The organism is Sphingobium sp. (genome assembly GCF_033795625.1).
Classification (GTDB): domain Bacteria; phylum Pseudomonadota; class Alphaproteobacteria; order Sphingomonadales; family Sphingomonadaceae; genus Sphingobium.
On the sequence record NZ_JARYGI010000022.1, the window covers coordinates 1 to 57,301 of the forward strand.

General features: G+C 59.6%; 51 protein-coding genes, 3 tRNA genes and 2 pseudogenes (1 of these 56 cut by a window edge). 32 read left to right on the forward strand and 24 right to left on the reverse strand.

Annotation, left to right across the window (positions count from 1 at the left end; all coding sequences use genetic code 11):
- Both QHC67_RS11845 and QHC67_RS11850 read left to right on the forward strand, forming a co-directional pair.
- Positions 1 to 449: alpha/beta fold hydrolase (locus QHC67_RS11845; RefSeq protein ID WP_319294571.1), on the forward strand; the 449-nt coding region annotated here is incomplete at its 5' end.
- 104 nt (positions 450 to 553) lie between these two features.
- A complete protein-coding gene (locus QHC67_RS11850; protein ID WP_319294573.1) occupies positions 554 to 832 on the forward strand; it encodes an alpha/beta hydrolase in 279 nt (92 codons plus the stop codon).
- 68 nt (positions 833 to 900) lie between these two features.
- On the opposite strand, the pseudogene QHC67_RS11855 reads toward QHC67_RS11850, so the two are convergent.
- A pseudogene (locus QHC67_RS11855) lies at positions 901 to 1,320 on the reverse strand (haloacid dehalogenase); the annotation flags it as partial.
- A 927-nt stretch (positions 1,321 to 2,247) separates the two neighbouring features.
- On the opposite strand from QHC67_RS11855, the gene QHC67_RS11860 reads away from it, so the two are divergent.
- Positions 2,248 to 3,357, forward strand: a complete 1,110-nt coding sequence (locus QHC67_RS11860; RefSeq protein WP_319294575.1) for a Gfo/Idh/MocA family oxidoreductase — start codon at positions 2,248 to 2,250, stop codon at positions 3,355 to 3,357.
- Between the two features lie 147 nt (positions 3,358 to 3,504).
- Here the strand turns inward: QHC67_RS11860 and QHC67_RS11865 are convergent.
- Positions 3,505 to 4,196 (reverse strand): annotated as a pseudogene (locus tag QHC67_RS11865) (pentapeptide repeat-containing protein).
- Between the two features lie 164 nt (positions 4,197 to 4,360).
- On the opposite strand from QHC67_RS11865, the gene cueR reads away from it, so the two are divergent.
- From cueR to QHC67_RS11895, 6 genes are all read left to right on the forward strand, one after another.
- Positions 4,361 to 4,756 (forward strand): Cu(I)-responsive transcriptional regulator, encoded by a 396-nt coding sequence (gene cueR / locus QHC67_RS11870; RefSeq protein WP_319294577.1) that lies wholly within the window; start codon positions 4,361 to 4,363, stop codon positions 4,754 to 4,756.
- 269 nt (positions 4,757 to 5,025) lie between these two features.
- On the forward strand, positions 5,026 to 5,358 hold the full coding sequence (locus QHC67_RS11875; RefSeq protein WP_319294579.1) for a hypothetical protein: 333 nt from the start codon (positions 5,026 to 5,028) through the stop codon (positions 5,356 to 5,358).
- A 103-nt stretch (positions 5,359 to 5,461) separates the two neighbouring features.
- Positions 5,462 to 5,761: a hypothetical protein gene (locus QHC67_RS11880; RefSeq protein WP_319294581.1), complete on the forward strand. Its 300-nt coding sequence runs from the start codon at positions 5,462 to 5,464 to the stop codon at positions 5,759 to 5,761.
- A 132-nt stretch (positions 5,762 to 5,893) separates the two neighbouring features.
- The gene (locus tag QHC67_RS11885) at positions 5,894 to 7,123 is read left to right on the forward strand and encodes a TolC family protein (RefSeq protein WP_319294583.1); all 1,230 of its coding nucleotides are present in this window, start codon (positions 5,894 to 5,896) and stop codon (positions 7,121 to 7,123) included.
- Positions 7,120 to 8,391: an efflux RND transporter periplasmic adaptor subunit gene (locus QHC67_RS11890; RefSeq protein WP_319294585.1), complete on the forward strand. Its 1,272-nt coding sequence runs from the start codon at positions 7,120 to 7,122 to the stop codon at positions 8,389 to 8,391. Before QHC67_RS11885 ends, QHC67_RS11890 begins: the two co-directional genes overlap by 4 nt.
- A gap of 1,463 nt (positions 8,392 to 9,854) precedes the next feature.
- Positions 9,855 to 11,210, forward strand: a complete 1,356-nt coding sequence (locus QHC67_RS11895; protein WP_319294587.1) for an MFS transporter — start codon at positions 9,855 to 9,857, stop codon at positions 11,208 to 11,210.
- Positions 11,211 to 11,271: 61 nt separating this feature from the next.
- Here QHC67_RS11895 and QHC67_RS11900 read toward each other — a convergent pair whose 3' ends face one another.
- Both QHC67_RS11900 and QHC67_RS11905 read right to left on the reverse strand, forming a co-directional pair.
- Positions 11,272 to 12,312, reverse strand: coding sequence for an ATP-dependent DNA ligase (locus QHC67_RS11900; protein WP_319294589.1), 1,041 nt, complete (start codon positions 12,310 to 12,312; stop codon positions 11,272 to 11,274).
- An 82-nt stretch (positions 12,313 to 12,394) separates the two neighbouring features.
- Complete coding sequence (locus QHC67_RS11905) at positions 12,395 to 13,405, reverse strand: PAS domain-containing protein (RefSeq protein ID WP_319294591.1); 1,011 nt, start codon at positions 13,403 to 13,405, stop codon at positions 12,395 to 12,397.
- Positions 13,406 to 13,763: 358 nt separating this feature from the next.
- Here QHC67_RS11905 and QHC67_RS11910 point away from each other — a divergent pair, with 358 nt between their 5' ends.
- The 3 genes from QHC67_RS11910 (at position 13,764) to QHC67_RS11920 (ending at position 16,193) form a co-directional block, all read left to right on the forward strand.
- A complete protein-coding gene (locus tag QHC67_RS11910) occupies positions 13,764 to 14,825 on the forward strand; it encodes a methyl-accepting chemotaxis protein (RefSeq protein ID WP_319294593.1) in 1,062 nt (353 codons plus the stop codon).
- Between the two features lie 137 nt (positions 14,826 to 14,962).
- Positions 14,963 to 15,039: transfer RNA gene (locus QHC67_RS11915), tRNA-His, on the forward strand.
- A gap of 110 nt (positions 15,040 to 15,149) precedes the next feature.
- Positions 15,150 to 16,193: a Glu/Leu/Phe/Val family dehydrogenase gene (locus tag QHC67_RS11920; RefSeq protein ID WP_319294594.1), complete on the forward strand. Its 1,044-nt coding sequence runs from the start codon at positions 15,150 to 15,152 to the stop codon at positions 16,191 to 16,193.
- Between the two features lie 51 nt (positions 16,194 to 16,244).
- On the opposite strand, the gene lexA is transcribed toward QHC67_RS11920, so the two are convergent.
- The 8 genes from lexA to QHC67_RS11960 form a co-directional block, all read right to left on the reverse strand.
- Positions 16,245 to 16,934, reverse strand: a complete 690-nt coding sequence (lexA, locus tag QHC67_RS11925) for a transcriptional repressor LexA (protein ID WP_319294596.1) — start codon at positions 16,932 to 16,934, stop codon at positions 16,245 to 16,247.
- Between the two features lie 81 nt (positions 16,935 to 17,015).
- A complete protein-coding gene (glp, locus tag QHC67_RS11930; protein WP_319294598.1) occupies positions 17,016 to 18,191 on the reverse strand; it encodes a gephyrin-like molybdotransferase Glp in 1,176 nt (391 codons plus the stop codon).
- Complete coding sequence (gene moaC, locus QHC67_RS11935; protein WP_319294600.1) at positions 18,188 to 18,676, reverse strand: cyclic pyranopterin monophosphate synthase MoaC; 489 nt, start codon at positions 18,674 to 18,676, stop codon at positions 18,188 to 18,190. Before moaC ends, glp begins: the two co-directional genes overlap by 4 nt.
- Positions 18,673 to 19,461, reverse strand: coding sequence for an indole-3-glycerol phosphate synthase TrpC (gene trpC / locus QHC67_RS11940; RefSeq protein ID WP_319294602.1), 789 nt, complete (start codon positions 19,459 to 19,461; stop codon positions 18,673 to 18,675). Before trpC ends, moaC begins: the two co-directional genes overlap by 4 nt.
- Complete coding sequence (gene trpD / locus QHC67_RS11945; RefSeq protein WP_319294604.1) at positions 19,458 to 20,450, reverse strand: anthranilate phosphoribosyltransferase; 993 nt, start codon at positions 20,448 to 20,450, stop codon at positions 19,458 to 19,460. The genes trpC and trpD overlap by 4 nt, the downstream gene beginning before the upstream one ends.
- Positions 20,451 to 20,501: 51 nt before the next feature.
- Positions 20,502 to 21,086, reverse strand: coding sequence for an aminodeoxychorismate/anthranilate synthase component II (locus QHC67_RS11950; protein ID WP_319294606.1), 585 nt, complete (start codon positions 21,084 to 21,086; stop codon positions 20,502 to 20,504).
- A gap of 6 nt (positions 21,087 to 21,092) precedes the next feature.
- Entirely contained in the window at positions 21,093 to 22,607 is a 1,515-nt protein-coding gene (gene trpE / locus QHC67_RS11955) for an anthranilate synthase component I (RefSeq protein ID WP_319294664.1), read from the reverse strand.
- Between the two features lie 5 nt (positions 22,608 to 22,612).
- Positions 22,613 to 24,565: a SurA N-terminal domain-containing protein gene (locus QHC67_RS11960; protein WP_319294608.1), complete on the reverse strand. Its 1,953-nt coding sequence runs from the start codon at positions 24,563 to 24,565 to the stop codon at positions 22,613 to 22,615.
- Positions 24,566 to 24,726: 161 nt separating this feature from the next.
- Between QHC67_RS11960 and tpiA the strand changes: the two genes are divergently transcribed.
- The 6 genes from tpiA to QHC67_RS11990 all read left to right on the forward strand — a co-directional run bounded on the left by tpiA (position 24,727) and on the right by QHC67_RS11990 (position 31,028).
- Positions 24,727 to 25,467, forward strand: a complete 741-nt coding sequence (gene tpiA, locus QHC67_RS11965) for a triose-phosphate isomerase (RefSeq protein WP_319294610.1) — start codon at positions 24,727 to 24,729, stop codon at positions 25,465 to 25,467.
- Positions 25,468 to 25,554: 87 nt separating this feature from the next.
- Positions 25,555 to 25,953 (forward strand): preprotein translocase subunit SecG, encoded by a 399-nt coding sequence (gene secG / locus QHC67_RS11970; RefSeq protein ID WP_319294666.1) that lies wholly within the window; start codon positions 25,555 to 25,557, stop codon positions 25,951 to 25,953.
- A gap of 105 nt (positions 25,954 to 26,058) precedes the next feature.
- Complete coding sequence (locus QHC67_RS11975) at positions 26,059 to 27,693, forward strand: CTP synthase (protein ID WP_319294612.1); 1,635 nt, start codon at positions 26,059 to 26,061, stop codon at positions 27,691 to 27,693.
- Between the two features lie 54 nt (positions 27,694 to 27,747).
- Positions 27,748 to 28,425, forward strand: coding sequence for a Crp/Fnr family transcriptional regulator (locus QHC67_RS11980; protein WP_319294613.1), 678 nt, complete (start codon positions 27,748 to 27,750; stop codon positions 28,423 to 28,425).
- A gap of 58 nt (positions 28,426 to 28,483) precedes the next feature.
- Positions 28,484 to 28,558 (forward strand) — tRNA-Val (locus tag QHC67_RS11985).
- 217 nt (positions 28,559 to 28,775) lie between these two features.
- Positions 28,776 to 31,028 carry a DPP IV N-terminal domain-containing protein gene (locus QHC67_RS11990; RefSeq protein ID WP_413818530.1) on the forward strand — a complete coding sequence of 751 codons (2,253 nt, stop codon included), beginning with the start codon at positions 28,776 to 28,778 and terminating at the stop codon, positions 31,026 to 31,028.
- A 12-nt stretch (positions 31,029 to 31,040) separates the two neighbouring features.
- On the opposite strand, the gene QHC67_RS11995 is transcribed toward QHC67_RS11990, so the two are convergent.
- Positions 31,041 to 31,733 (reverse strand): methyltransferase domain-containing protein, encoded by a 693-nt coding sequence (locus QHC67_RS11995; protein WP_413818531.1) that lies wholly within the window; start codon positions 31,731 to 31,733, stop codon positions 31,041 to 31,043.
- A gap of 16 nt (positions 31,734 to 31,749) precedes the next feature.
- Positions 31,750 to 31,839, reverse strand: a tRNA-Ser gene (locus tag QHC67_RS12000).
- A gap of 134 nt (positions 31,840 to 31,973) precedes the next feature.
- Here QHC67_RS12000 and QHC67_RS12005 point away from each other — a divergent pair.
- From QHC67_RS12005 to mazG, 10 genes are all read left to right on the forward strand, one after another.
- A complete protein-coding gene (locus tag QHC67_RS12005; protein WP_319294670.1) occupies positions 31,974 to 33,011 on the forward strand; it encodes a lytic murein transglycosylase in 1,038 nt (345 codons plus the stop codon).
- Positions 32,995 to 33,873, forward strand: coding sequence for a septal ring lytic transglycosylase RlpA family protein (locus QHC67_RS12010; protein WP_319294616.1), 879 nt, complete (start codon positions 32,995 to 32,997; stop codon positions 33,871 to 33,873). The genes QHC67_RS12005 and QHC67_RS12010 overlap by 17 nt, the downstream gene beginning before the upstream one ends.
- 28 nt (positions 33,874 to 33,901) lie before the next feature.
- A complete protein-coding gene (locus QHC67_RS12015; RefSeq protein WP_319294618.1) occupies positions 33,902 to 35,065 on the forward strand; it encodes a D-alanyl-D-alanine carboxypeptidase family protein in 1,164 nt (387 codons plus the stop codon).
- Positions 35,065 to 35,694 carry a dTMP kinase gene (tmk, locus tag QHC67_RS12020; RefSeq protein WP_319294620.1) on the forward strand — a complete coding sequence of 210 codons (630 nt, stop codon included), beginning with the start codon at positions 35,065 to 35,067 and terminating at the stop codon, positions 35,692 to 35,694. The genes QHC67_RS12015 and tmk overlap by 1 nt, the downstream gene beginning before the upstream one ends.
- Positions 35,691 to 36,674, forward strand: coding sequence for an AAA family ATPase (locus tag QHC67_RS12025; RefSeq protein ID WP_319294622.1), 984 nt, complete (start codon positions 35,691 to 35,693; stop codon positions 36,672 to 36,674). The genes tmk and QHC67_RS12025 overlap by 4 nt, the downstream gene beginning before the upstream one ends.
- A 74-nt stretch (positions 36,675 to 36,748) precedes the next feature.
- Positions 36,749 to 38,314 carry a methionine--tRNA ligase gene (gene metG / locus QHC67_RS12030; RefSeq protein ID WP_319294624.1) on the forward strand — a complete coding sequence of 522 codons (1,566 nt, stop codon included), beginning with the start codon at positions 36,749 to 36,751 and terminating at the stop codon, positions 38,312 to 38,314.
- Positions 38,315 to 38,316: 2 nt separating this feature from the next.
- Complete coding sequence (locus QHC67_RS12035; RefSeq protein ID WP_319294626.1) at positions 38,317 to 39,099, forward strand: TatD family hydrolase; 783 nt, start codon at positions 38,317 to 38,319, stop codon at positions 39,097 to 39,099.
- Complete coding sequence (locus tag QHC67_RS12040; RefSeq protein ID WP_319294628.1) at positions 39,093 to 39,860, forward strand: MBL fold metallo-hydrolase; 768 nt, start codon at positions 39,093 to 39,095, stop codon at positions 39,858 to 39,860. The genes QHC67_RS12035 and QHC67_RS12040 overlap by 7 nt, the downstream gene beginning before the upstream one ends.
- Entirely contained in the window at positions 39,861 to 40,460 is a 600-nt protein-coding gene (locus tag QHC67_RS12045) for a TIGR02281 family clan AA aspartic protease (RefSeq protein ID WP_319294630.1), read from the forward strand.
- Positions 40,461 to 40,505: 45 nt separating this feature from the next.
- On the forward strand, positions 40,506 to 41,306 hold the full coding sequence (gene mazG, locus QHC67_RS12050; protein WP_319294632.1) for a nucleoside triphosphate pyrophosphohydrolase: 801 nt from the start codon (positions 40,506 to 40,508) through the stop codon (positions 41,304 to 41,306).
- On the opposite strand, the gene hflX is transcribed toward mazG, so the two are convergent.
- The 7 genes from hflX to dusB all read right to left on the reverse strand — a co-directional run bounded on the left by hflX (position 41,287) and on the right by dusB (position 50,635).
- Positions 41,287 to 42,603, reverse strand: a complete 1,317-nt coding sequence (gene hflX / locus QHC67_RS12055; protein ID WP_319294634.1) for a GTPase HflX — start codon at positions 42,601 to 42,603, stop codon at positions 41,287 to 41,289. The genes mazG and hflX overlap by 20 nt on opposite strands.
- 45 nt (positions 42,604 to 42,648) lie before the next feature.
- Positions 42,649 to 43,137, reverse strand: coding sequence for an RNA chaperone Hfq (gene hfq, locus QHC67_RS12060; RefSeq protein WP_319294636.1), 489 nt, complete (start codon positions 43,135 to 43,137; stop codon positions 42,649 to 42,651).
- Between the two features lie 137 nt (positions 43,138 to 43,274).
- Positions 43,275 to 44,648, reverse strand: coding sequence for a sigma-54 dependent transcriptional regulator (locus tag QHC67_RS12065; protein WP_319294638.1), 1,374 nt, complete (start codon positions 44,646 to 44,648; stop codon positions 43,275 to 43,277).
- Positions 44,638 to 46,848 carry an ATP-binding protein gene (locus QHC67_RS12070; protein ID WP_413818533.1) on the reverse strand — a complete coding sequence of 737 codons (2,211 nt, stop codon included), beginning with the start codon at positions 46,846 to 46,848 and terminating at the stop codon, positions 44,638 to 44,640. Before QHC67_RS12070 ends, QHC67_RS12065 begins: the two co-directional genes overlap by 11 nt.
- Before the next feature lie 144 nt (positions 46,849 to 46,992).
- The gene (locus QHC67_RS12075; RefSeq protein ID WP_319294642.1) at positions 46,993 to 48,471 is read right to left on the reverse strand and encodes a sigma-54 dependent transcriptional regulator; all 1,479 of its coding nucleotides are present in this window, start codon (positions 48,469 to 48,471) and stop codon (positions 46,993 to 46,995) included.
- The gene (locus QHC67_RS12080; protein ID WP_413818532.1) at positions 48,471 to 49,553 is read right to left on the reverse strand and encodes a two-component system sensor histidine kinase NtrB; all 1,083 of its coding nucleotides are present in this window, start codon (positions 49,551 to 49,553) and stop codon (positions 48,471 to 48,473) included. The genes QHC67_RS12075 and QHC67_RS12080 overlap by 1 nt, the downstream gene beginning before the upstream one ends.
- A 35-nt stretch (positions 49,554 to 49,588) precedes the next feature.
- On the reverse strand, positions 49,589 to 50,635 hold the full coding sequence (gene dusB / locus QHC67_RS12085; protein ID WP_319294646.1) for a tRNA dihydrouridine synthase DusB: 1,047 nt from the start codon (positions 50,633 to 50,635) through the stop codon (positions 49,589 to 49,591).
- A gap of 98 nt (positions 50,636 to 50,733) precedes the next feature.
- Between dusB and QHC67_RS12090 the strand changes: the two genes are divergently transcribed.
- Together QHC67_RS12090 and QHC67_RS12095 are read left to right on the forward strand one after the other, a co-directional pair.
- A complete protein-coding gene (locus QHC67_RS12090; protein WP_319294648.1) occupies positions 50,734 to 51,897 on the forward strand; it encodes a bifunctional 2-C-methyl-D-erythritol 4-phosphate cytidylyltransferase/2-C-methyl-D-erythritol 2,4-cyclodiphosphate synthase in 1,164 nt (387 codons plus the stop codon).
- A gap of 4 nt (positions 51,898 to 51,901) precedes the next feature.
- Positions 51,902 to 52,420, forward strand: a complete 519-nt coding sequence (locus QHC67_RS12095; protein WP_319294650.1) for a CinA family protein — start codon at positions 51,902 to 51,904, stop codon at positions 52,418 to 52,420.
- Here QHC67_RS12095 and QHC67_RS12100 read toward each other — a convergent pair.
- Complete coding sequence (locus QHC67_RS12100) at positions 52,366 to 52,842, reverse strand: type II toxin-antitoxin system RatA family toxin (RefSeq protein WP_319294652.1); 477 nt, start codon at positions 52,840 to 52,842, stop codon at positions 52,366 to 52,368. The two genes, QHC67_RS12095 and QHC67_RS12100, sit on opposite strands and share 55 nt — an antisense overlap.
- Positions 52,829 to 53,779, reverse strand: a complete 951-nt coding sequence (gene lipA / locus QHC67_RS12105) for a lipoyl synthase (RefSeq protein ID WP_319294654.1) — start codon at positions 53,777 to 53,779, stop codon at positions 52,829 to 52,831. The genes QHC67_RS12100 and lipA overlap by 14 nt, the downstream gene beginning before the upstream one ends.
- A gap of 83 nt (positions 53,780 to 53,862) precedes the next feature.
- On the opposite strand from lipA, the gene QHC67_RS12110 reads away from it, so the two are divergent.
- On the forward strand, positions 53,863 to 54,501 hold the full coding sequence (locus QHC67_RS12110; protein WP_319294656.1) for a carbonic anhydrase: 639 nt from the start codon (positions 53,863 to 53,865) through the stop codon (positions 54,499 to 54,501).
- On the opposite strand, the gene QHC67_RS12115 is transcribed toward QHC67_RS12110, so the two are convergent.
- Positions 54,498 to 56,192 (reverse strand): putative bifunctional diguanylate cyclase/phosphodiesterase, encoded by a 1,695-nt coding sequence (locus QHC67_RS12115; RefSeq protein WP_413818534.1) that lies wholly within the window; start codon positions 56,190 to 56,192, stop codon positions 54,498 to 54,500. The genes QHC67_RS12110 and QHC67_RS12115 overlap by 4 nt on opposite strands.
- Before the next feature lie 183 nt (positions 56,193 to 56,375).
- On the opposite strand from QHC67_RS12115, the gene moaA reads away from it, so the two are divergent.
- Positions 56,376 to 57,301, forward strand: the 5' portion of a protein-coding gene (gene moaA / locus QHC67_RS12120; RefSeq protein WP_319294660.1) for a GTP 3',8-cyclase MoaA. 88 nt of this gene lie beyond the right edge of the window; 926 of the gene's 1,014 nt are visible here — the first part of the coding sequence; the start codon lies at positions 56,376 to 56,378; its stop codon lies off the right edge, out of view.

Below are 57,301 nucleotides of genomic sequence, written 5' to 3' on the forward strand. Positions count from 1 at the left end.
CCTCTTGCCCATTTCCAAACTCCTTCATAATCCAAAATAACAGAGATTCTGGACCACTCAGAAGGGGGCAGATCAGCCAGACCCGTCACTCCTGGGCGGGAGCGATGCGACACCTCATCGTGCGAGGGTATTTCGTTATCAACTATGATGCCCGTGGTCATGGGGATAGCGACTGGTCTTCTGATGGAGACTATTCCATCGGGGCTTTAGCGTCTGATCTGCGTGCGGTGCTCTCGACCATCACCGGGCCGGTCGCGCTGGTCGGAGCCTCCATGGGAGGAATAACCAGTTTTTATGCGATCGGTGCTGCCGATTACCCCATTGCCGATGCCTTGGTGATGGTTGACATTGCCCTCCGCCCAGCCTCGGCAGGTGTAAGAAAAATCCAGCAGTTCATGACGGGCATCATGAGGGGTTCGCGACCTTGGCCGAGGCGGCGGATGCGGTGACAGCCTACAATCCCGATCGCCCCCGTCCTTCTGACCCTTCAGGCCTGATGAAGAATTTGCGGCTTCGAGAGGATGGCCGCTTATATTGGCACTGGGATCCTCGCATGATGAACGAGCGCCCGACGGCCGAGCCGCCCGCTGCCACCAACGAATTGGAGCGCGTGAGCCACCGCGTGACCGTGCCTACGCTACTGGTTAGGGGTGGCCAAAGCGATATCGTCGATGACCAAAGCGTCGCGGACATGCGGAGACTGGTCCCGCAGACGGAGGTTTTCGACGTCCCCGGAGCCGGACACATGGTGGCCGGCGATCGGAATGACGCGTTCAACGAAGGTGTCCTTGCATTCCTTGCTCGTCATCACCCGGTACGCGAAATACCCTAGCATATATGGGCGTGCTCTTGCCCCTATAAGCCTGTCTCACGGTCTGGCACGGGGCATCGTCCGCCATCATTCTTGATTAGGACGCCAAGGCCCGCACCACGTCCGATCCCGACCATGATCGACATGGGCGTCGCCAGGCCCAGCGCGCAGGGACAGGCGATGATCAGCACCGCGACTGCGGCTACGGGGCCATGTGCCAGTCGCGGTTCAGGGCCCCATATCGCCCATATCGCAAAGGAGAGCAGCGCGACGCTAAGCACCGCGGGGACGAACCAGCCCGCGACCTCGTCGGCCATGCGCTGGATTGGCGCGCGCGAACGCTGTGCGTCCGCCACCATCTGGACGATCCGCGCCAGCATCGTATCGCGGCCAATCTTGTCGGCCCGCACGACGAGCGACCCGGTTTGGTTTACCGTTCCGGCCACTAATTGGGCGCCGACCGTTTTCGTCACAGGCATGGATTCGCCTGTCACCATCGATTCGTCGAGGTCGAGGATCGCTAGCAGCATCGTCTGGTCGCTGGCTCTCGCCGTCTCCATCGTCTCGATGGCGCTCACGGAAGCTCTCGTGGTTGAGTGCCCCAGTCATCCTGTCCCGCTGCGCCAGGAACAGTGCGCGGTCGTACAATGTCCTGCAACCGGCGAACGTGGCCGCAACAAAGCAGAAGGTGGCAAGGCGCACCGCCACGGCGACGCCCAGCAACAAAGGGTGCCGCCAATCGCCGGCAACGAAGTAGGCAGCGATGGCCAGAACTGCCCCGGCAAACGCAACGCCATAGCCGGCGCGTGTCCCGAGACACCAGCAGGCGGCGCAGGCCACCACAAGGTATAAGGGAGCAAGGACCCCCGGGGCGAAATAATCCGCGACCATGATCGCAAGCGTGCCGGCCATGATAACCGTCCAGGCACGCCGCTTGCTAAGGCCTTCGAGGCGTTCAGCGAAGCGGCTCACAGGGGCGTGAGTGATCAAAGGCCAAGCTCCGCAGCTAGATCGGTAAATCTCTCCCCATTGCTCCCGGGATTAGGCCGGAAGGATTAACAAGTCCAAGACGGCCAAGCACGGTAGCTCGCCCGAACGCTCTCCCGCTACGTCCTGCCGCTCTTGCCGGATGGTCACGATCCCGACCTGCAGCCACTCTCGTCGTGCAACAAACGGATGTTTCCTGGACACGGCGAAGCCCGGGAACCGCGGCTGCGCCAAGCCAACGAGATCCTGGGCCAGACATATTTTGCTCAGGCGACGAGGCACCGACTAGGGCTCAACTCAATCAGACGGTTGAAGCCGAGCGCTGACGGGGCCAGAGTGACGCCAGCATCGGGACACGGATGCACGTGCCCGGGGTGTGCCTATGTGGCAGGCGCGGCAGAGCATGGCACGCAACTTGATCCCCGCAGTTTCCGAGAAAGGACGGCTTAATGGCGCAGAAACGGTTCGGAGTAGGCATCGTCGGGTTGCAGCCGGGCAGAAGCTGGGCGGCTGTCGCGCATGTTCCCGCGCTCCGCGCGCTCTCCGGCGACTTCGAGATCGTCGGTGTGGCCAACACCAGCCGTGAGAGCGCCGAAAAGGCTGCCGCCGCGATGGACATCGCGCGCGCCTTTACCGATGTGGCCCAACTGGTCGCCGCGCCCGAGATCGACGTCGTCACCGTCACGGTTAAGGTGCCCCACCATTTCGAGATCGTGAAGGCGGCGATCCAGGCCGGCAAGCACGTCTATTGCGAATGGCCGCTCGGCAATGGCCTCGGCGAGGCCGAGGAACTTGCCAGGCTTGCGCGGGAGAAGGGCGTGCTCGGAGTCGTGGGCACCCAGGCTCGGGTAGCGCCCGAAATCGTCCATCTGCGCCGGCTGATCGAGGATGGCTTCATCGGCGAGGTGCTCTCGACGACGCTGGTCGGGTGGGGCGGCGCCTGGGGCGGATCGATCCCGACAAAGCAGATTGCCTATGTGCTCGATCGCGCCAACGGCGCCACCCTGCTGACAATCCCGCTCGGCCATACGCTGGCGGCGCTGTGTGATGTGCTGGGCAGGGCCAAGGAGGTTTCCTCTGTGCTCGCCACGCGGCAAACGCAGGCGACTGTGCTCGACACTGGCGAGACGCTGCCTGTGACGGCGCCGGATCAGGCGCTGGTCAGCGGACTCCTCGCGAGCGGTGCGCCAATCTCGATCCATTACCGCGGCGGCACCGCGCGGGATGGGCATGGTCTACTTTGGGAGATCAACGGCACCAAAGGCGATCTTCGGGTGACGGGCCCTTCCGGCCATGCCCAGATGATACAGCTCTCGCTCGCCGGCGGGTGCGGAGACGACAAGGAGATGAAGCCACTGGAGGTGCCTGCCGAACTCCGCGCCAGCTGGCCTGACAATGTTGTCCCCGGCAACGTCGCCCGCGTCTACGCCCGGATGGCGGCGGACTTGCGCGAGGGTATGCGAACCGCGCCGACTTTCGAGGATGCCGTGGCCGTGCATCGGCTCATCGCCGCGATAGAGGAAGCCGCAGGTGACGGACACAGGGTCGCGTTAGCTTGATGCCACGCTCCGGCGCACCGCCGGAGCTGATCTCGGTGCTCGGAGCCTCGAAGAAGCAGGTTTCTGCGGCGCCAACGCAAGAGCTGTTCCTCTCGATGATTATGTCCGGGCCAAACGAGGGCACAGGGTCGGCCGACCTGTGCGGCTTCATCGCACATTGAGTCCCAATTCGCTCAAGAGCTGGCCAGCCTGCTCGCGCGAGATTGACGCGCCGCGAAACAGGCCGGCGTCAACAAGGCGCAACCCGCCAAGGTCGACGCCTCGCAAATCCGCACCATCGAACCGCGAACCTGTCAGGATTGCATCGCGGAGGCTGCACTCCTTGAAGCTCGTCGCCCGGAAGTCGCAGTTGCGCAGATCGGCTTGCCCGAAGTCGATCTTAATCAAACTCTGCTTGCGGAATGAGTATCTCGGCAGCTTTGCGTGGATCAACAGGGTTTCCTCAAAGCGAACGTCGAAGGCCTTGGCCTCCGACAGGTCCGCGCCTGTCAGTTTGCACTGCTGGAATGTCGCAGCAGCGAGCGTTGATCGCCGGAAAGCGCAATTGTTGAAGTCACTGCCGACGAAGCTTGCGTCGCTCAGATCCGCCCCAGCGAACTGGGCAAAAGCTGCGCGGCAAGACCGCCAGATGGTGCCGTCCAGTCTTGCGCTGGAGAAATCGGAGCGCCGCAAATTGCATCGCTCGAATGTCCAGTGGGAAAGGTCAAGCCGCGCGAGGCTGGCTTCCTCCAGGTCGCGTCGATCAGATGGAACGGCGAGGACGACGCGGCCAGGCGCTCGACATCGGCCCGCGTCAGCGACTGCCCACGAATATAGCGTTCGGGAAACAGATCATCCATCCGAGATTGGTAGCTCGGTACAGCGTCGTTATCCAGGCCACCGGCGATCAACGCTGCATTGCGCCTACGATAACATTGCAGCTGCCTGGTGCGCTGCTGTCTGAGTGAATAGGTCTCCAAGGTAAGGGGGGGCGCGGACGCGGGCGCATCAATGCCGCCAAACTATGAACATCGGCACGGCCGCGGAGGCCAGCGGCGTCTCCCAGCGGATGATTCGCCATTATGAGAAAATCGGGCTCGTTCCCGCGCCTCCAAGGCGGGATAGCGGGTATCGAGATTATAACGAGGCGGACGTTCACAGGCTGCGGTTCATTGCCAACGCGCGCGATCTGGGATTTCCGATCGACGACATTAGCGCGCTGCTTGGCCTCTGGTCGGACCGGAAGCGATCGAGTGCGGACGTAAAGGCGCTTGCCGAAGCTAGAGCTGCCGAGCTTGGTCGGAAGATCCATACCCTCGAAGCCATGCGGCGCTCGCTCGTTGACCTTGCGAGATCCTGCCACGGCGATGATCGTCCAGACTGCCCGATCATCGAGCGACTTGATGGAAGCCGTCCTTGAGAAGCCGAGCCGAGCGCGGAGCGGTTCAGGCCGTCCACTCATCGTGCGTACGCTACCTAGAGAGAAGCCTCCCGATCACGCATAAGCCGATTGTACTTCCTTCGCCACCATACTGGGCGGCCGGCCTGTAACGAAGTTGGGCCCCCGTCCGTATATGTCGAGAACTATCTGGCTGCGGCGAAGACCATGACGTTGCTCCGGAACCGGATTTACCCTATTCGAAAGTGGCTGTGAAACGAGCACTTCATCTCCTTCTCCTTTTGGGAGCCTTGATCGGCCTGTTCGGCCAGGCGGTCGCTTATGCGTCCGTCCAGCCTGCGGTGTCCGCGCCTATGACAATGTCCGGCATGGCAGACTCTGGAATGTCTGAAGACTGCATGAAGGTGATGGAGCAGCAGCAGCCTCAGCAGAAACCTTGCAAGGGCATGACACTGGCGTGCATCGCGGCAATGGGCTGCGTCATTCCCATGGTCGTGAGCAACCATTCACCCTCGCTCGCAGGTCGCGAGGCAGCACCGAGCCTGGCTTTCTGGCCGACCACCACTGTCCTGCGTGGCAGTGATCTCACCCCCGAACCGGAACCCCCCACTTTCCTTGGCTGATCGAACCCGGCCGTCAGGCTGGTAGGATTGGTGTGCGTATCGTGCACCGGAAATCCTGCCTGACCTGCGGCCATCCCACGATTATCGCCAAAGGAATAGTGTCATGAAGACGTTCGAAGTCGCCGCCGCCATGGTTGCGGCCTCCCTCTCCGCGTTCACCGCAGCGCCAGCGTTCGCGCAGGGCGAAGCTTCCACCCCGGCCCAGGGCCATTATGAATGGCAGCAGGCGCCGCGATATGGGCCGCGTGCGCCACTCCAGCCTGCCCGGCGCGTCTGGGTGCCGGACGCCATGGAGATGGCAAGCTGCGGCTGCGACATGATGAAGATGAGCGGCGCCGCTGCAGCCGCCTGCATGAAAGCGATGCCGGGGACAGCGTCTCCGTCGGGCGCGTCGGCCAGTTAGGACAAGACCCTGGCTGGTACGGTTCTTCCTGACGGTCAGGTCTGAGATATCGGCGGAGCAAGTCCCGCTCCGCCGATGCCCTGCCTGATCGCATAGCCCGTGCTGGCCTGATCTTATGATCAGGAGATTCTCATGCGATTGTTTCTGTGTCTGCCGCTGCTTGCGGCGATTCCCGGCATGGCGTTCGCCCGCCCGCTTACCTTCGAAGCCGCGCTCCAGCGCGCCCGGCAGGATGCACCCTCCCTCAAGGCCAAGGCGCTTGGCGCCGAGGCCGCCCGATCTGCGCGGGGCGGTGCCGGCGCACTGCCCGATCCGACGCTTGGCGTGGGCGTCGAGAGCTTCCCGATTTCGGGACCGCTCGCGTTCGAACCACAGCGTGACGATTTCACCATGGCGCGAGTCGGGGTATCCCAGGATATTCCCAATCTCGCCAAGCGCCATGCCCAGCAGGCGCGCGCCGACAGCGACATCAGGGCTGCCGACGCCGGCACTGCGGTCGAGGCCCGCGCCGTCGAAGTCGGGACGGCGATGGCATGGATTACCCTCGCTTATGCCGAGCGGCGGCTTGCCGCGCTTGACGATGTCTTATCCCGTCTCGAACGTGTGGTGAGAACCACACCGAGCGCCGTCGCGTCTGGCAACGCACGACCAGCGCAGACATTGGCCGGACAGCAGGCTATCGCGGCGATGCAGGATCGTCGGAGCGAACTGGTGTCGAACGTGGCGCGGGCACGCGCGACGCTGACGCGCTGGACCGGGGATCTCGCGCCGGAGATCGCCGGTTCGATCCCGGATTTCCCGGTCGATGCAACGGGCCTGCGGGCAGGGCTTGATCGCCACCCCACCATCCAGATGATCGACGCTCAGGCGAGGCAAGCGGATGCCGATGTCCGCCTGGCCGATGCCGGCCGACGCTCCGACTTCGGTGTCAACCTTGCTTATCAACGCCGCGACCCGCGTTTTGGCGATTATGTCTCGGCCGGCGTGACGGTCAGCCTGCCGTTCTTCACCCGCGATCGCCAGAATGCCGGGATCGCGGCAGCGCAAGCCAGTGCCGGGCGAGTCCTGGCCGAACGTGAAGCGGCGCGCCGCGCGCTTGCTGCCGACCTGGACGCCGATATCGCCGATCATCTCATGCACCACGAACAATGGATGCGGGCACAGGGCACCCTGCAGCCGCTTGCCGAGCAGCGGGTGAAACTGGAGACTGCCAGCTACGGAGCGGGGCGGGCGAGTCTGGTCGATATTGCCGACGCCTATGCCGCGCTCGCTGACGCAACCCTCAATACCCTCGACCGTGAAGCTCTGGTCGCCGCCGATGGCGCCCGATTGACCCTCACCTATCGGAGCGACGCACGATGAGCCTCGAAATTTTCCCGCGCGCCCGGCTGGGACTGGCCGCCGCAGCGCTCGCGGTGGTTGCCGGCGGTGCAGGCTATGGCTTCGCCCATCTCGGTGGGGGCGAGGCTCCCTCGATGCAATCCGCCGACGCGGGCCGCAAGCCGCTCTATTATTATGATCCCATGGTGCCGTCGCAGCATTTCGACGCGCCTGGCAAGTCACCCTTCATGGACATGCAGCTCGTCCCCAAATATGCCGATGGGCGCGGGAGCGACGCACCCGGCGTTCGGATCGATCCGGCGACGGCGCAATCGCTTGGCCTGCGCACGGTCGCCGTCCGGCGCGGGGAACTCGCGAGCAGCATCACCGCCACCGGCACGATCGATTTCAACCAGCGCGATGTCGCGATCATCCAGGCGCGCGCCGGCGGATTCGTGCAACGGGTCTATGCCCGGGCACCCGGCGACATCGTCGGCGCGGGCGCACCGCTCGCCGATCTTCTCGTCCCCGAATGGGGTGGCGCACAGGCCGAGTTTCTCGCGGTACGCCGCACCGGCAACGCGGCTTTGACGCAGGCGGCGCGCCAGCGGCTCATGCTGCTCGGCATGCCACCCGGCACCATCGCGTCCGTCGAACGGAGTGGGCGGCCGCACAATGTCATCACGATGTCCACCCCGACCGGCGGGGTCATCAAAACGCTGGACGTCCGTGCCGGCATGACCATGGCGGCGGGCCAGACCCTTGCCGAGGTCAATGGTCTTGGCACCGTCTGGCTCAATGCTGCAGTACCAGAGGCGATCGCGGGACCGCTCAAGCCCGGCCAGATCGTGCAGGCCTCGCTTGCCGCCTTCCCCGGCGAGACCTTGTCGGGCCGCGTCTCCGCGGTCCTTCCTCAGACCCAGGCTGACAGCCGGACGCTGACCGTGCGGATCGAATTGCCCAATCGCGGCGGGCGCCTGCGGCCCGGCATGTTCGCGACCGTCTCGTTCGGCGGAGCCACGCAACCGGCGCTGCTCGTGCCATCCGAAGCGCTGATCCGTACGGGCAAGCGGACATTGGTGATGCTCGCGCTCGACAAGGGCCGCTATCGGCCGGCCGAGGTGCAAACCGGACGGGAAGCCGGCGGCGACACCGAAATTCTGGCAGGCCTTAGCGCAGGCGAGAAGATCATCGCGTCAGGCCAGTTCCTGATCGATTCCGAAGCGAGCCTGTCGGGCGTCGAGGCGCGGCCGATCGGCGGCGCCGCAGCGGCGGCACCCGCCGCCAAGTCCGCCACGTCGCTATGTTAAAGCCCTAAGATGAGTGGCTTCATCATATACTGCTATCAGGTTATTCTACTGAGATATGCCTGCACGGTCGGTCTGCACCAGCCCACGCGTCGCTAAATCTCTATTGCGAACGGAGTGGTGCACCGTCCAGTGCGCGCTCCCGCAACCACAGGTCGCCTACGCTCCAACGCAACCCACAAACCAGTCAGCCCGCCACGCCATGAATCCCCCGGATTAATGCTGGCCCGCCTCGGCTCCCCGAACTGCCTTTGTGGCACCGTCTCCTCAGGCTCATAACCTGAAGACAAGCAGTCCATATCCTGCTCACATAAAAAACATCCCCAAACCCATATCACGCCTCGTCAGGCCCATGGCTTCCACTGCCTGTGGCCAGCGATGCACGCCGCCCTTGCAAACAAGTTCGTCCGGTATGTCAGCGTGGCTAATGGTCTCGACGTTTTGGCCCTTTGGGGCGAAATTAATTAAACAGGTATTGACGTATCTCGACCCGTTCGGACACAGCCTCGATCGCGTGGCGGCCAGCCTGAGACCTCCGAACTCTTGGGGCTGAACAAATCTGTGTTCATCATAGTAGTTGTCTTTCGTTCGGAGACCTAAGCGCATTTCAAAGCTGCCAGCCGTTCTCCAAGCGCCCGTCAAGTAACGAGCGACCGGCCGGGACTGGTCGAAACGGCCATCCTCGCCTAATTAGCGCCTCGAAGGTGTCCCATTGACCGGCATCTTGCAGCGGAGGAATAGTAACTTCCTCGCGACCGTCAAAACTATAACGCGTGTTCTAGTGCTGCCGCAAGTCGGCCTGCGCGCTCGCCTGAACTGGCGATGTCAGCCGAAAGGATGTCTGCTGCAACGGATGTCTCATGCCGCAGGCGTTCAGCCAGGGCTGCCAAGCGCTATATGCTATGGGCTACGGACACTGGAGTGCGACCGCGTTGCGAGGCGCTTGCCGTAGCCTCGACGCAACACCGCTGGAGGGGCCGGAAATAAGCACAGATAGTTGGCGAACAAGGAATTGCCCCTTCGCGGCCTAAGCGCTACATTTATTATACATATATCATCATAGTGTCTATTCCACACGGAGATATATCGTAATGAGAGTGAGTCGGAGCAGAAGGCGCGAAACCGCGGCTGCATCCTGTTAGAAGCGGCCAGACTCTTCCGAGAGAAGGACTTCGACGCGGTAAGCGTCGCCGATCTTGGATGATCCGCATAATGATCGGGACGTCCGCTCCTTGATGGCTAGCGAAGCTTACAAAAAGCCAATCCTCTCCGACATGATGGATCCAGCAATTGGTTACCGGTCATGAGCGTTCTGTATGCTAAGGCAAGACTTCATCGCCCATCAAAATTCGTGATGGTGTTTTGAAAATCTTTCGTTTGCGCCCCGCAGCACTGCCCGTCACCGTGCGCCACAAGGAGGGTCGTGCAAGAGCGTGGTGGGGAAGACTTACAATAAGGAACGAGTCGTGGAGACGCGTGTGATGAACGCCGGATCGGCGCGGCACGGGATCGACGGACCTTGGTATCATTCACTGGATCGAAAGCAGTGGAACACGCTGATTGCCTCTAACCTCGGCTGGCTTTTTGACGGCTTCGAGAATTACGCTCTTATTCTCACGGTGGCGCCAGCGCTTAGCCAATTGCTTCCGGCCACGGAATTGGCCGACCTTCCGTTCTATATCGGCTCGGTCATAGCCATTAACCTTCTAGGCTGGGCAATCGGCGGGCTTCTTGGCGGTATCTTGGCTGACTATGTCGGCCGCAAGCGCATGATGATGTATGCCATAATTGGCTATTCTCTTGCCACGGGTCTTTCCGCCTTCGCCTTCTCGTGGTGGTCGTTTGCCGTATTGCGATTCATCGTGGGCGTGACAGTCGGTTCCGAGTGGGCGACGGGAAGTTCCATGATGGCGGAGCTTTGGCCCGACCGCGCCCGCGGCAAGGGGGCCGGCCTGATGCAATGCGGCCTTGGCATCGGCTTCTTTCTCGCCTCTTTCGTCTGGCTGTTCATCGCGCCCCTCGGCGCCGATGCCTGGCGGTACATGTATCTTCTAGGCGTCCTTCCGGCGCTCATCACCTTGTGGATCCGGCGCGCGATCCCCGAGTCCGAGCTATGGGAGGTGGCAAAGGCTCGCCGCACGGAGGCCAAGGCCCGCGCTGTTGCCGGAGGTGAACTGACGAGCGAAGAGCAGCAGCTCAATAAGTTTACGCTCTTCGACCTTTTCACCGATCGCCCGGCGCGCCGTCTGACGCTCCTGGCGCTCCTGATGTCTCTTGCGACCACCGTCGGATTCTGGAGCATCTCCACTTGGGTGCCCCAGTTCATCGGTTCGCTGGCGACCGCCGAGGGCCTTCAGGCCGCGCGTTGGGCAAGCTTCGCCGGCATGGCCTACACCGCAGGTTCAATCACTGGCTACATTGCCTTCGGTTTCATGGCGGATGCTTTCGGACGCAAGCCTGTCACCTTTGCCTTCTTCCTGATCGCCTTGTTGCTGACACCCGTTCTTTTCTTCGCGACACAGAACCTCGGTTGGCTTTTAGTATTGGCTTTCTTCAACGCCATCTTTTCGAATGGGCAGTACACGTGGATGCCGGTTTGGCTGCCCGAGTTGTTCCCAACTCGCGTGCGAGGCACCGCGCTGGCGGTGATATTCAACCTCCCGCGCTTCCTGGCCTTTGCCGGGCCGCTGCTTGCGGGAACGCTTATCGTGACCTTCGGCGGCTTCGGATGGGCGGCGATGGTCCTCTCGTCGATCTATATCGTTGGCATGATCGCTACACCATTCCTTCCGGAGACGCGAGGCAAGCCGCTGCCGCTCTGAACGCTACCCGCAAGAAGACCGATGAAAGCCTTCGTGCTCGCTGCTCCGGCTGCATCTCTGATCAAGGGGATTTGACACCAAGAGAAGTAAGTTCAGCAGGCCGCAACTCCATCTTTAACTGAGCCATCGTGCATTGCCGCGCAGCTTTATCAGGGCGCCAGCGCAACAGCCGCGTACCGTGGCGGAAGCGATTTCCTGTCACCTGATCATATAGGACCTCGACTACCAGATCGGGGTGAAGAGGGATCCATTTGCTGCTTTCGCCATTGTTCCAGCGGCTTGCGCCATCGGGCCTCTTGCCCGTGAAGCCCGGACCACCTGAGATCGGGTTGATCAATTTAATAAGCTTGATGCGCTCGCTACTTTTCATCGCGGACGTAAACCCGACATGATCCAACTCACCAGCATCGTTATAAAGCCCGAGCAATAGCGATCCCACGCCTTTACCTTCCTTGTCGTGGCGAAATCCTCCCACCACGCAATCGGCAGAGCGTACTTGCTTGACCTTAAGCATTGCGCGCTCCCCTGGCCGGTAGGGTTCATCCAAACGCTTGGCAATTACGCCATCCAATGCTCCCCCAGCGCGCATCAGCCAGTTACCAGCTTGGGGCGCATCGCGGGTGCAGGGAGATAGTAGCAAGCTCACTCCGCCATGGATGGCATGAAACCGTTCGAGCTCTGCTCGGCGATCGGTGAGCGGATGAGCATACAACTGCTTGTTTCCAACTGCAAGACAGTCAAAAAGCATGAACTTTGCCGGCGTTGCTTTGGACAGCTTTTCAATTCGACTTGCTGCAGGGTGAAGCCGTTGCTGAAGGGCATCGAAAGAAAGCACGTCATCAATTGGAATAATAAGTTCGCCATCCAAGGCGAAATTCATTTCCGACAAGGAGGCCAGAAGCTCCACTACTTCGGGAAAATAGCGCCCGAGATCTTTGCCCGATTTCGATCGAAGATCGACGCAGCTTCCGTCTCGGAAAGCCAAAGCTCGAAATCCGTCCCACTTCGGCTCAAACTGCCAGCCCTTCTCTGTTGGAAGGCTCTCCACGAGCTTTGCTTCCATCGGTGCAGGTCTGAATGCCTCGCTTGGTCTAAAAGCCATGGAGCTTCTCTCCTACCTTGCCGCACTTGTCACGGACGAAGTGCCGCGATTTTCGTTCCCGTGCTTCCGGCCGACAGGCAGTCTAAATCGAAAGTTGGGTCTCCAGTCCCGTATTTCGCCACTCGAACTTCGTTGCTCCGCGCAGTTGGTTTTCGATTGTGCCCTTGATGATCTTCATACCGAATTGCGGCTCGGGTTTGGGCCTGGAATGTGCTGCCCAGTGCTCCCGCCAATTGATCACCAAGCGCGCGTCAAGATGATGCCAACGTATGAATATCTTGCCGATCGGATCAGAGAGCGCGCCATGTGTCAGAGCGTTGGACATCAGCTCGTGCAGCACCAGGGCCATGGGCTGTACCCGTGTTGCAGGAATTACTGTGGGCGGTCCATCAATATCGAGCCGATAAGTCGAAATCGGCGGGGTCTCCAAGGCGATCAGCTGCTTGATCGTTGCACCTTCCCAGCTATTTTGAGCAAGGAGACGGTGGGCACGTGCCAGTGCGTCGACCCGGCCTTGTATGGCCGCGGCATACTGCTCGGTGCTGTCCGTTCGGCTTAACCGGACGAAGCTTTGAACGAGGGCCAGCGCATTCAGGGCGCGATGATCGACCTCCATGAGCAGCGTTCGTTCAGTATGCTCCATCTCCTGCGCACGGCGCTGCTCGGTGACATCTTTCTGAGACCCGAAATGATAAATAACGTCACCAGCTTCGTCGAGAACCGGGCTAATCGATAACTGATTCCAGAATGTGGAACCATCTTTTCTATAATTTAGTAGTTCTACAGAGACGTTGCACTTCTTGGTTAAGCCGTCCCTGATCGACGCTATCTCGGAATCTGATGTTAACGGCCCCTGCAGAAATCTGCAGTTTCGACCGATCACTTCCTCCGCCGAGTAGCCAGTTAGTTCAAGAAAAGCATGATTGGCGAGTACGATAGGGCCGTCCTGTTGACGCGGATCCGTAACGACCATCGGCATGCGCGTCCGTTCTACGGCAATCACCGCCAATTCTCGCCGATCAGGCAGAGCGTAGCTTGCCGCTGCTGCAGGTAAGTCACCCCGCAGCGTTCTCATCTCGACTTCATCGCTCATCGACTATGGTCACCATCCGAGCATCAACGTCCAGCGGTTTCCAAAGTTTCGCACAGCAGTAAATCACCAAAATATCTCGAGAATTTATTCTGAGCCATGTTCCTGTGCAGCACAATCGGGTCCCAGTCTCCAATCGACCGGGTTCACGAAAGACCTTGGCGCTATATTGGAACATATCGGAATTACATTCCGATGGTCGTGAAAATGACTGTATCTAATGTCTCGCTACTTCGTTGCAAATTTTGCACTTGTCTGTCACTCGAGCATTAGATCAAGTTATGATTGCTTGCGTAGGAGGCACCACGTTGTTCTTGCGGGCATGAATATAATTGTAATTGCTGTCCTTAAGGAACCTTGGTTGCAAGACATTCTCAATCTGGCTTTTGAAGTGCATCGGGTTACGGAAGAGAAGATCGGCGTGATTGATGACCTGACGAGGCGCACAAGAACGCTCTCTCTGAATGCGAGAATTGAAGCGACTCGTGCTGGCGACAGAGGATCTGCCTTCGCGGTAGTGGCTCAGGAAATGTCCGACTTCGCCAAGGAAGTGGCGCAACTTTCCACGGAACTGCGAAACGCCATAGGGTCCAACATGGCCCGCATTGAGACCGCCGGCGAACGCATGATGCTGGATTTTCGTGGAGCGCGGTTCTCTGACCTGTCGCGCAACGTAGTCGAGATCATGGACCGAAACCTCTACGAACGGTCCTGTGATGTGAGATGGTGGGCAACAGATAGCGCTGTTGTAAACGCCGTCGAGGAAAAGGCATCAACAGTAGAGCGCGCCCTTGCAGCGAAGCGGCTAGCTACAATCCTTCGGTCCTACACGGTGTACCTCGATCTTTGGATTGTAGACCTTGAAGGACGGATCGTTACGAATGGGCGAGGGGATCGCTACCCGGATCTGGCTGGAAATGATGTGTCCCATGAAGAATGGTTTCGGAAGGCTTTGGAAACACAAAGCGGCGATGATTTCGCCGTCTGCAATATCACCCTTAACCCGTTACTGGAAAACGCCGCGGTAGCAACGTACTCTACCGCGATACGCCAAGAGGGTGATACTTATGGCGCCCCAATTGGAGTGCTGGGCATCTTCTTCGACTGGCAACCTCAGGCCCAAGCGGTAATTAGCAACGTTGCTTTGAGCGAAGAGGAAAAATCAAATAGCCGGGTAATGCTGCTGGACAATGACTTGAGGGTCATAGCGTCATCGGATGGCCGGGGCATTCTTACTGAGAAGTTCAAGCTCAAAGTTGCCGGGCAGCAGCATGGTTTCTATTTAGATGGGAAACGCCTCGTCTCTTACGCACTGACGCCTGGTTACGAAACATACTCGGGGTTGGGCTGGTATGGATGCATCGAAAGCACATTGGCTTTGCAGCATGATCTGATAGATCCAAATCGTGCTGTAATGGCTTAGGCACATATGCGTTGTATGAGGCCAACATCCTATCGGGGTTTCGACGCCTTGCCATACAGGCTGCACACTAAAACGTGACTTGACGGTAGGGGGCGGGGGGCCCTATGGGCCGTCTTCCCCTGCGATTGCAGGGCGTGGCGATCGTAGCTCAGTTGGTTAGAGCGCCGGTTTGTGGTACCGGAGGTCGTGGGTTCAAGCCCCATCGGTCGCCCCATTGTAGCTTCAGCTTATGACGATCAGGAAAATGCCGCCCAAGGCATTTAAGATGGCTTTTTGCGTTTGATCCATTATTGCTCCCTTTCGTAACTTTGTTGCGAGGTAATTATGAGCGCGTGGGACCTGCCTGATTTCGACGAGCATGAAGGTGTTCATCTGTTCCACGACCGCGCGAGTGGCTTGATTGCGGTCATAGCCATACATTCGACCGCACTAGGGCCGGGCGCGGGCGGTACGCGTTTTTGGCATTATGCCCAGCACAATGAGGCGATCACCGATGCGTTGCGGCTCTCTCGGGGGATGAGCTACAAGAATGCGATGGCCGGGCTGCCAATGGGAGGCGCCAAGGGTGTGATCCTTGCCAACGCAGCCAAAACCAAATCTCCCGCCATGTTGGAAGCTTTCGGCCGCGCCGTCGACTCGCTGGGAGGACGCTACGTCACTGCGGAAGATGTGGGGATTTCAGAAGCGGATATGGTTGTCATTGCGCGTGGTACGAAACACGTGTCCGGCCTTCCGGTGGGATCAGACGCTGCGGGCGGCGATCCCGGCCCATTCACCGCTTACGGTATCTACCTTGGCGTCAAGGCTGCTGTGGCCCAAGCCCTTGGCAAGAACGACATGAGCGACGTCCACGTGGCCATACAGGGCTTAGGAAGCGTAGGGGGTGGCCTTGCCCGCTATCTTGCCAGGGATGGCGCAAAGCTGACTTTGGGTGACGTAAATGGTGAACGCGCAGAGCAACTGGCGTCTGAACTCGGCGGAAAGGCCGTGGATGCCGGAGTGATCCTGGGTGTGGAGGCCGATGTTTTCAGCCCGAATGCACTGGGCGCCATTCTCAACGAGTATAGCATTCCACTTCTGAAAGCAGGAATAGTGGCCGGCGGAGCCAACAACCAGCTTGCCACTCCGGCAGATGCAGCGCGGCTCCATGCGCGCGGTATATTGTATGCGCCAGACTATGTCATCAATGCTGGCGGAATCATCAACGTTGCGCTCGAATATCTCGGTCAAGGGAACAGGGAAGAAGTGAATGGACGCATAGAGCGTATTCCCGACCGCTTGCGTCAGATCTGGGCTGAAAGTGCTGCTACCGACACGCCCGCGGCCGATGTCGCGGACGCCATGGCTCAGAAGCTTATCGGTCGCTGATTACAGTGAGATCATGTCCTTGATCGGTCATCCTGCCGATCGAGGATATGATCAGTTGTAACGCCGCAATAGACCCGCAAGCTTACCCTGAATCCGTACATGCTGGGCATCATAGACTTGCGACTCATAAGCGCTGTTCGCCGGATCGAGACGAACGCGCCGCCCGTCCTTGTGGAAATATTTCAGCGTCGCTTCGGCATCATCAATCAGGGCGACCACGATCTGACCATCGCGAGCGACTTCAGTGCGCTGGATCAAGGCAAAATCTCCGTCGAGAATGCCAGCTTCCATCATTGAATCCCCGGACACTTCCAGTGCGTAATGCTCGCCAGAACCAAGCAGGGCAGCGGGAACGGAGAGCATGTTCTGTCCCTCCATTGCCTCAATGGGAACGCCAGCAGCAATGCGTCCGTGAAGTGGAATATCGATGACGTCATTAGCCGCAATCGGTACCGCAGGCGCCGACACTTTGGGGGGAGCCGCAGGAGCCGCCAACAATGCAGCGGCTTTGCGTGCACGCTCCAAGCCTTCCGGCAGCTTCATCACCTCAAGAGCGCGCGCCCGATTAGGAAGGCGACGAATAAAGCCACGCTCTTCAAGCGCATTGATCAAGCGATGGATGCCGGACTTCGATCTTAGATCCAGAGCCTCCTTCATCTCCTCGAATGACGGTGATACTCCCGCATCTTCAAGTCGATTGTGAATGAAAGTAAGCAATTCATGTTGCTTGGGCGTAAGCATAGCGACCTCATCCTTAGGAACGGACAGTGAACGTATAGGAAACGCAACGTGTCACGTCAAGAGATCTGCACCGCTTTCTGCTTAAAGTGGCAATATCGTCACCAAGCTATCGCGCGCCGCAAACTCCGAGCCCGCCGGACGCACGATCAGGCAATTTGCGTCGGCCAAGGCGCGCGTGGCCGCGCTGTCCTGAGCCGTGAGCGCCACTGCTCCCTCTGGCGTCATTCGGGCTCGGAGATAATCATCTCGCTCTCCCGTAGGTCCAAGGTCGCGCGCTAAGGGCGCGGAGCTGAAACGGGGCAGAGGCGTGGGGCTACCGCACAGGTGCGATATCAGCGGTTTGACGAACAGGGTGGCGGTCACGAAAGCAGAGACCGGATTGCCGGGAAGCCCTAGGAAGATCGCTCCATCTAATGTTCCGGCCATCAGTGGCTTGCCAGGACGCATCCTGATCTTCCAAAAGTCCAGAGTTCCGCCAGCTGCTGCAAAGGCGGGCCGGACCAGGTCATGATCACCGACAGAGGCGCCCCCGGTCGATATGATGAGGTCGAAGTGGCGTACTGAATCGAATGCCGCTTTCATCGCGTCCAGGTCGTCCGCTATTATGCCTACGTCGCTGATTTCGCAGGGGAGCTGCTGAAGCATCGCCGCCAGCATGACGCTGTTGGACGAAGGTAGTTTCCCGACCGGAATAGGCGCGCCTGGTGCTACGAGTTCGTTACCGGTGGAAAGGATCGCTATTCGGGGCCTGCGGTGGACGGGGAGGGTGCCGTGCCCTGCCAAGGCAGCAAGGCCGAGTTGAGCGGGGCCGAGCTGGCTGCCAGCCCTCAACAGCACCTCACCGTCTTTGAAATCGGAACCTTGAGGACGAAGGTGAAGCCCAGGCTTGAGGAGGTTTCCAGTCGTGCATCTTACGAGATCGGCGTCTCGTTCGGCATTTTCCTGAATGAGTATTGCGTCGGCACCGACTGGAACAGGGGCCCCCGTAAAGATGCGCGCCGCTTGGCCGGGGGCGAGCGGCTGCGGCACTGGTCCGCCCGCGGCGCTTTCCTGAGTAACGCGCCACGGTCCACTTCCGGCCTGCACAGCATAGCCATCCATCGCCGAGAGATCGGTAAACGGCTGGTCCCGCAAGGCCATTACATCCGAGGCCAGCCAGCGACCGTTGCAATGAAGCAGGGGCGCATCTTCCCTCGGCAGGGGCTTGGCTAGCGCGAGCAGCCGGGCCTGTGCTTCTTCGACCGGCATGAGGCTCATGTGGATGCCTTGCGATCCGGTGCTTGCCAGTCACCGGACTTGCCGCCGGTCTTGGAAACCAGCGAGATACTATGGATCGTCATAGACTTATCCATTGCCTTTGCCATGTCATATACGGTGAGCAAGGCGACCGATACGGCGGTGAGTGCCTCCATCTCGACCCCTGTCGGGGCAGCCGTCCGGGCAGTCGCGGTTACCATGATTCCTGCTTCATCAAGGTCAAAGTTCACCGTGACAGCGCTTAGAGGAAGCGGGTGACATAGGGGAATGAGGTCGGCGGTTTTCTTGGCTGCCATTATGCCGGCAACGCGCGCGACAGCGAGGACATCACCTTTCTTTACAAGGCCTTGCGCGATGGCATTGGCAGCTTCTCTGCTCATGTCGATGCGGCCAGATGCGATTGCCTCCCGCACTGATGTCGCTTTGCTGGACACGTCTACCATGCGTGCCGAGCCGGCCTCATCTAGATGCGTCAGCTTGTTCATGCCGCGAGCAAGGCCCGAGTGGCAGCTTCCACGTCATCCTGCCGCATCAGCGCCTCGCCAATGAGGAAGCAGCGGACGCCGCGTGCAGCCATGGCGTCAAGATCGGCTCGGCTCGTAAGGCCGCTTTCAGCAATGAAAGTGCAGCCTTCTGGAGCTTGGCTCACCAGCTCATAGGTCCGAGCAAAATCCACGGAGAAATCACGCAGATCGCGATTGTTGACGCCGATCAATCGCGACTTAAGTTTCATTGCACGCTCTAGTTCCAAGGCGTCATGGACTTCGACCAGCGCGTCCATCCCCAGATTCAGCGCCGCATCTTCAATGTCTGCCATCTGGGCATCGTCGAGGGCGGCAGCAATGATCAGTATGGCGTCGGCTCCGATGGAGCGGCTCTCAAGCACCTGCCAGGGATCCACCATGAAGTCCTTGCGCAAAACGGGAAGCGCGCAGGCCGAGCGGGCGGCCATCAGATAATCCTCATGCCCCTGAAAATACGGCGCGTCGGTAAGTACCGAGAGGCAAGCTGCACCGCCCGCCTCATAGGCGACTGCGTGAGCTTCGGGATTGAAATCGGCCCGGATCAAGCCCTTCGAGGGGCTGGCTTTTTTGATTTCCGCAATCAAGCCATAGCCATCGCGCGCAGCGGCATCCAGAGCAGCGCGGAAACCCCTGGGGGCGCTTTGTTCGGCGGCACGGGCGTCCAGGGTCGCCACCGTCATCTCAGCTTTGCGAGCGGCGACTTCCTGACGCTTCGTGGCGCAGATCTCGACAAGTTTGTTGGTCATGAATAGGCAATCCAGCAGTTCAGCAGGGTATTGGCCAGCCCCTTGTCTATGGCTTCGGCCGCCTCGTCCACCCCTGAGCGCAGGTCCGTGACGGCGCCTGCGACGACAAGCGCCGCAGCGGAGTTAAACAACACGGCGTCCCGGTAGGCTCCCGCTGTGCCATTCAAAAGGCTCCGCAACGCTGCGGCATTGTGCTCGGCATCTCCACCCCGGATGGCATCGATAGCGTGAAGCGGTAGACCGGCATCGGCAGGCGACCAGCGCCGCATAGTGATAAGACCCTCGGCTGCGACATCTGCAATGTCGTTGCCACCCGCGATGGAGAGCTCATCCAAGCCCTCATCGCCCGACACTATGAAAGCTTGCTTCGTCCCCAGCATGGCCAGTGCTTCGGCATAGATCGGTACATAGTCGGGTCGTGCGATTCCTATGAGCTGACGGCGGACGCCTGCGGGGTTGGCGAGCGGGCCCATCAGGTTGAAGATCGTGCGGCGGTTCAGTGCCTTCCGTATGGGGGCCAGCCGCTTCAGCGCCGGATGATGATCTTGCGCGAATAGGAAGCAGATGCCCAAGTCGGCCAAGGAACGTTCAGCGATGTCGGCCGCACGGGCAAGATCGAGCCCAAGGGCTTCCAGTGTATCGGCGGCTCCGGATTTTGACGAAGCGGCTCGGTTGCCGTGCTTGGCTACCGGAACATCGCAGGCCGCTACTACCAGAGAGACGGCTGTGGAGACATTAAGCGTGTGATGGCCGTCTCCGCCTGTCCCGCAAACGTCTATTGCATCTGTGGGCGCTGTGATCCTGATCATGCGATCACGCAGGGCTTGTGCGGCGGCGGCAATCTCCGTCGATGTTTCTCCGCGATCGCTCATCACGATCAGGAAGTGAGCGACGTCCTCATCGGAGGCCCTGCCGTCGAGCAGAATAGCGAATGCATCGGCCGCGGTCGCAAGATCAAGCGGGAGGGAAGGGTCAGGGAGCAGGGACATGGTTGCTCCCTTAGACGGTGCGTGGAAAATATGTCGAGCGATAACCTGGAATCAGGCGCGCTCTTTCACCTTCATGCCTGCAGCAGTCATGAAATTGGCGAGCATCGCATGCCCATGTTCGGTGGCGATGCTTTCAGGGTGGAACTGAACGCTGTGAATGGGGAGGTCGCGATGCCGAAAACCCATGACGGAGCCGTCATCGCTCGTAGCGTTGACGATCAACACTTCCGGAATATCCTCGACGATCAGCGAATGATATCGGGTTGCAGTGAAGGGAGAAGGCAGATCCCGGAACAGCCCTGTGCCGTCGTGGGTGATGGGCGAAGTCTTGCCGTGCATCAACCCGCCCCGCACGACACGGCCTCCGAAATATTGGCCAATCGATTGATGGCCGAGGCATACGCCGAGAAGCGGCTTGCCGGCGTCGGCACATGCCGCGACGATATCGAGGCTGATCCCCGCTTCGTTCGGGGTGCATGGGCCGGGAGAGAGCAGGAACGCTTCTGCGCCGGATGATAGAGCCTGCCCGGCGGACATGGCGTCGTTGCGGACGACTTCGACCTCAGCCCCGAGTTCCATCAGGTAATGGACGAGGTTCCAGGTGAAACTGTCATAATTGTCGATAACTAGGATCATGGCGCCTTACTGCCCGAAACCCGCTTCTCGCGCAATCTGGACGGCTTCCCGTGCGGCAGCGACAAGAGCGCGACTCTTCGCTTCGCATTCGCGCTGCTCATAGTCCGGTTCACTATCCGCCACGATCCCCGCGCCTGCCTGAACGTGCATCAAGCCATCCTTTAGAACGGCAGTCCGCAGTACGATGCAGCTATCCATATTGCCATCGGGGCTGAAATATCCAACGCCGCCAGCATAAGCTCCACGTGTTTCAGGTTCCAACTCGGCGATGATTTCGCAAGCGCGGATCTTCGGCGCTCCACTTACAGTGCCGGCAGGGAACCCGGCAAACAGGGCGTCGAGCGCGTCCTTGCCGGGAGCAATCTGGCCCACGACATTGGAGACGACATGCATGACATGGCTGTAGAACTCCACGCCGTAGCTGTCCGTCACTGCCACCGTACCGGCCTGCGCCACCCGCCCGACATCGTTGCGGCCCAGGTCAAGCAGCATGAGATGCTCGGCGCGTTCTTTGGGATCGGCAAGCAGGCTGTCGCGATTGGCGGCATCCTCGGTAGCCGTTTTTCCGCGTGGCCGCGTGCCTGCGATCGGGCGGATGGTAACTTCGCCATCGCGGGCGCGCACGAGTATTTCAGGGCTTGAGCCAATCAGCGCAAAGCCGGGCAGATCGAGATAATAAAGGAACGGCGAGGGATTGATCCGCCGCAACGCGCGATAAAGTGCGATGGGCGGTAGCGTAAACGGGGCGGTGAAGCGCTGGGCCAGCACCACCTGGAAAATATCGCCTGCGACGATGTAGTCCTTCGCGGCAAGCACCATCTCCCGATACCGACCCTCCGGCAGCACTGGCTGAACAACAACGTCCGGCAGGTCGGCCACTCGTTCGATGCTGGGCACTGGGCCAGCAAGGCGAGCCGCGGCGGCGTCGATCCGTTCATGTGCGGCGGCGATGGCCTTTTCCGGGTCAGTAAAGCTACCCTTCCAGACTGGCGCGACCAGATATAGTTCGTCTGCCAGTCGATCGAAGATCAAGATGACCGTCGGCCGCACGAACAGCATGTCAGGAACATCGACTGGGTTCGGCGACGGGCGGGGGAGTTTCTCCACCAAGCCGATCGTCTCATAGCCAAAATAGCCGACTAGACAGGCCAAGGCCGAAGGCAAAGCGGGGTCCATCGATGCTTTGCATTCCTCCACCAGCGCGCGCAACGAAACCAGCGCGCCCGCTCCGGCAGGGGCGAACGCATCGCGGTCGGTCTGCCACTGGCGGTTGATCTCCGCTTTATCGCCCATCGCGCGGAACACGATGTCGGGCGCCAGACCGATCAGGCTGTGGCGGCCACGGACAGCGCCCCCTTCCACCGATTCCAGCAGGAAGTCACCGCGATCGGATTCGAACAATTTAAGCGCCGCGGAAATAGGTGTGTCTGTGTCTGCAATTTGCCGGCGCCATACGAGGGCGGAGCGGCCCTCTTCCAGAGCCTGCCGTGCTAATACGTCGCCTTCCGCTCCTGCCTTCATGGAGATCAAGGCGTCACGCCATTGGCGGCACGCAGGGCCTGCTTGACCTTGGCGATTGCCGCAGTGTCACGCTTCACACCCAGTTCCTTCTCCATGGAACGTTCGAACTGATCGGCATATTCTCCGCCAGTGACTTGCGAAAGCTGTGTGCGGACGTTCTCGACCAGTGCCGGCTGCTTGGCGGCATCGGCGCGCTGAATCTGATCGAGCTGGACGATGAACGTGCCTTGATCGTTAGGGATCGACAGCGTCTTCACGCTCTTGGGCGCCATGGAGAACAGCAACGCTATTTCCGCTGGAGGACGCTGCTGGCCGCGCATCAGGTCGGCACGGCGGCCGGCGACGCGTTGCGGCGCGGGCAGGGGAACCCCCGCCGACTTGAGGGCGTCTTCGAGAGACATGCCCTTTGCCACCTTGGCGCGAATCTGCTCGGCAACCGCTTTCGCTTTTGCAGCGCCCTGGCTCTGTGCCAAATTGCTTACGACCAGGCTGCGTATCTTGGCCAAAGGCGGCGGAGCGGCGGGAATGATCTCGCTGACATCAAGCAGAGCATAGCGCTGATTGGGAACCACCGGCACAAGCTGCGCATCATCGTCAGCGGTCATGTCGAACCCCGCCTTCAACAGCGGCTGGAGGTCGGCAGTTGGTTTGAACGTGGGGTCCTGCACATTCTGCCCTGTAGAAATTACGGGTGGCGAGGTCTCCACGGAAAGGCCATTGTCCTTGGCGATTTCGTCAAAGGTGGCGCCTTCGGCAACCTGGTCCTCGATCTTGCCGGTGAAGTCGCTGATCAACTGCGCGACTTTCTGGCTTTTCAGCGCGGTGACGATTTCAGAACGGACTTGAGCGAGGCTACGCTCCGGCACCACGTTGATGGCCGTCACGCGGAGCACCTGCCAACCAAGCGCCGTGCGAATTGGCCCCACCACATCACCCTGCTTGCCCACCAACACGTCCTGAGCCACGGCTGCATTGCCCTCGCGGGTAAGCGTTTCACGTGTTTGCCTGGAGAGAGTCGCAACCGCCAGACCAGCAGCCTGCGCTGCCGCGGTCATCGATTTGCCCGCTTCTACATCGGCAGCGATCGTCTTTGCCGCAGCCTCGGTTGGGAGGACAAGACGTTCGAGATCGCGAGTCTCACTGCGCGCGTACTTTGGTTTGTTCTGATTGTAGAAGGCCGCAATTTCCGCATCCGTCGGATTGGCGGCTCCAGCGAAGCGAGTGGCATCGATGACCGCGTAACGCAGGCGGCGCTGCTCGGGGATTGTGTAGCGTTCCGCGTTCTTGCTATAGAAATCCTGAAGTTGCGCCTGAGACGGAGGTGTCTTGGGCGCAAAGGCGGCGGCTGGAATTGCGGCTATGCGGCCCGCACGGGCTTCCAGAAGCAGTGAAGCGTAAGGGAGAACGAGGCTGTCGCCCAATCGCACCCCAAGGTTGGCTGGGCCGATGAGTTGCTTGCCGATCAGGTCACGGCTGATGTCGTCACGTAATGTCTGCTCATTCACGCCTTCCCGAGCCAGCAGTTGGCGGAACAGGTCTTCACTGAACTTGCCGGATGCATCCTGGAAAGCAGGGATGGCGGCGATCTGGCCGTCGATCATCCGCTTGGACACGCTCATGCCTTGCTTGTCGGCATAGGCGCTGACGGTAAGGCCGGCGATCAGCTGATCGTAGACCTGCTCCACGGCGCCCTTGGCCAGAAACTCGTTGATCTGGAGACCGGGGTTGCTGCGTCGCTCCTGTTCGAAAATGCGCTGCGTACGTGCTTGCAGGTCGGCAACAGAAAGCTTCTCACCGCCCACCTTGGCAGCTGTGCCGCCTCCGCCACCGATCGAACCCAGACCGCCAGTATTGGTGATGTCCCCCGCTGCGAAGGCGAATGCTATGATCGCGAGGAAGGCCAGCGCGATGAACGCGCCAATTCTGGAGCCAAGGAATTTACGGAAAAAACTGAGCATAAGGGTCCGGAACCGTTGGCCTGAGACGAGATGTTCGCCGCTTTAGGGTCGAATCCTGCTGCTGTCGAGTGCAGCTGCGTGGCGGCCACAGGCTGGACAATATGCTTTCAACCGCTATCGCTGCGCCGCAACATCCCATTTCGTGCAGGAGATCAGGGGCAATGGTTAGACGCAAGCTGGTGGTTGGAAATTGGAAAATGAACGGTTTGCGGGCACATCTGCCGCAAGTTGCCGCCATTGGAGCGGAAGCGGCATCTCATCCCCAAGTGGAAGTCGGCTTGTGCGTACCAGCGACGCTGATCAGCATGGCGGCTGAGGCGCGCGGTGGCGCGTTCATCGGTGGTCAGGACTGTCATGCCAAGACGAGCGGCGCACATACCGGTTGCCTGTCCGCCCAAATGCTTAAGGAAGCTGGCGCGACCTGGGCGATCGTCGGCCATAGCGAGCGGCGGGCGGATCATGGCGAGACGGATGCCGATGTTGCGAGCAAAGCCCTTGCTGCGCATGCTGCGGGGCTCAAGGTGATCCTGTGTGTGGGGGAAAGCCTGGAAATACGCGACAGCGGGGAGGCCGTGCCCTTCGTTCTGGCGCAGCTGGAAGCCTCACTGCCCGAGGGAGCGGCGGCCGAATGGCTGTCCATCGCCTATGAGCCAGTATGGTGCATCGGCACGGGTAGGATTCCGACGATGGATCAGATTGCCGAGATGCATAGCGCCATTCGTGCCGCGCTCATCAAGCGGCTGGGCAAGGATGGCAATGCCATGCGCATTCTTTATGGCGGATCGGTGAACGCCGCCAACGCTGCCGAGGTGTTCACAGTCGCTGATGTCGATGGCGGACTTGTGGGTGGCGCGAGCCTGAAGGTGGAAAGCTTCGGCCCGATCATCGCTGCGGCGGCATAGGAACATTGGGAGTGGCAGGTTGAACCCAGGACCCAATCTCGCTATGTGCCCGGCAACATACATCATCCCGGACAGCCTAGTCGCATGATCTTTACCTTTCTCCTCGTCGTGCAGGCGATCATCGCGGCAGCGCTGGTCACTGTGATTCTGATGCAGCGTTCCGAAGGCGGCGGCCTGGGCGTCGGCGGCAGTCCTTCGGGACTGATGTCGGCGCGTGGTGCGGCTAACTTCCTGACGCGGGCGACGACGATCCTTGCGACTCTGTTCGTGGGTCTGAGTGTGGTGCTGGCGGTGATCGCTTCGGTTCAGCATGCGCCGAGCAGCATCGATACGTCGCTGGCGAAGACGGCTCCGGCCGCTCCCGCCAGCAACAGCGCGCCGCCCTTGGCCGGTGGCGATCCGCTGGCCGGCGCCGCGCAGTCGATCGGCAACGCCGCTGCGCCTGCCGCTCAAGCTGGCAACGAGACGGTTCCGCTCGCCAACTAAGCTTCGCGTTTCGCGCCTCCCACTTTCCGCTCGAAACTATTTTTGCGGGCGTGCGGATTCGCGCGCTTGCCCAACTCGTTTGTAAAAGGCTAAGCCTCTCATCCCATGGCGCGGTATATATTCATAACCGGCGGCGTGGTCTCCTCGCTTGGTAAGGGCCTCATGGCCGCCAGCCTCGCAGCGCTGCTGCAGGCACGAGGATATCGCGTGCGAATCCGCAAGTTCGATCCCTATCTGAATGTCGATCCGGGTACGATGTCGCCCTACCAGCACGGCGAAGTCTATGTGACGGACGACGGGGCGGAAACCGATCTCGATCTGGGCCATTATGAGCGGTTCACTGGTGTTCCCAGCCGCCAGTCGGACAATGTAACTCAAGGCCGCGTGTATCAGACGATCATCACCAAGGAGCGGCGCGGCGATTATCTCGGTGCGACGGTGCAGGTGATCCCGCACGTCACGGACGAGATAAAGGCATTCGCGCTAGCGGATACCGACGGGATCGACTTCGTGCTGTGCGAGATCGGTGGCACCGTTGGCGATATCGAGAGCCTGCCGTTCATGGAGGCGATTCGGCAGCTTCACAACGATCTTGGCCGCGGCAACTCGATCTTCGTCCACGTGACGCTCGTGCCCTACATTGCCGCTGCAGGTGAATTGAAGACGAAGCCGACGCAGCACAGTGTCAGGGAACTGACGTCGCTCGGCATCCAGCCTGACATTCTCCTGTGCCGCTGCGAACAGCCGCTGCCCGATAGTGAGCGCGCCAAGATCGCGTTGTTCTGCAACGTTCGGAAGGAAGCCGTGATTCCCGCGCTTGATGCGACAAGCATCTATTCGGTCCCGACTCAATATCACGCCGAGGGCCTGGACGAGGAAGTGCTTCGAGCCTTTGGCGTCGAGGACGCGAGATTGCCGGTGCTGGATCGGTGGTTCGACATCATGGACCGCCATGCCAATCCGGAGGGCGAAGTCACCATCGGCGTCGTCGGCAAGTATGTCGGCCTGCCCGACGCCTACAAATCCTTGCACGAAGCACTGGTGCACGGCGGGCTGCACAATCGTGTGAAGGTGCACATCCGCTGGATCGACGCGGAACTGTTCGAGAAAGAGGACAGCAGCGTTACGGCGGCGCTGGAGCCAATGCACGGCATCCTGGTTCCCGGTGGCTTCGGTGTGCGGGGGAGCGAGGGCAAGATCGCAAGCGTGCGCTTTGCTCGCGAGCGTCGCGTGCCTTTCTTCGGTATCTGCCTTGGCATGCAAATGGCGTGCATCGAAGGTGCCCGCAACACGGCCGGCATCGAGAATGCGTCCACCACGGAGTTCGGCGAAACAAGCGAGCCGGTGGTAGGCTTGATTACGGAATGGATGGGCGCGGAAGGGCTGCAGAAGCGCCAACATGGCGGCGATCTGGGCGGCACGATGCGGCTTGGGGCCTATCCGGCGAAACTCAGCGGCAATAGTGTCGTCGCTGGCATCTATCAGGCCGAAGAGATCAGCGAGCGGCATCGCCATCGCTATGAAGTGAATGCGGGCTATCGTGAGCCGCTGGAGAAGGGCGGGCTGATCTTCTCGGGAATGTCGCCGGACGGCACATTGCCGGAAATCGTCGAGCGGCCGGATCATCCCTGGTTCGTGGGGGTACAATTCCATCCCGAGTTGAAGTCCAAGCCCTTCGATCCGCACCCCTTGTTCGCAAGCTTTATCGAGGCTGCGGTTAAGCAGAGCCGGCTGGTCTGACGCGCACTTGGATTCCGGCGTCCCGCAAAGCATAAGCGTCTGAGGGAGTATCGCATGGACATCACCGCATTGTACGCCAAGATGCCGGAGCATAGCCTGCTGCGCTCGCTGGGCCCGGAAGACCTGGGGCATTTGCTGGCGGATGCACGCGAACATAAGGCCAAAAAGGCTGAAGTGTTTCTGCAGCAGGGGGATAAGGGCGATTTCCTGATCATCCTGCTGGAGGGGCAGGCGCGCGTCACCGTCTATTCTGCCAATGGCCGCGAGATCGTTCTGGAATATGCGACGGCTGGAACCGTGCTGGGCGAGATCGCGCTGATCGATGGCGGGGTCCGCAGCGCCAGCGTGATCGCCATGGGACCCGTCCGCTATCTCACATTGGCGCGGCCGGTGTTCGAGCGTGTGATCGCGGCCAATCATGGAATTGCATTGCGATTGATGCGTGAACTGGCGATGCGTCTGCGGCTCGCCAATGAAACGATCGAGACGGATCGTGCTTATGGCGCAGCGCCGCGCCTGGCGCGCTTCCTGCTCCGGCTGCTTAAGAATAGCGAGACGAACGTCATTACCCTGAGCCAGACCGAACTGGCTATGTTCGCCGGGATCAGTCGGGAGAATATCAACCGGCAACTCGCGCTCTGGGCTCAGGCGGGGATAGTCGAACTGGAGCATGGTAAGATCGGCGTGATCGATATTGATCCGCTCGAAGAAATTGCCGACGCCATGGAGTGAACGCGCTGCGCCTGCTTGACAGCCGCGCGAGGCGATGCCAATGCGCGGCTCCCTCCGGGGGCGCGTAGCTCAGTGGTAGAGCACACCCTTCACACGGGTGGGGTCGCAAGTTCAATCCTTGCCGCGCCCACCATTTTTCGCCCCGCAGTGCGGTAGCGAGTTTGCCGTTTTAGTGCGCACTTTCGATCTTTGCGCTCACCACATTCAGCGCCAGCATGTGGCTTGGCGCTACACCTTTCGCGCGTTGTGTCCGGCAGTCACCTCGGCAAACCTTCGCGCCATCTTGCGCTTCCATGCGCCGGAGAGACGCTTTAGGGTCGAGCATCATAATACAAGAAGGACAATGGCATATGCCTCCTAAAGGCGTGATTGGTAAACTTTTAGGTGCGGCGGCATTGCTTGCGATCACGGCTTCTCCTGCCATGGCGCAGTCGGTCGCTCCCAAGCCTCTCACCCTAGAGCGTGTCTTTGCAAGTCCTGACCTCTCCGGGCCTCAACCTCGCGCTCTGAAGCTTTCGCCGGATGGAAAGCTGGTGACTTTGCTCAAGCCCCGTCAGGAAGAGAAGGAGCGCTATGACCTGTGGGCGATCGACACCAGTTCGGGCGCGGAACGCATGCTGGTGGATTCCCGGAAAGTGGGTAGCGGCGCAGCGCTCAGCGAAGCCGAGAAGATGCAGCGCGAGCGTGCGCGCATAGGCGACAGCAAAGGTATTGTCGCCTATGACTGGGCGCCTGATGGCAAGCACATCATGGTTCCTCTGGACGGCGATCTGTTTCTCGCCGGCCTCGACGGACGTGTGACGCGTCTCACCGATACGCCGCAAGGGGAGCTAAATCCCACGGTCAGCCCGGCCGGCGCCTATGTGTCCTTCGTGCGCGACGGCAACCTGTTCGTCACCGATGCAAATGGGGGCGGCGAGAGGCAACTCACCAAAGGCGCTTCGGAGACAGTCAGTTGGGGCGTCGCCGAGTTCGTCGCTCAGGAGGAGATGGACCGCACTACAGGGCATTGGTGGGCTCCGGGAGACCGCTACATCGCCGTGGCCCGGATCGATGAAACGCCGGTGGCAGTCGTCACACGTGCGGCTATCGGTGCGGACGGCACCAGCGTTTATGCGCAACGTTATCCAAAGGCCGGTACGTCCAATGCGCTGATCGATCTGTATGTTATGAAGCCTGACGGATCGGGGCAGGTGAAGGTCGATCTTGGCACAGAACCCGACATTTACCTCGCCCGCGTAAATTGGTCGAAGAGCGGCGATACGCTTTACGTTCAGCGGGAAAGCCGCGACCAGAAGCGGCTCGACCTGCTAGCTGTCGATCCGGCTACCGGCAAATCGACGGTACTCCTGACTGAACGCGCCAAGACGTGGATCAATCTCCATTCCAACTTCCGCGCGCTGGCGGATGGCGGGTTCCTGTGGTGGTCGGAGCGCTCGGGCCACGGCCATCTTTATCATGTGAAAGCGGGTAAATGGACGACGCTTACCGAGGGGCCCTGGGAAGTGCGACAAGTCGTCGGCGTCGATGAGGGCAGGGGCCTCGTCTATTTCACAGGCAATCGCGATACGCCGCTGGAAGACCAACTTTACAGTGCATCTTTGAAGGGCGGAAAGCGCCCTGCTGCCCCCCGCCAGCTCACCGCCAGCGGCTGGTGGAACGAAGCGGTGATGGACAACAACGGCAGCCGGATCATCGTCAGCCGCAGCAACAGCGACAATCCCAGGCAAGTCTATCTGGCGGATGCGGCCGGGACCCGGCTGCGCTGGCTTTCCGAAAATGCGCTGAACGCCACGCATCCTTACGGCCCTTATCTGGCGAGCCATGCGACGACGACCTTCGGCACCCTGAAGGCCGAAGATGGATCGACGCTCCATACCAAGATCATGACTCCGCCGCTGGAGCCGGGCAAACGCTACCCGGTGTTCATGATCCATTATGGCGGTCCGGGTGCGGGGCGTCAGGTGACCAACCAGTGGGGCGGGGCGCTCAACCAGTATCTCGTCCAGCAAGGCTGGATCGTCTACGCAGTCGATAATCGCGGCACGCCGGATCGCGGCAAGGCCTTCGAAGACCAGATCTACAAGGCAATGGGCACCGTAGAGGTCGAGGATCAGCTTGCCGGTGCGAAGTGGCTGAAGGCGCAACCGTTCGTCGATCCGGCCCGCATCGCGACCTACGGCTGGTCCTATGGCGGCTATATGACGCTGAAGCTGCTGCAGAAGTCGCCGGGCACGTTCATGGCCGGCATTGCTGGCGCACCGGTTACGAAATGGGAGCTGTACGACACTCACTATACAGAGCGCTATCTGGGTGATCCCAAAGCCAAGGACAGTGCTTATCCTGCCTCAGGCGCGCTGGAAGAAACCGATGCATTAAAAGATCCGCTGTTGCTGATCCATGGCATGTCCGATGACAATGTCGTCTTCGATAATTCAACGGCGTTGATGGCAAAGATGCAGGGAGAGGCGGTGCCGTTCGAGACGATGGTATATCCCGGTCAGACGCATCGCGTTTCCGGGCCTAAAGTCTCGGTACACTTGTGGCGCACGATGCTCGATTTTCTGGATCGCCATGAGCCGAAGGCAAAGGAAGCTCAATAATTCGGCAGTGGCTCAGCGAATGGCGATGAGCGATTTACTGAGGCCAGCGACCTTCTCCCGTGCGATCCTCGCATCGGGAAATAGCGCGGCCATCTGGCGTGCCGTCAGGAGATTGACGGTCTGGACGTTAAGCATGGCATCATCAAAGCTGGCTTCTGGCCCGCGGAACCCCAGCTTACGCTTCGTGAGGATACTGGCGCGCATGGATTCGGGCAGCCAGTGGAAAAACAGCGTCCGATAATGCGGTTCCAGCGGAAAGCCGTAATTCGGCGTCTGTACGAAATAATGCGGCGCGAGGCGCTGGATCTCTTTCGCCATTGCGGTGATTTCCGCCCAGTGGCCGACATGCTCGATGACGCTGTTGGAATGAACCACATCGAAGCTGCCATCGGCATGATCGAAAAGATTGCAGGCGTCACCACCGCGCAGTTGATATGGCGGATCGTCCCGCGCCTCCGCACCAATGTTGACGATGGTGATGTCCAGCGGAAGGTGCTGCCAGAGATCCCTGACACCTTCCCAATACGCCCGCGTCCCGCCGATATCGAGCAGCCTAATGGTGTCTTTGCCGGGCGCGATGCGGTTCAGCACATCTAGCAGCATGTGAAAGCGCTTACGGCGGAACCGGTTCACGTTCGCAGTCGGAGAGGGCACCCCTTCAATGGATGTGACACCCGCACGCTTCGACCTGTCTTCGGATATCATGGACTGCCCCGCTTGCTGGCGGACAGGGTGGGATTCGAACCCACGGTGAGCTTGCACCCACGGCGGTTTTCAAGACCGCTGCCTTAAACCACTCGGCCACCTGTCCGTTGGGGCGCTATTAGCTGTCCCTTGGATTATTCCAAGGTATATTTTCGATGAGACGAGCAACGCAAAAGCTATAAGGGATTCACGCAAGCGGCGTACTGTGCGACACTCACCGAGCGAAAGGCGAAACCCATGATGAAATCTGCCATTCTGGCGGCCACGCTCCTGATGAGCGCGACCTCGCCTGATGTTGCGACAGCACCGCCAGCTTTTCAGCAACCCATTGACGGCTTCCAGACCTATTTGGCAAGCTTGCGGGGGAAAGCGCACGCCCTTGGCATCAGCGATGCGACGATGGACCGGACGTTTCCTACTCTGACGGTCAATCCGCGCGTCATTACCCTAGATCAATCTCAGCCGGGAGGGAGCTTCGATTCGCCCATTCCCGCATTTGAGCCTTATCGCAAGCAGCATGTCGATGCGGCCCGCATCAACCGTGGCCGGATAGCATATCAGAACAACCGGGCGCGGCTTGCCCGTATCGAGCGCGAGACCGGTGTGCCGGAGGCTATCATGGTCGCGATCTACGGTCATGAGACGAACTACGGATCGTACACGGGAGATTTCGACCTGCTTCGTTCCTTAGCTACTCTTGCCTATGAAGGACGGCGACGGGCATTGTTCGAGCCGGAGTTCCTCGCGACGCTCAAGATGCTGGACAATGGCGTCTCGCGCTCGCAACTCGTGGGGAGCTGGGCAGGCGCCACCGGATACCCGCAATTCCTGCCTTCTGTGTACCTTCGGGTCGCAAAGGATGGCGACGGCGACGGACGTGCCGATATCTGGTCGAGCGAGGCAGACGCTCTTGCATCGATCGCCAATTACTTCGTGGATGCGGGTTGGCGGAGAGGCACGCCTTGGGGAGTTCCCGCCGTTGTGTCGGCAGGTTTCGACCGTGCAGGCATTGCGAACCGTACCAATGCGCCTCGATGCCCTCGCGTCATGGAAAGGCATAGCCGTTGGCTGACCATGGCGGAATGGCGCAGGCGCGGCGTCGTGCCGCAAGGTCTCGCCACCCTCCGGGATAACGATCTGGCCACGCTGATCGAACCGGACGGTCCGGGAAAGACTGCTTATCTTCTGACGGGCAATTACAGGGTGATCCTCGATTATAACTGTTCCAACTTCTACGCTTTGTCGGTGGGATTGCTCGCGGATGCCGTGGCGGGTTAGGCCCGTCGCCACTGGCGGAGCGCTGATGCTGATGCTCGGGTCCTGCGGAATGATCGACGGACAGCGAGACGGCCGCTTCAGAGCGGGATCAACGCCACTGACGTCGCGTGGGGTATCGGACCTGCCCATCAAGATCGGAGCACCTTACACCATAGGCGGCGTGACATACACGCCGGCAGATGTCCGCAACTATCGGGCTCTGGGCTATGCAAGTTGGTACGGCGAGGAACTGAATGGCAATCGCACGGCCAATGGCGAACGCTTCGAGCCGTCCGCCGTAAGCGCTGCGCATCGCACCCTGCCGCTCCCAAGTTACATCGAAGTGACGGCATTGACCACCGGCCGGACGATCCTGGTCCGCGTCAATGACCGCGGGCCGTTTACTCAGGCCCGCGAACTTGATCTGTCGCGAGGAGCCGCTGAACAGCTTGGCATACTCGGAGGCGGCGCGGTTCCCGTTCGCGTGAGGCGTGTAGAGCCAGCCGAAGCCGAACGCGCTGTGCTGCGGTCTGGCCGGCGGCTGGCGGAGCGCGCCACCGAAGGCAAGACATCGCTCGCCCAGTTGCGCGGAGAACTTGGCATACGTCCTCAACCTGCGTCCTACACCGCGGCTCCGGTTCTACCGGAGTTGGGATTGTATACGGTACAGATCGCTTCCTTCACCTCAAAGGATCGAGCCGAAGCGCTGGCCGCGCGAGTCGGCGCGAATATCAGGTTCGCGGGATCCGCATGGCGCGTGGCCTTTGGCCCCTACACTAGCGCAGGCGAAGCTCACGCAGGCGTGAGCTATGCCGCATCCAAGGGGTTCCGTGATGCCATCATTATAGCTAATGACGATGTAGCCGAGACGTCAGCATATTGAAGCTGTCGATCCGATATCGAGAGTCCAGATGATAAAAAGCTTTGCCGTTATCCTGTTACTGCCGCTTCTGGCGCAGCCTCTTGCAGCCGAAGCGCCGCCTTACACCAGCGCTGCGCCAATCGCGTTCATGAAGGATCTCTCATCAGGCGCTGTCTTATATGCGAAGGGTGCGGATCAGCGGATGCCGCCAGCCTCGATGGCCAAGATGATGACTGCCCATGTGGCATTTCGCCTGATTCAGCAGGGCGAGTTGAAGTTGGACACCAAGTTCACTGTCCGGCCAGAGACCTGGCAAAAATGGCATGGCCCCGCGGCGGGATCGACCATGTTCCTTTCCCCGGGCGAGCAGGTATCGGTCGAGAACCTGTTGCATGGCATAGTTACTTTGTCGGGCAACGATGCCTGCGTCGTACTGGCGGAAGGGATCGCGGGAACCGAGCAGGCGTTCGTTGCTCTGATGAATCAGGAGGCCAAGCGCATGGGCCTCAACAGCAGCCACTTTGGCAACAGCAATGGCTGGCCCGACGAAGGCGTCACTTACGTCACGGCGCGTGATCTTGCCCGGCTCGCCGAGGGCACGGTTCAGGAGACGCCGGACTTATATAAGAGATTCTACGCCACCACCTCTTTCACATGGGGTAAGACGATGGGTGGCAACGCCATCACTCAAGGAAACCGGAACCCTATTCTCGGCCGCATAGCTGGAGCCGATGGTCTGAAGACGGGGCATACCGATGAGGCAGGCTATGGCTTTACAGGTTCGGCGGATCAGGGCGGACGGCGGCTGGTCATGGTCGTTGCGGGCCTGGACAGCTTCAATAGCCGCATCCAGGAGTCAGTTAGCTTCATGGACTGGGGTTTTCGCGCATGGAAAGCGCAGCCTTTGTTCAAGAAGGGCGCAGTGGTGGAGACTGCGGCTGTGCAATTAGGCAGTGCCCGCTCCGTTGGCCTGATGGCTCCACGTAACCTGGCAGTCACGTTGCCGCGGACGGCCTCCAGCAATATCCAGGTAAAGGTGGTCTATAATGGCCCGATCAAGGCTCCGATCGCCAAGGGGCAGGAAATCGCACAACTGATCGTCACGACGCCTGACACCGGCGCGCAGACGATGCCCTTGGTCGCTGCCGAAGCCGTTGCGGAAGCAGGTATTTTCGGTCGGTTGTGGAATGGCCTGAATTCGTTCTTCGGATAATGGCATCGGGTCGGTTCATCAGTCTTGAAGGCGGAGAGGGTGCGGGTAAGTCGACTCAGGTCAAGGCTTTGGCCGAAGCCTTGCGGGCCAGGGGTGCAACAGTCGTCGAGACGCGGGAACCCGGGGGCAGCCCTGGAGCCGAGACCATTCGCGACCTCCTGCTCACCGGCGCTGTCGATCGCTGGACTCCGCGGGCGGAGGCGCTGCTGTTTGCCGCTGCTCGCGCCGATCATGTCGCACGGGTCATACGTCCGGCGGTCGAGAGTGGCGCATGGGTGATCGCCGACCGTTTCCTGGACAGTAGCCGCGCCTATCAGGGCGGCGCGAGCGGGATCACTGACGACGACATATTGAGCCTCCATCGCATCGGCAGTGGAGACTTCCTGCCGGACCGCACGCTCGTTCTCGCCGTGCCAGAGGATATTGCCGAGGCTCGCACCGCTGCGCGTGACGGTGACCGGCCGGATCGCATTGGAGGACGGGACCGCGAATATCACCGCGGGGTCGCCAGGTCCTTTGCCCGGTTCGCAGAGCAGTCTCCCGAACGATTTAGGATGATCGACGCAAGCGGCGACGCAAGTGCCGTCACCAGCCTGCTCCTACAGGCGTTGACCGACTTGCTGCCATGACGTCACTTTTGGGCCACGACGACCAAGCCTTTGCGCTTATGGAGGCAGCCCGGAGCGGGCGCATGCACCATGGCTGGATGCTTGCCGGCCCACGTGGAGTGGGGAAGGCGAGCTTTGCCCGTGCAGCGGCCAGGCGATTGCTGGCGGAAGCAGCCGGGGCAGAGCAGGACGGCGGTACGCTGGATTGGGCTACGGTTGACCATCCCACTACACGGCTGTTCGATGCGGGTACGCATCCGGATTATGCGGAACTGGTGCGGCTGGAGAAGGACAACGGCGATCTGGCCCGCAACATCAGCGTCGATCAGGTGCGTGGACTTCAACGGCTGTTAGGTGCCGTACCGTCGCTTTCCGCCCGTCGGATCATCGTGATCGACAGCGCCGATGATATGGAACGAGGCGCAGCCAACGCACTGTTGAAGAACCTGGAGGAGCCCCCTGCAGGCACCTTGTTCCTCCTTGTGACTCATGCACCAGCGCGTCTGCTGCCGACCATTCGGTCCCGCTGCCGAGTCCTGCGTTTCGCCCCGCTCGATGACAGCGCAGTAAAGACTATCCTGCAACGGCATTTGCCAGGCGTCAGCCCCGACGAACTTGATGCTTTGACGCGGGCCGGAGAAGGATCACCAGGGCGGGCATTAGGTTTTGCAGGTCTAGATCTTGGCGAAATCGAAAAGGCCTTACGGGCGATCGCTTCCGATGGAGATCCCACCAACCGACAGCGTCTGGCCCTAGCCAGGCGTTTGGCTGGCAAGGCAGCGCGGCCTCGCTACGAAGCCTTTCTGGAGCGCGCAACTGCCTTTCTCGCCGCCGCCGCACGGGAGCGAGAAGGACAAGCCTTGAAATCCACGCTGACAGCGTGGGAGCAGGCGAAGCACCTCGCATCCGGAGCGATAATCCTTTCTCTCGATCCAGCCACGGTGGTTTTCGAGTTGTGCAGCCATGTCGCGACCCTCGCGGACATTCGCCGCGCGGCCTAATCTGCCTAAATGGACCTTTGCCTGATCGGCGCCACTCGCTAGAGAGACGCTACACGCCTTCTTGAAGCGAGCCGATGTCCCAGCCTTTTACGATCACGACCGCAATCAGTTACCCCAATGGGCGCCCGCATATAGGCCATGCCTATGAGGCGATCGCAACGGACGCTATCGCACGCTTTCATCGGATGATGGGCCGCGACGTGTTCTTCCAGACCGGAACGGACGAACACGGCCTGAAGATGGATCAGGCGGCCCGAAATCGCGGCGTGACTCCTCAGGCTCTCGCTGACGAAATGGCGTCGTATTTCAAAGACATGGATGATGCTCTTGGAATCAGTTACGATCGCTTTATCCGCACTAGCGAACCGGCGCATCATGCCGCAAGCCAGGCGATCTGGCGCGCCATGGAGGCAAATGGCGACCTTTATCTTGGACGCTATGAAGGATGGTATTCTGTTCGGGACGAAGCCTTTTATGACGAAAAGGAACTGATCGAAGGCGAGGGAACCACGAAGCTTTCGCCCCAAGGCACGCCAGTCGAATGGACGGTCGAGGAAAGCTGGTTCTTCAAGCTTTCCAGATATCAGCAGCCCCTGCTTGATCTGTATGAAAGCCATCCTGATTTCATTCGGCCGGAAAGCCGCCGGAATGAAATCATGCGGTTCGTGGAAGGAGGCTTATCCGATCTCAGCGTGTCCCGCACCAGCTTCGATTGGGGCGTCAAGGTGCCCGGTAGCGATGGCCATGTCATGTACGTCTGGGTCGATGCGCTGACGAATTACCTGACCGGCTGCGGCTATCCGAACGATGCTGAGCGGATGGGACACTATTGGGCCGAGGGCGGAGATATCGTTCATGTCATTGGCAAGGATATCGTGCGTTTTCATGCAGTTTATTGGCCAGCCTTCCTAATGAGTGCGAAGTTGCCACTGCCGAGCCAAGTGTTCGGCCATGGTTTCCTGCTCAACCGCGGTGAGAAGATGTCGAAGTCGGTCGGGAATGTCGCCGATCCGCTCGAACTGGCGAAGCGTTTCGGAGTCGATCAGCTTCGCTATTTCCTCCTCGCGGAAGTCAGTTTCGGCAATGATGGCAGCTACAGCGCCGAAGCGATTGTCCAACGGGCAAACAGCGATCTGGCGAACAGTTTCGGCAATCTGGCGCAGCGGACGCTCAGCTTCATCGCCAAGAACCTGGATGGCGAACTTCCGTCCGGAGGCACTGTGTCCGATGCGGATGGCGATCTGCGCGACCTGATCGACGCTGCCGCCAAAGACTTTACGGGCGCCATGGCAAATCTTTCGCCGTCCTTGGCCATCGAGGCGTGGATGCGGGCGGTGTTTGCCTGCAACCAGTATATCGATGCGCAGGCGCCTTGGGCTCTACGAAAGTCCGATCCTGAGCGGATGACCGCCGTTTTGGCCACGCTCTACGAAGCGATCGGGAACTTGGCGATCATGATCTCGCCTGTGGTGCCCAAATCCGCTGCAGCGTTGCTGGACCAAATGGGAGTGCCGGCCAACTCTCGCCGCTATGCCGATATCGGCTCGACCTGGTATTCTGCACTATTGAAGAGTGGCTTCATCCTCTCACCACCGAACCCTCTATTCCCCAGACTGGAACTGGCTGTAGCGGATGCTTGACGATGTTCGTCGATAGTCACTGTCACCTCAACTACAAAGGGTTGGTCGAGGACCAGGCCGCCGTTTTGCTACGCGCTAGAGCGGCGGGCGTCGGCATCATGCTCAACATAGCGACGCGGGAAAGCGAATGGGATGCCGTTCTGGAGACTGCGGAATGCGATGCCGATATCTGGGCGACGGTTGGAATTCATCCCCATGAAGCTGATGATCATCCGCATGTCGACACTGCCAAGCTCGTCGAAAAAGCTGCACATCCTCGCATCGTCGGCATAGGCGAGACTGGGCTGGATTATTATTATGATCATAGCGATCGGGAGCGGCAGCAGGCGTCTTTTCGCGCACACATCGCTGCGGCGCGGGAGACGGGCCTGCCACTCATCGTGCATACTCGGGACGCTGAAGAAGACACGATTTCGATCCTGCGCGACGAGATGGGGAGGGGGGCCTTTCCCGGTCTTATTCACTGCTTTACCGCGAGTGGCGCGTTCGCCGATGCGGCCATGGAAATTGGCTTCTACATCAGCATTTCCGGCATTGTGACATTCCGGAATGCAAAGGATCTTCAGGACACCGCGGCTCGCTTACCGGCAGACCGGCTGCTAATAGAAACCGATAGCCCATTTTTAGCTCCGGTACCGCATCGGGGTAAGCCGTGCGAGCCAGCCTTTGTTGCTGATACTGCCAAGTTCCTTGCGCAGCTTCGAGGTGAAACTATTGAGGAACTTTCGCAGGTTACGAGCAATAACTTCCACAAATTGTTTACAAAAGTCTCTTCGCCATGCTGAAGGTGACATTGCTGGGTTGCGGCACATCTTCGGGCGTACCGCGTATCGGCAATGATTGGGGATCATGCGATCCCAATGAGCCCAAAAACGCGCGCACCCGGGCTTCCATCTTGGTGGAAAGCGAAACCACGAGCATTCTAGTCGACACATCTCCCGACATGCGCGGACAATTGCTTGCGGCAGGCGTGGTGCAGATCGACGCCATATTGTGGACGCATGATCACGCCGATCACTGTCATGGAATCGATGACGTTCGACAACTGTTCCATCACTCCGGTGCGCCCATATCTGGCTATGCGCGGCGGCAGACACTTCACCAACTACAGCAGCGATTCACATACGCTTTCGAAGGGCGCGACGGCTATCCGGCGACAGTTCAGGCGCATGTGCTTCCCAACAATTTAATGATCGGCGACATTTCGATCGCCTGTGTAGATCAGCCTCACGGCAATATATTTTCGACGGGCTTTCGCTTCTGTACCGGTGGTAAATCAGTAGGTTATGCCACGGACTTCCATGAGATTACCAGCGATATGCTGACGTTGTATAATGGTGTGGATGTATGGATCGTCGATGCGCTGCGTGAGCGCCCTCATCCTACTCACGCACATCTCAGCCGCACTCTGGAAGGCATAGAAGCGGCGAAGCCGGGTAGGGCGATCCTGACTCACATGGACAACAGTATGGATTATGTGCCTCTTAAAGCTGAGCTTCCGCCGGGCGTCGAGCCGGGATTCGATGGCATGACGATCGTTCTTTAAATGGATGGGGCAGATACAGCGGGCATCATCTGGTATCTGGCTGTGCTGGTCCTTGTTGGCGCCGCTTTGCTGTCCAGACGGATTCAGCTGCGCAGCGCGATCGGCATGATCCTGGCCTGGATCAGTATTTTTGCGATTGTGCTGACTCTTGTAAGCTATCGCGACGAAATTGGTTTTGTGGCGCAGCGCGTGACATCGGACGTTCTAGGTAGGCCACGCCAATTGGCTGACGGCTCTCGGCTCCGGATCGCAGCATCTAGCGACGGGCACTACTGGGTCGATGGCGACGTCAACGGTATACCCACAAGGTTCCTGATCGATAGCGGAGCTACGTTCACAGCACTATCTACATCGACTGCCCAAGCAGCTTCCATCGAGATCGATACGCAACGAATGCCTGTTGCGCTTAGTACCGCCAACGGACCGGTTGAGGCTCAGCGCGCGATGGTGCGCCAGCTTGCCATCGGCTCGATCAAGACAGAAGATTTGCCGGTCGTAACTTCGCCAGCGTTCGGCGAAGTAAATGTTGTCGGCATGAACATGCTGGCGCGGCTGAAAAGCTGGCAGGTTCGAGATAAGGCCATGATCCTTGAACCATAATGCCCGTTACGATTTAACATAATATATATTATCGGACTTTATTATATGTCAGATTTTGCTGCTGTTGATGCCAGTCCTGCCGACATTATGCCGCTCGCGATTATCATGGCTACACTACGCCATCCGGTTAATGGCTGCCCTTGGGATTTGGACCAGACTTTCGCTACTATTGCGCCATACACGATTGAGGAAGCCTATGAAGTCGCGGACGCAATTGCCCGGAACGATATTTCCGCAATTAAAGACGAACTCGGCGACCTGCTGCTTCAGGTGGTTTTCCACGCGCGCATCGCCGAAGAACTTGGGTATTTTTCGCTCCAAAGCGTCGTTGAGACAATTTGCGAGAAGATGATCCGCCGCCACCCGCATGTCTTTGAAAAATCGCAAGCGCTGGACGACGATGTGCGATCTAACTGGGAAAGCATCAAAGCTGCCGAGCGGGCTGAAAAGGATTCGGATACCAGTGCGTTGGCGGGTGTCGCCCTCGCACTGCCCGCCCTGCTCCGCGCGGTGAAGATCCAGAAGCGCGCTGCCCGCACCGGGTTCGACTGGCCTGATATATCTGATGTTTACGCCAAAGTACATGAGGAAATTGAAGAGGTTGCCAGCGCTAGCTCTAACGATGAGCAAGAAGATGAGATTGGCGACCTGCTTTTTTCCGTCGTCAATCTAGCACGCCATTTGAAGGTCGATCCGGAAGCGGCTCTGCGCCGAGCAAGCGGCAAATTTGAAAAACGCTTTCGGGCAATGGAAGCGGGAGGTGGCGGAAAGTTCACAGATCTACCGCTTTCCGCCAAAGAAGAACTTTGGAATGCGGCGAAAAAAGCTACGCAGCCCGCGCCCTGAACCGAGCATAGGCAGACTGCGACAGCCGCGCTTCGACATGAAGTCCTTCCTCTTGCAAGGTGCTATCCAGCACCTCCCCATGTTCGTGAAGCCATGCAAGCGCGGCGCCATCGGCGGGATCCAGCGTAAGGACGTGAACGTCGGCGCCAGCAGTTAATGTAGCGCTGATCTGACGTTGCAAGAGGTCTATCCCTTCACCTGTCAACGCAGATACCAACACAACATTGTCCTGGCGAGACGCGACCTCGTGCGCATGGATAGCCGCCTCCTCGTCTAGTAAGTCAAGCTTGTTCCATGCCTCCAGCATCGGAACCGCTGCCGCGGGGTCAACCCCCTCCCCGATTACACCAAGCTCCTCGAGAACTTCCAGAACGTCGGCGCGCTGCGCCTCGGTGTCGGGATGCGCAATGTCACGGACGTGGACGATCAAGTCAGCCGACAGCACTTCCTCCAGCGTCGCGCGGAAGGCCGCTATCAGTTGAGTGGGAAGATCAGACACAAACCCGACAGTATCCGACAAGATCGCCTTATCGAGGCCTGGAAGAGCGACTTGCCGCATTGTTGGATCGAGCGTGGCGAACAGCAGGTTCTCCGCCATGACATCTGCGCCCGTCATCCTATTGAAAAGCGTGGACTTTCCGGCATTGGTGTAGCCCACCAGGGCAATGATCGGCCAAGGCGCTTTTTGACGGCGAGCGCGATGCAATCCGCGGGTCCTGGTCACCTGCTCAAGCTCGCGACGGATTTTTGCCATACGATCGCGGATCATCCGACGGTCGGCCTCAATCTGGGTTTCGCCTGGACCGCCAAGGAAGCCGAAGCCACCGCGTTGCCGTTCCAAGTGAGTCCAGCTTCGCACCAGCCGCCCGGCCTGATAGTCGAGATGGGCCAGCTCAACCTGCAGCCGCCCTTCGTTGGTCGCGGCCCGTTCCCCGAAGATCTCGAGAATCAAACCAGTACGGTCGATGACCTTGGCTTTTGTGGCCTTTTCCAGATTGCTCTGCTGAACGGGCGACAACGCGTTGTCTACGATGACCAGCTCGGCCTCATGATCCTGCGCCAAGGCTGCGATCGCCTCAACCTGCCCGCTACCAAAGAGTGTCGCAGGTTTCCGATCCCGCACCCGGAAGGATTGGGAAGCCTGCACGTCTATCCCGATCGCCAGAGCAAGACCGCCCGCTTCTTCCAAGCGCGCTTCACTGCTTCGGCGATCACCACCTTGAGTTTCTGCACTCACGACGATGGCACGCGCACCACGCGCGACTTCTTCGTCGGCTTCGCGATTAAAACCACTCATGCCGATCTAACGCCTCTAAGACGAAATTGTTCGCTGGAAACCGGATCAATCCTGATCCGCTTCGCCTTCCGCAGAGAGATCGAGTGGATGTGATGGCTGAACGGTGGAAATCGCGTGCTTGTAAACCAGCTGTGCCATTCCGTCGCGCTCCAGCAACATGCAGAAGAGGTCGAATGCGGCAATTTCTCCTTGCAGCATTACACCATTCACCAGAAACATCGTAACCGGGTAACCGGATTTGCGCACCGCATTCAGGAATATCTCCTGCAGCAGCTTGGCCTTCTTGTCGTTGGCCTCAAACGCCTTTCGCACTTCGGACAAGTCCATCGGCTGTGCCGGCATGACGGTCGATATCGCATGCTTATACACAAGCTGGGATTGTCCATCGCGCCGCAGCAAAACCGAAAAGTTGTCGAACCAGGTTATAATGCCCTGAAGTTTGACACCCTTCACCAGGAACATCGTGACTGGCGTCTTGGTCTTGCGAAGGCCATTCAGGAAAATATCCTGAAGATTGTTTATCTTATCGGCCATGTTTAAGCCTTTCTATCTTGGCGGGACGTTGCCCGCACTTGTGCCCTTAGCAAAGGCATCGTGCTGTTCACCGCGTACCGGAGAACACGGGTTTGTACCGCAACTGCGAGATAAGTCCAATGGCTTTCGCCTAGTCGTTATCCATCCTTACCTTCCGTAATGCCTAATAACTTGAGTTTACGATGAAGCGCAGACCGTTCCATCCCGATGAAGGTCGCGGTTCGGGAGATATTGCCCGAAAAGCGGCGGATCTGTACGCGCAGATACTCGCGCTCGAAGCTCTCGCGTGCCTCGCGCAAAGGCGAACCCATGATGGCGTTCTGTCCTATCCCCTCGCCCCCGCCGCCGCCTGTGGCTTCGGCCGGGAGCATATCGAGTTCTATACGTCCCACACGATCGCCTGGCGCCAGGATCATCGTGCGCTCGATCACGTTTCTTAGTTGCCGCACATTTCCCGGCCACTCGCATGCCTGAAGCGCAGCCATGGCGTCCGTTGCGATCTCTGGAGATGCCACGCGCTGTTCGGCAGCGAACCGCGCTAAGAAGTGGTCTACCAATGGTGGAATGTCGTCGCGCCGATCGCTTAACGGAGGGATCACCAGTGGAACGACATTCAGGCGGTAATACAGGTCTTCCCGAAATCTTTTCTCCTGAATTTCCTGCGCCAAGTCGAGCGCGGTGGAAGAAATGACGCGGACGTCCACTTTGACCTGCCGCTGCCCGCCGACGCGCGTAAAGCTTTGATCCGTCAGGACCCGCAGGATCTTGCCCTGAGTCGTAATAGGCATGTCGGCGATCTCGTCGAGATACAGCGTTCCGCCATGTGCCTGTTCCAGGAAACCGGGCCGAACCATTCCTTCGCCGTCTTCGATGCCGAACAGTTCTTCCTCGACGCGTTCGGGCTCCATGCGCGCAGCCGCCACTACGATGAACGGCGCATCCGCCCGGCCGCTCCAGGCATGGAGCATTCGTGCGGCAACTTCCTTGCCGCCCCCTGCAGGGCCTGAAATCAGAACGCGACTGCCCGTCCCCGCAACGCGTTTGATGGTCGCCCGAACGCCATTTATCGCACTGGAATTGCCGGTAAGTTCGTCATCATTCCCGATACGCGCCCGCAACGACTGGTTCTCACGCCGCAAACGCTCGGTCTCAGTCGCGCGAGATACCAGATGCAGCAGGCGATCCGCCTCGAACGGTTTTTCGATGAAATCTGTGGCGCCCTTCCGAATGGCGGCGACAGCGGTGTCCAGATTGCCATGACCCGATATCATCAATACGGGTATCGATGGATCGCGCTTTTTTATTTCGTCCAGAAGGTCCAGGCCGTCGAGTTTGGAGCCTTGCAGCCACACGTCCAGCAGCACAAGGGACGGCCTACGTTCCCCCAAGGCCTCCAAAGCAGCATCGCTGCTGGCGGCTGTCCGCGCCTCGTAGCCTTCATCTTCCAGAACACCCGCGACCAGATCGCGAATGTCTTCCTCATCGTCAACGATCAGAATATCAAGCGCCATGAGCAGTAACTAGTCCCTTCGTAGCGGCCTGGTCCGGGGCCGCTTCCAGTCGTTCCAACGCGGCATTGTCGAGCAATATGGAAACGCATGCTCCTCCCCCATCGGCGTCACAGAAGGCGATCTCGCCGCAATGTTCCTCCACGATTTTCTTCACGATCGCCAAGCCAAGGCCCGTCCCTTTCGCCCGAGTGGTCATATAAGGTTCTAGTATCCGGTCTCGTTCCGGCGGCAGGCCAATGCCGTCGTCCGTGACCTTGATCAGCAGCCTGCCCTGACTATCCTCGGCCAGTTCCATGGATACATGCCCCCGCAGCGCCCCGTCCTCGAATGGAGGTTTCTGTTCTATGGCTTCCACTGCATTCTTGACGATGTTGGTAAGAGCCTGCCCCATTTGCCGGCGGTCGCATACGATCTCCGTGGAGCCCACGCGGGAGTCGAAAGAAAAGCCGATGTCGGGATGCGCGACTTCGTGAAGGAAGAGGGAGTGGCGGGCGATATCTGTAATGGCCTCGCGCCGGAAAACCGGCTTGGGCATGCGCGCGAAGGAGGAAAATTCGTCGACTATCCGCCGCAGGTCTCCGACTTGCCGGATGATCGTGCCGGTCAGCCGCGTGAAGGTCGCCGCATCATTGGTGATCTCCTTGCCATAGCGACGTTGCAGCCTCTCGGCCGCAAGCTGGATCGGCGTAAGCGGGTTCTTGATTTCATGCGCAATCCTGCGGGCGACATCGGACCACGCCGCACGTCTCTGATCGGACAGTTGCTGAGTAATGTCATCGAACGTGAGAATATGACCGGAAGTATCGCGAGACACTTTGACGGCGAGTGTCCGCAGATCGCCATGCGTCCGGACCTGCACGATCCCCGCGCTTTGTTCCTCGCTCAGCAGTTCTGCAAGTTCCGGCGTCAGCGCGGCAAGTGGCTGGCCCACAGGGTCGCTGCCATCTCCGACCAGGATACGCTGGGCAGAACTGTTGAGCAATTGCACTACGTGATTTTGGTCGACTGACAGAACGCCTGCGGTCACTCCGGACAGGATGGCCTCGATGAAGGCGCGGCGATTGTCGAGCTGGCTGTTGGCAGCGACCAGCGCGCCGGTCTGCGCCTCCAGACGCTGCGTCATGCGATTGAAGGCACTTGCCAACGTGCCGATTTCATCGCGTGCATGTGGTCCCGACACTCTGGTCGAAAGATCGCCGGCGGTAATCCGACGAGCCGCATCGACCAGTTCGTTGACAGGCCGGACGAGGCGATCCGCAACCGTGAGTGCGATCCACACCGCTATCCCCACCAGCAGCAGCGATCCGACGAACAAGGCTATGTTGAAACGAAGCTGCAGACTGCGCGATCGTACCGCAAAGTCGTCATAGTCGGCCAGGACGGCGCGGGCGCGTTTGACTTGGCTGAACGCGGGGGCATCGGCGTCGCGAGTCGCGTAAAGATAGATCTGCTCGCGGGGATAGAGCAGCGTCACTGCCTCGATCTGGTTCGGGCTGGCAGTTACGACGACGTTCTCGCCTTTCGTCAGTCTATCCCTCACGGCCTTGGTGATGATGTTGCGTGCCACATTGTTGTCGGACGCCACGTTAGCAGCCGTTCGCTCCACGCCGTCCTTGCCAATCTGAATGATCGCAGAGCGATTCAGCTTCCGCGTCACGACCTGATAGACGTAGCCCTCGCGGAAATCAGGGCTCGATAGCGACGATTGATTGAGGTAGTCGCGCAAGTCGTTGGCCATCGTCAGGGTTTCGTCGCGGACCTCCCCGATGTTCTGCTCATAGTAACCCCGCGCGAATTCATTGGCGTTTTCAAGCATTCCCCGAGCGCTGTCGGAGAACCAGAATTGGACGCCATATTGAAACAGCAACGAGGCAAAGATGACCACCAGCAGCATGGGGACGCTGGACAATATCGAGAAGATCGCGACGAGGCGTACGTGCAGTTGCCCCTCGCTACCTGCAGCAGTGCGCGAAGCTCTCCGGATCGCAAGGCGACGGCCAAGCAGCACCAGTAGCGCGATGGCAGGCACCAGATTGGCGACTAGCAATAACGCCACGATAGGCGGCGTCAAAAGGGTGTAAGACTCGCCCTGAGCCGACACGAGCAAATAGGTGAGAGTCGCTGTTCCCAGCAACAACAGCAATGTCGCCGTTTCCACAAAAGGAGCTAGGCTGCGTCCACGCATCCACCGTGGCAGCATGCGCCGCCAGCGTGCATCATAAAGTTGCGGAAGACCCGCTTCGTCGTTCATAGTTGCATTGATACAACAATATTGTGCCTTCCGACACACAGTTTTTGCAACTTAGCCGCATCTGATCGCCGGAAAAGTGGCGTTGATCGGCTACTACCTATCCGCCTGCTTCAAGGCATTGGGATCAATGCCGTATTCCGACAGCTTAGACCTCAAGGTATTGCGATTGATGCCTAGCATCCCCGCTGCGCGAATCTGGTTGCACTCCGTACTTAGGAGAATCTCCCGGAAAAGAACTGGCTCTACCAAGGCGAGCATATCCTCGTGAAGTTGATCGCTCGCGGGCCCCGCACCTAGCGCGCATCGCCCCCGCACCCATTCTCTCACCACCTCGACCAAACGCGTCGAGACATTCTCGTGAATCTCGGCCGGGGCATCCTGGAGAGGCAGATTCTGTCGCAGGATCTCGGCCGTAATCACATTTTCCCGCGAAAGGACCGCCAGCCGCTGCATCAGGTTCTGCAATTCGCGCACATTACCAGGCCAGTGCCAATCGCACATCAGCAATGCAGCATCCTCGGCAAGCGTTTTGCGCGGAAGACCTTCATTGGCTGCCCACTCAAGAAAATGGCGCGCCAGAAGAGGGATATCATCTCGCCGCTGACGAAGCGCCGGGAGCTGGATCGGAACGACGTTCAGCCGATAGTACAAATCCTCGCGAAATTTATTATCCGCGATGAGGGTAGCCAGATCCTTGTTGGTCGCGGCGATAATGCGAACATTCACTTTTACCTGGCTTGACCCGCCTACCGTCGTCACTTCTCCGGATTGAAGTACCCTTAGCAGTCTGGTTTGCGCTTCCATCGGCATGTCGCCAATCTCGTCCAGGAAGAGTGTGCCTCCTTCTGCCTGCTCGAACTTGCCTGCGGTTCTGGAGTGAGCGCCAGTAAAAGCGCCCTTCTCATACCCGAAAAGCTCTGCCTCGATCAGTTCGCGAGGTATCGCCGCCATATTGATGGCAACAAACGGTTTTTTGTTCCGCCGCCCTAGCTTATGAATCGCCTCGGCAACCAGTTCCTTGCCTGTGCCGGACTCGCCCAACACCAGGATGGTGAGATCGTTGGACACCACTCTGGCAATCGTACGATATACTTCCTGCATTGCGACAGATCGTCCGACGAGCGGCAACCCGTCCTGCTCGATACCTTTGCCGGCTACCTCTTCAGGCAGTTGGGGCGCCCCATCCCCACGCGTGGAAAGCGCATCCGCAACTGCACGCGTCAGCTCGTTCAAATCAAACGGCTTGGGCAGATACTCGAATGCACCTTTTTCGGTTGCACGCACCGCTGTGTTCAAAGTATTTTGGGCGGACAGGATGATGACGCTGATCAAGGGGTCGTCCTCGATGATGGCGGCAACATCATCCAGTCCGTTGCCGTCCGGTAGCACCACGTCGGTAATCAGCACCTCGGGCGCGAAGGTATCCAACAGCGTAGCGCGTTCCCGGATCGTTGCAGCAGTCTTTACCTTATGGCCTTGTCGCCGAAGTGCTTCTCCCACGACGATACAAATGGCCGGATCGTCATCGACGACCAGAACCTTACCTGTGAGACCGGATAGGTGCGGAGCCATCACCCCATCCCTATTGGAAGAAGGACCCGGAATATGGTCTCCTGTGCCGCTTCGTCGCGCTGGAACTGGACGAAGCCATTCATATCTCGAACCAGCTTGTCCACCAGAGCAAGGCCCAGCCCCTGCCCCGACCGCTTGCCGGTGATGAAAGGATTGAAAAGATGATCACGAATATGATCAGGCACGCCCGGTCCATTGTCGATCACCAGAATTTCGATAGGCAAGGATGCGTTGCCTTTTCCACCGGGTAGCATGACCGACATCCCGTGACGGAAAGCGGTCATGATTCGTATGCGCGGCTTAGGGCCAGAGCGTTCCCGCATCACCAGCGCTTCAGCGGCGTTTTTCAACAGATTGATCATGATCTGAACGAGCGCGTCCCCATTCACCAGCGCGAAGGGTAACGAGGGATCGTAGCTCCTGCTGATCTTCACTTCTCTTGCGAAGCCAGCCATCGCAATCTCGGCGGCGCGGTCGATCAACGGGTAGATATTCTCGGGCTTGCAGACCAGCGAACGCTCGGTTGTAAAGTCCTGCATCCGGTCGATTAGCGCCGCGATCCGGTCCACCTCGTTGCAGATGAGGCGCGTTAACGCACTATTTCCCTCATCCTCCCCTGTTTCCAGCAATTGCGCAGCCCCGCGGATGCCGGACAAGGGGTTCTTGATTTCGTGCGCCAGTATGGCCGCGGCGCCCATAGCCGATCGGGTGCCGCCCGCTGTCCGTCGATGTGCGATTTTCTGCGCCTCGCTTTTGGCGTGTACGGATACCACCCTCCACCCGTCGTGATCAGGAATGGGCGCGATCATCAGGTCGACTTCCATTGCAGCGGTCCGACCAGCATGAAGTTGGACATCGTAGGCCGCAAGCGGCTTTTCGGAGTTCCAGACATCGTAACGACCATCGATATCCGCCAGGCGAAGCGTCCGGCTGATGTCGCTACCAATGATTGCGGAACGCGCCATGTTCAGCAGCGTCTCCGCACTTACGTTGGTATTATAGACTCGATTATCCGGACCCACGACCAATGTGGCCACGGGTGAGGCAGTCACGATGTCGCTTAACGAGGGAGCATTATCCATATGCCTGAAGGGTGGCGCTGACACCCGCGGGATCATCAGGCCGCCTGATCCATCGGGAACGCGACTTCGAACTGCGGCGAGGCGATAAGCGGCTCGTAGAACGCGGTCAGCATGTCGATCACACGTTCAGCGTCAGGTTCCTTGTTGACGGCGTGCCGAAACTCCGCCGACCCAGGGAGGCCCTTCGTGTACCAGCCGATATGCTTTCGCGCCATGTTGACGCCGGTTTCAGTGCCGTAATGCTCCAGCATCGCGCGGTAATGTTCCAGGATCATCGCAAATTGCTCGGCGAGCGAAGGGTCTGCCAGACGCTCACCCGTAGCCAGCCAGTGCATCACCTGCCCTAACAGCCAGGGCCGCCCATACGCGCCTCGCCCGATCATAATGCCGTCTGCGCCACTTTGGATAAGTGCGGCATCGGCGTCTTCCAGCGAACAGATGTCGCCGTTTGCGATCACCGGCAGCGACACCGCATCCTTAACCTTGCGAATAAAAGCCCAGTCGGCCGACCCTTTGTACATCTGATTACGGGTGCGGCCGTGAACCGTGATGAGCTTGGCGCCCAGATCCTCAGCGATGTGAGCAAGCTCGGGGGCGTTGAGGCTGCTATGATCCCAGCCCATCCGCATCTTCACAGTAACGGGGACATCCACCGCATCTATGGTCGCCTTGATCAGCGATGCAGCAAGCGGCAAGTCGCGCATCAGAGCGCTGCCCGCGTCGCCGTTCACCACCTTCTTCACCGGGCAGCCCATGTTGATGTCGATAATCGCTGCGCCACGATCCGCGTTGAGCTTGGCAGCCTCTGCCATTTCCGTGGGTGAGCATCCGGCAAGCTGCATCGATACCGGCTCTTCGATCGGGTGCCATGCTGCTTTCTGGATCGACTGACGCGTCTCGCGAATCATCGCTGCGGAGGCGATCATCTCCGTTACGTTGAGCCCGCAGCCATAGCGGCGCACCAGCGTCCGGAACGGCATATCCGTCACCCCCGTCATCGGGGCCAGAATGACCGGCTGGTCAATCGTCAGATCGCCGATTGAGATCGGACGGACAGAAGAACTGGGAGGGCCGCTCTGCATGGAATGAATATGCCTAAAAATGAGGCAGCCTCTTAGCGTTTATGACTCCTTTCGGCAAGCGACTGGCGGAGGTCGGGTTGCTCGGCTATGCGCCCCCCATGATGAAGCGCTCAACAGTCGCCATCCTCCTTGCCGCTGGCCAGGGCGTCCGCGCTGGAGGCGATTTGCCGAAGCAGTACCGTAAGGTCGCGGGCAACACCGTTCTGGGCCATGCAGTAGCCGCGCTTTCTCAACATCCAAGGATTGACCATGTGGTGATCGTCATTGGTGCTGGCCAGCAGGCTATTGCGGAGGCGGCGTTGGCCATCGAACGGAATGACACGATATCGTTCGTGACAGGAGGGGCAACCCGCCGGGCGTCAGTAGGTGCCGGGCTTCGCGCCGCGTCTGGCGCTGACATCGTCCTGATCCATGATGCTGCTCGGCCGTTTCTACCTGTGACAGTGATCGACCGACTGCTTTCGGCCCTGGAGAGCGATGAAGCGGCGATACCTGTGCTTCCGGTGGTGGATACGCTCGCGCGCGGGGAAAAGATGCTGGGAGAAGTCGTGGATCGCAATGCCCTGTACCGGGTACAAACACCGCAGGCTTTCCGGTATGACATCATTCATACCGCGCATCAGGGCTGGAAGGGCGAATATGATCCGACAGACGACGCGCAGATGGTTCGCGCTCTTGGCGGTCACGTTAAAATGGTCCAGGGGGACGCAATGCTGGACAAACTGACGCTCCCGGCTGATTTCGCGAACGCAGAGCAGCGACTTGCCTCAACTAGCGAAACACGCGTCGGCATGGGCTATGACGTTCATCGCCTCGTTTCGGGTGAAGAGCTGTGGCTCTGCGGCGTTCAGGTCCCTCACGATAAAGGGCTTAATGGACACAGCGATGCGGATGTGGCGCTTCACGCCTTGGTCGATGCGATCCTCGGGGCACTGGCCGATGGCGATATCGGCAGTCACTTTCCCCCTTCCGATCCCCAGTGGCGCGGAGCTTCCTCATCGCGTTTCGTGGAGCATGCGCGCGACCTCGTCGCGGCGCGGGGCGGACTTGTCGTTCATGTTGACGTCACGATAATCTGCGAAGCGCCGAAAGTGGGGCCCTACCGCTCTCAGATGCAGGCCAAGGTGGCGGAGTTGCTCGCAGTCGATCCGGGTAGGGTCAGCATCAAGGCAACGACCACCGAGCGGCTGGGATTTGCCGGACGCGGCGAAGGCATCGCTGCGCAAGCCATTGCAACCTTGTCCTTGCCCGGGGGGTTCTGATCCCATGCCCGATTCCATTCTTCCCCAGGAACTCGTCGACAAAGCCCGCGAGGTCGTAGAGGCGAACCGCAGGATCGGCCGCATCATCGCTGTTGCGGAGAGTTGCACAGGCGGACTTGTGTCGGCGGCCCTGACCGAGATCCCCGGCTCCTCGGAGATTTTCGAAGCCGGCTTCATCACATATTCAAACGAAATGAAAAAGAACCTGCTGAAGGTGTCGGAGGATGTGCTGGATACGTTCGGCGCCGTCTCCATAGCCGTGGCTTGGGCAATGGCTCAGGGCGCGCTGGTGAGGTCCAACGCCGATGTTGCGGTTGCGATTACGGGAATAGCAGGGCCGGAGGGCGGTTCCGAGCAAAAGCCCGTCGGTACAGTCGTATTCGCGCGAGCCGAAAAAGGTGCCGCGGACGATGACGCCGTGGCTGACACCCGCACTTTCGAAAATACCGGCCGCGGCGGCGTCAGGCTTCAAGCCGCGCTATGTGCGCTCGAACTGCTGCTCCCGGGCGCGCCTGCTCCATAGAGAGCCGCAGCGCGCGTTTCAAAAGCGCCGATCATCTTCCGTAGCGCCGTATCGAACACCTGCCCCGCCAGCGCCTCGAACAGTCGGCTTTTGAAGGCGAAATCGACTTCGAAATCGACCAGCACCCCACCCTGCCCGTCGCTGCGGAAATGCCACAGATTATAAAGATGCTTTAGTGGCCCATCCAGATAGTCGACACGCACCTCTTCCGGGCGCTTTTTGACCACCTTTGACGTGAATGTCTCGCGCAGTCCTTTGAAGCCCACAACCATGTCGGCGATCATTTCCGTATCGCTGTTCGACCGAATCCGGATTGCACTCACCCACGGAAGAAACTCTTCATAATGCTGCACATCCGCGACCAGATCGAACATCTGCTCCGGGGTGTAGGGCAGATGCTTGGTCTCCTCATGCCGGGGCATGGGCGGCCTTCTTTGCCAGCAGCGCTTCACGGGCTGCGCGCATCTCGGCGAAATCCTTGCCTGCGTGATAGCTTGACCGGGTCAGCGGACTGGAAGCCACCTGCAGGAATCCTTTTGCCCGCGCGATCGCAGCATAGGCGTTGAAGCCAGCCGGTGGAACGAACTCGATCACCTTGGCATGTTTCGGCGTAGGCTGAAGATACTGTCCCATCGTTAGGAAATCGATATCGGCCGATCGCATGTCGTCCATCACCTGATGAACCTCTAGCCGCTGTTCGCCCAGTCCCAGCATGATACCCGACTTCGTGAAGATCGATGGGTCTAGCTTCTTAACCGTCTCCAGCAGACGCAGCGACGCATAATAGCGAGCACCGGGACGGATCGTGGGATACAGGCGGGGCACGGTCTCCAGGTTGTGATTATATACATCGGGACGTGCGGCAACGATCGCTTCGATAGCCGCTTCGTGCTTGTTGCGAAAATCCGGCGTTAGGATTTCAATAGTAGTTTGTGGCGTCGTACGCCGCAATTCCTGGATCACCTTGACGAACTGAGACGCGCCGCCATCGGGAAGGTCGTCCCGGTCCACCGATGTGATGACGATGTGCTCCAGCCCCATCTCGGCCGCCGCTTCCGCCAAATGAAGCGGTTCCAGGGGATCGACCTTGCGCGGCATCCCGGTCTTCACGTTGCAGAAAGCACAGGCCCGCGTACATACGTCACCCAGGATCATTACCGTAGCGTGCTTCTTGCTCCAGCACTCCCCGATATTGGGGCAAGCCGCTTCTTCGCAGACCGTGGCCAGACCTTTTTCGCGCATCAGCTTTTTCGTCTCGGCATAGCCGGGACTGGTGGGCGCTTTCACGCGTATCCAGTCGGGCTTCCGGGCACGAGGCGAACCGATGGTGGCGGGGCCGATAGGCAGGATCTCATTCATGCCCCCTCACATAGCGATCGGCAATCGGTCTTGCCAGTGGCTTTGCCGGTTCCTATCCCGCGGCCATCAATCGGGAGACCATCATGACAGATTTCGCCAACATGATTTCTGGATATCGCCGCTTTCGCCAGATCGGCTGGGCGCAGCAGCGCGAGCGTTGGGGCGAACTGCGTGACGGCCAGGCGCCTGGTGTCATGATCATCGCCTGTTCAGACAGCCGAGTCGATCCCGCGCAGATATTCGACACCAATCCGGGCGAGATCTTCGTCGTCCGAAATGTGGCTGCGCTGGTTCCGCCCTTCGAGACGACTCCGGGCCTGCACGGGGTTTCCGCCGCCCTGGAGTTTGCCGTTCAGGTCCTCAAGGTCGGCGAGATCGTAGTGATGGGCCATGGCAGCTGCGGCGGGTGCAAGGCCGCACTTACGGGCGACCTGAAGGACCGGCCGCCGGGCGAGGGAGGCTTCATTGCCAACTGGATCAAGTTGCTGGACGAGGCGCGCGCTCACGTCGTCGCTGCGCATCCAGATCAGGGCACCGTCGAAGCTACGCGGGCAATGGAGCACGAGGGCGTCAAGGTCAGCCTGGCAAATCTCCGCACCTTTCCCTGCGTGCGCTCCAAGGAGCGGAGCGGCGAGTTGAAGTTGATCGGGGCGTTCTTTGCAATATCTGACGGCGTTCTGAACATCCTGGACGAACAGACTGGCGAATTCTCGCCAGCTTAGCATTCCCCGTTGGCGAGCGCGGCAAGTTCCGCTCCGGACACCGCATGCGATTTCAGAAAGCCCTGAAAGAAATCGCAGCCTTCTTCGGTGAGTAATTCCCGCTGTGCGTGAGTTTCTACGCCCTCGGCGACGACTTTCATGCCGAGCGCCTTTGCCATTTGGATCACGCCCCTCACGATGATGCGGTCACGTTCAGAACCGGCAATGTCTTGAGCGAGGCCGCTATCAATCTTCAAATAATCCAGCGGCAGGGCTTTAAGATAGGCAAGGCTTGAGTAGCCGGTTCCGAAGTCATCGATGGCAACTGCCAGCCCGGACGACCGCAACTGGCTCAACAACGTGGCCGCCGCATCCACGTCCTCGATCATCCCGCTTTCGGTGATCTCAACCGTTAGCCGACTTCTTGGAAAGCCACTTGCGTCGACCATTGCCAGGAACTGATCCAGAAACTGCGGCTGCGAAATATCGGAAGCGGTGACGTTAATAGATAATCTTAAAGCTGCGAGGGAGTCCGCCCAGTTGGCCGCCTGCCGCAGCGCTTCAGCCTGTATGTGGGCCGAAAGCGGAAGCAGAAAATCGGAGCGTTCCGCTGCAGAGAACAAGGCAGACGCCCCCAAGGGCCCGTAATGAGGGTGATTCCAGCGCGCCAGAGCCTCCGCTCCAGTCAAACGATCGTCCGCGCAGGAATATTGTGGCTGGAACAGGATGTCGATTTCGCCGCGATCGAGGGCTAGCCGCAGGTCGCTCTCAAGGCGGTCAGGGTCTGCTTCCGGGCTATGAGTGCTAGCGGTGAGAAGGCGAATGCCCTCCCCGTCGGAATGCTTGGCATCTGCCAGAGCCGTTCCCGCTCGCCGCAACAATTGGACCGCAGTGTCACCCGGCAGGGCCTCTGCAATACCACAGCGTCCCGTCAGCCGTATAAGGTGATCGCCGGCACTGAAAGGCTGCGCAATCGCTGCAACGATGCGGCGGGCCAGTAGAACACTTCGGTCGGTATCGAGAATACCAGACGCAATCCCGATCAGATATTGCGTGCCCGCGATCCTGGCTGCGAGAACTCCCGCCCCTCCGAATTCGCCGGCCAGCCGTTCGACCCGCCGTGCTATTCTTCCAAGCAAAACATCCCCGGCCACTTGCCCGTAAGCTGCATTTATTCGATCGAGGGGACCGATGGACAAAAGCAGCACGATCGGACCGGCAGTTGATCCATCGAGGTGCTTTTCCAGCCAACTGACTGCCGCTTGGCGATTCGCGAGGCCCGTCAGATAATCGCGGTTTCCTTCGCACTGCGGGTTACGCTCCTCCCGATGCGGCATAGCCTCAGCCGAACTGCGGCCATCCTGCCTTCGGACCAACGCATTCGCCGAAGCCAGACACGCTTCCAAAGCCTCCCTATTGACCGGGGCGCACAGATAGTGCGTTGCACCTCCCGTTATGAAGCCAGGCGCGCGGCTTAGATCGCGGGCATCGATCAGCACGATCAGCGCGCCACCACTTGCCTCGACAGCGCTTGCCATGCCCTCAAGAACTTCCTCGTTACCCCTCCGCACGTCGATCAACGCGATTGTAGCGTCACTGGCAAGATAACGACGTTCGGCGCTATCGCGTCGCCGGACGGATGTGGCTTTCCAACCGGCCTGCTGCGCCAGATCGGCGAGGGCATCACGTTCGGTTTCCGAGAAGATGAACAGCGAGCGGTTGTCGCCGTCGTCGCCATCTCGTCGCCATACATCCACTGCCTGCCCTTTTGCCAACCTGGTTCCGATTCTGCCTGTAAGCCGACGCTTAGTGGCTATGCCTTAGCACGGTCTTACCGGCGAGCGCCGAGATCGCCCTCGCTTGCGCTTGGCATTGCCATGCCCTAGCTAATGCACATGCACCCAAGCGAAAAGACAGATCGGGCTACGCTCACTGACGGTTTTGGCCGGCAGATCGATTATCTGCGCATTTCCGTCACGGATCGCTGCGATCTGCGTTGCCGGTACTGCATGTCGGAAAAGATGACTTTCCTTCCTCGGAACGAAATCCTCACCTTGGAAGAGATTGCGCTGATCGCCGACCGGTTCATAGCGAGGGGCGTTCGCAAAATCCGGTTGAGTGGCGGAGAGCCCTTGGTCCGCAGGGATTTTGGAGATCTTGCACGGCGGATAGGGCGGCACATCGGGCAGGGTCTCGATGAGCTGACGTTGACGACGAACGGAACCCACCTGGCCGAGCATGCGGCGATGCTCGCGGATGCCGGTATTCGCCGGATCAATGTCAGCCTAGACACTCTCGACCCCGAGATGTTTTCCTTCATTACCCGGCGCGGCGACATCAACAAGGTTTTCGCTGGCCTGCGCGCCGCGCGGGATAGCGGTCTGGCCGTCAAGATCAACATGGTCGCCTTGAAGGGCGTTAATGACCATGCGTTTCTCGACATGCTACGCTGGTGCGATACCGAAGGGCATGATCTCACCTTGATCGAAACCATGCCGTTAGGGGACGTAGGAGAGGACAGGACGGAGTCTTATCTTCCGCTCTCCCACGCTCTGCAGCACATCAGGCAGGAATTTGATGTAGCACCTTTGCCCGACCGGACCGGAGGACCTGCTCGCTATTTCGCGGTCGAAGGGCTCCAAACGCGCTTGGGCTTGATCACGCCGATGTCCGATAATTTCTGCGCGGGCTGCAATCGCATGCGACTCACCTGCCAGGGACGCATCTATATGTGCTTAGGGCATGAGAAGCATGTGGATCTGAGGGCAGCCTTCCGCGACGGTGGCGTCACGGCCGTCGACGCGCTGCTCGATCAGGCGCT

Bases quoted from the DNA above. Each gene is read 5' to 3' on its own strand.
- QHC67_RS11850 (WP_319294573.1), top strand. From the start codon at position 554: ATGATGAACGAGCGCCCGACGGCCGAGCCGCCCGCTGCCACCAACGAA.
- QHC67_RS11860 (WP_319294575.1), top strand. From the start codon at position 2,248: ATGGCGCAGAAACGGTTCGGAGTAGGCATCGTCGGGTTGCAGCCGGGC.
- cueR (WP_319294577.1), top strand. From the start codon at position 4,361: ATGAACATCGGCACGGCCGCGGAGGCCAGCGGCGTCTCCCAGCGGATG.
- QHC67_RS11880 (WP_319294581.1), top strand. From the start codon at position 5,462: ATGAAGACGTTCGAAGTCGCCGCCGCCATGGTTGCGGCCTCCCTCTCC.
- QHC67_RS11885 (WP_319294583.1), top strand. From the start codon at position 5,894: ATGCGATTGTTTCTGTGTCTGCCGCTGCTTGCGGCGATTCCCGGCATG.
- QHC67_RS11890 (WP_319294585.1), top strand. From the start codon at position 7,120: ATGAGCCTCGAAATTTTCCCGCGCGCCCGGCTGGGACTGGCCGCCGCA.
- QHC67_RS11900 (WP_319294589.1), bottom strand. From the start codon at position 12,312: ATGGCTTTTAGACCAAGCGAGGCATTCAGACCTGCACCGATGGAAGCA.
- QHC67_RS11905 (WP_319294591.1), bottom strand. From the start codon at position 13,405: ATGAGCGATGAAGTCGAGATGAGAACGCTGCGGGGTGACTTACCTGCA.
- QHC67_RS11920 (WP_319294594.1), top strand. From the start codon at position 15,150: ATGAGCGCGTGGGACCTGCCTGATTTCGACGAGCATGAAGGTGTTCAT.
- lexA (WP_319294596.1), bottom strand. From the start codon at position 16,934: ATGCTTACGCCCAAGCAACATGAATTGCTTACTTTCATTCACAATCGA.
- glp (WP_319294598.1), bottom strand. From the start codon at position 18,191: ATGAGCCTCATGCCGGTCGAAGAAGCACAGGCCCGGCTGCTCGCGCTA.
- moaC (WP_319294600.1), bottom strand. From the start codon at position 18,676: ATGAACAAGCTGACGCATCTAGATGAGGCCGGCTCGGCACGCATGGTA.
- trpC (WP_319294602.1), bottom strand. From the start codon at position 19,461: ATGACCAACAAACTTGTCGAGATCTGCGCCACGAAGCGTCAGGAAGTC.
- trpD (WP_319294604.1), bottom strand. From the start codon at position 20,450: ATGTCCCTGCTCCCTGACCCTTCCCTCCCGCTTGATCTTGCGACCGCG.
- QHC67_RS11950 (WP_319294606.1), bottom strand. From the start codon at position 21,086: ATGATCCTAGTTATCGACAATTATGACAGTTTCACCTGGAACCTCGTC.
- trpE (WP_319294664.1), bottom strand. From the start codon at position 22,607: ATGAAGGCAGGAGCGGAAGGCGACGTATTAGCACGGCAGGCTCTGGAA.
- QHC67_RS11960 (WP_319294608.1), bottom strand. From the start codon at position 24,565: ATGCTCAGTTTTTTCCGTAAATTCCTTGGCTCCAGAATTGGCGCGTTC.
- tpiA (WP_319294610.1), top strand. From the start codon at position 24,727: ATGGTTAGACGCAAGCTGGTGGTTGGAAATTGGAAAATGAACGGTTTG.
- QHC67_RS11975 (WP_319294612.1), top strand. From the start codon at position 26,059: ATGGCGCGGTATATATTCATAACCGGCGGCGTGGTCTCCTCGCTTGGT.
- QHC67_RS11980 (WP_319294613.1), top strand. From the start codon at position 27,748: ATGGACATCACCGCATTGTACGCCAAGATGCCGGAGCATAGCCTGCTG.
- QHC67_RS11990 (WP_413818530.1), top strand. From the start codon at position 28,776: ATGCCTCCTAAAGGCGTGATTGGTAAACTTTTAGGTGCGGCGGCATTG.
- QHC67_RS11995 (WP_413818531.1), bottom strand. From the start codon at position 31,733: ATGATATCCGAAGACAGGTCGAAGCGTGCGGGTGTCACATCCATTGAA.
- QHC67_RS12005 (WP_319294670.1), top strand. From the start codon at position 31,974: ATGAAATCTGCCATTCTGGCGGCCACGCTCCTGATGAGCGCGACCTCG.
- QHC67_RS12010 (WP_319294616.1), top strand. From the start codon at position 32,995: ATGCCGTGGCGGGTTAGGCCCGTCGCCACTGGCGGAGCGCTGATGCTG.
- QHC67_RS12015 (WP_319294618.1), top strand. From the start codon at position 33,902: ATGATAAAAAGCTTTGCCGTTATCCTGTTACTGCCGCTTCTGGCGCAG.
- tmk (WP_319294620.1), top strand. From the start codon at position 35,065: ATGGCATCGGGTCGGTTCATCAGTCTTGAAGGCGGAGAGGGTGCGGGT.
- QHC67_RS12025 (WP_319294622.1), top strand. From the start codon at position 35,691: ATGACGTCACTTTTGGGCCACGACGACCAAGCCTTTGCGCTTATGGAG.
- metG (WP_319294624.1), top strand. From the start codon at position 36,749: ATGTCCCAGCCTTTTACGATCACGACCGCAATCAGTTACCCCAATGGG.
- QHC67_RS12035 (WP_319294626.1), top strand. From the start codon at position 38,317: ATGTTCGTCGATAGTCACTGTCACCTCAACTACAAAGGGTTGGTCGAG.
- QHC67_RS12040 (WP_319294628.1), top strand. From the start codon at position 39,093: ATGCTGAAGGTGACATTGCTGGGTTGCGGCACATCTTCGGGCGTACCG.
- QHC67_RS12045 (WP_319294630.1), top strand. From the start codon at position 39,861: ATGGATGGGGCAGATACAGCGGGCATCATCTGGTATCTGGCTGTGCTG.
- mazG (WP_319294632.1), top strand. From the start codon at position 40,506: ATGTCAGATTTTGCTGCTGTTGATGCCAGTCCTGCCGACATTATGCCG.
- hflX (WP_319294634.1), bottom strand. From the start codon at position 42,603: ATGAGTGGTTTTAATCGCGAAGCCGACGAAGAAGTCGCGCGTGGTGCG.
- hfq (WP_319294636.1), bottom strand. From the start codon at position 43,137: ATGGCCGATAAGATAAACAATCTTCAGGATATTTTCCTGAATGGCCTT.
- QHC67_RS12065 (WP_319294638.1), bottom strand. From the start codon at position 44,648: ATGGCGCTTGATATTCTGATCGTTGACGATGAGGAAGACATTCGCGAT.
- QHC67_RS12070 (WP_413818533.1), bottom strand. From the start codon at position 46,848: ATGCTGCCACGGTGGATGCGTGGACGCAGCCTAGCTCCTTTTGTGGAA.
- QHC67_RS12075 (WP_319294642.1), bottom strand. From the start codon at position 48,471: ATGGCTCCGCACCTATCCGGTCTCACAGGTAAGGTTCTGGTCGTCGAT.
- QHC67_RS12080 (WP_413818532.1), bottom strand. From the start codon at position 49,553: ATGGATAATGCTCCCTCGTTAAGCGACATCGTGACTGCCTCACCCGTG.
- dusB (WP_319294646.1), bottom strand. From the start codon at position 50,635: ATGCAGAGCGGCCCTCCCAGTTCTTCTGTCCGTCCGATCTCAATCGGC.
- QHC67_RS12090 (WP_319294648.1), top strand. From the start codon at position 50,734: ATGATGAAGCGCTCAACAGTCGCCATCCTCCTTGCCGCTGGCCAGGGC.
- QHC67_RS12095 (WP_319294650.1), top strand. From the start codon at position 51,902: ATGCCCGATTCCATTCTTCCCCAGGAACTCGTCGACAAAGCCCGCGAG.
- QHC67_RS12100 (WP_319294652.1), bottom strand. From the start codon at position 52,842: ATGCCCCGGCATGAGGAGACCAAGCATCTGCCCTACACCCCGGAGCAG.
- lipA (WP_319294654.1), bottom strand. From the start codon at position 53,779: ATGAATGAGATCCTGCCTATCGGCCCCGCCACCATCGGTTCGCCTCGT.
- QHC67_RS12110 (WP_319294656.1), top strand. From the start codon at position 53,863: ATGACAGATTTCGCCAACATGATTTCTGGATATCGCCGCTTTCGCCAG.